The organism is Paenibacillus castaneae, from assembly GCF_002884445.1.
Taxonomy (GTDB): Bacteria; Bacillota; Bacilli; order Paenibacillales; family Paenibacillaceae; genus Pristimantibacillus; species Pristimantibacillus castaneae.
In genome coordinates this window covers 165272-222942 of sequence record NZ_KZ614144.1, presented here as the reverse complement: position 1 = coordinate 222942, position 57671 = coordinate 165272, and the positions used below count along the sequence as shown (strand labels likewise).

The 57671-nt window shown below is 45.9% G+C and carries 47 protein-coding genes, 7 tRNA genes, 1 rRNA gene, 2 other RNA genes and 1 pseudogene (2 of these 58 running past the window's edge); 6 read left to right on the top strand and 52 right to left on the bottom strand.

What is annotated here, in order from left to right; all coding sequences use genetic code 11:
- Positions 1-2459, bottom strand: partial view of an S-layer homology domain-containing protein gene (locus CEF13_RS01085; protein ID WP_243864897.1) — the 5' portion only. The gene continues 952 nt to the left of window position 1, outside the view; the window shows 2459 of its 3411 coding nt (coding positions 1-2459); it begins with the start codon at positions 2457-2459; its stop codon lies off the left edge, out of view.
- A 308-nt stretch (positions 2460-2767) separates the two neighbouring features.
- Between CEF13_RS01085 and CEF13_RS01080 the strand changes: the two are divergent.
- Positions 2768-3392: pseudogene (locus CEF13_RS01080) on the top strand (alpha-L-arabinofuranosidase C-terminal domain-containing protein); the annotation flags it as partial.
- Positions 3393-3744: 352 nt separating this feature from the next.
- On the opposite strand, the gene CEF13_RS01070 reads toward CEF13_RS01080, so the two are convergent.
- From CEF13_RS01070 to CEF13_RS01050, 5 genes are all read right to left on the bottom strand, one after another.
- Positions 3745-5463, bottom strand: a complete 1719-nt coding sequence (locus tag CEF13_RS01070) for a response regulator transcription factor (RefSeq protein ID WP_102709021.1) — start codon at positions 5461-5463, stop codon at positions 3745-3747.
- A 2-nt stretch (positions 5464-5465) separates the two neighbouring features.
- A complete protein-coding gene (locus tag CEF13_RS01065) occupies positions 5466-6737 on the bottom strand; it encodes a sensor histidine kinase (RefSeq protein ID WP_244917031.1) in 1272 nt (423 codons plus the stop codon).
- 569 nt (positions 6738-7306) lie between these two features.
- A complete protein-coding gene (locus tag CEF13_RS01060; protein ID WP_102709020.1) occupies positions 7307-8185 on the bottom strand; it encodes a carbohydrate ABC transporter permease in 879 nt (292 codons plus the stop codon).
- Positions 8186-8197: 12 nt separating this feature from the next.
- Entirely contained in the window at positions 8198-9100 is a 903-nt protein-coding gene (locus tag CEF13_RS01055; protein ID WP_102709019.1) for an ABC transporter permease, read from the bottom strand.
- A gap of 93 nt (positions 9101-9193) precedes the next feature.
- Complete coding sequence (locus tag CEF13_RS01050; RefSeq protein WP_102709018.1) at positions 9194-10906, bottom strand: extracellular solute-binding protein; 1713 nt, start codon at positions 10904-10906, stop codon at positions 9194-9196.
- A 331-nt stretch (positions 10907-11237) separates the two neighbouring features.
- Between CEF13_RS01050 and CEF13_RS01045 the strand changes: the two genes are divergently transcribed.
- Entirely contained in the window at positions 11238-12725 is a 1488-nt protein-coding gene (locus CEF13_RS01045) for an alpha-N-arabinofuranosidase (RefSeq protein ID WP_102709017.1), read from the top strand.
- A gap of 100 nt (positions 12726-12825) precedes the next feature.
- On the opposite strand, the gene ssrA (CEF13_RS01040) is transcribed toward CEF13_RS01045, so the two are convergent.
- Positions 12826-13120, bottom strand: a transfer-messenger RNA (tmRNA) gene (ssrA, locus tag CEF13_RS01040).
- 29 nt (positions 13121-13149) lie between these two features.
- Positions 13150-13566 carry a hypothetical protein gene (locus tag CEF13_RS01035; protein WP_102709016.1) on the bottom strand — a complete coding sequence of 139 codons (417 nt, stop codon included), beginning with the start codon at positions 13564-13566 and terminating at the stop codon, positions 13150-13152.
- A gap of 347 nt (positions 13567-13913) precedes the next feature.
- Here CEF13_RS01035 and CEF13_RS01030 point away from each other — a divergent pair, with 347 nt between their 5' ends.
- Positions 13914-14534 carry a DUF5698 domain-containing protein gene (locus CEF13_RS01030; RefSeq protein WP_102709015.1) on the top strand — a complete coding sequence of 207 codons (621 nt, stop codon included), beginning with the start codon at positions 13914-13916 and terminating at the stop codon, positions 14532-14534.
- A 90-nt stretch (positions 14535-14624) separates the two neighbouring features.
- Here the strand turns inward: CEF13_RS01030 and ssrA (CEF13_RS01025) are convergent.
- The 11 genes from ssrA (CEF13_RS01025) to CEF13_RS00975 all read right to left on the bottom strand — a co-directional run bounded on the left by ssrA (CEF13_RS01025) (position 14625) and on the right by CEF13_RS00975 (position 27065).
- Positions 14625-14989, bottom strand: a transfer-messenger RNA (tmRNA) gene (gene ssrA, locus CEF13_RS01025).
- A 229-nt stretch (positions 14990-15218) separates the two neighbouring features.
- A complete protein-coding gene (gene smpB, locus CEF13_RS01020) occupies positions 15219-15692 on the bottom strand; it encodes an SsrA-binding protein SmpB (RefSeq protein ID WP_102709014.1) in 474 nt (157 codons plus the stop codon).
- 185 nt (positions 15693-15877) lie between these two features.
- On the bottom strand, positions 15878-16078 hold the full coding sequence (locus CEF13_RS01015) for a cold-shock protein (protein WP_028609190.1): 201 nt from the start codon (positions 16076-16078) through the stop codon (positions 15878-15880).
- A 264-nt stretch (positions 16079-16342) separates the two neighbouring features.
- The gene (rnr, locus tag CEF13_RS01010) at positions 16343-19183 is read right to left on the bottom strand and encodes a ribonuclease R (protein WP_102709013.1); all 2841 of its coding nucleotides are present in this window, start codon (positions 19181-19183) and stop codon (positions 16343-16345) included.
- A 170-nt stretch (positions 19184-19353) separates the two neighbouring features.
- The gene (secG, locus tag CEF13_RS01005; RefSeq protein ID WP_102709012.1) at positions 19354-19590 is read right to left on the bottom strand and encodes a preprotein translocase subunit SecG; all 237 of its coding nucleotides are present in this window, start codon (positions 19588-19590) and stop codon (positions 19354-19356) included.
- 201 nt (positions 19591-19791) lie between these two features.
- Positions 19792-21084 carry a phosphopyruvate hydratase gene (gene eno / locus CEF13_RS01000; protein ID WP_102709011.1) on the bottom strand — a complete coding sequence of 431 codons (1293 nt, stop codon included), beginning with the start codon at positions 21082-21084 and terminating at the stop codon, positions 19792-19794.
- A 34-nt stretch (positions 21085-21118) separates the two neighbouring features.
- Positions 21119-22657, bottom strand: coding sequence for a 2,3-bisphosphoglycerate-independent phosphoglycerate mutase (gene gpmI, locus CEF13_RS00995; protein WP_102709010.1), 1539 nt, complete (start codon positions 22655-22657; stop codon positions 21119-21121).
- A 1-nt stretch (position 22658) separates the two neighbouring features.
- Positions 22659-23417, bottom strand: a complete 759-nt coding sequence (tpiA, locus tag CEF13_RS00990; RefSeq protein ID WP_102709009.1) for a triose-phosphate isomerase — start codon at positions 23415-23417, stop codon at positions 22659-22661.
- Between the two features lie 18 nt (positions 23418-23435).
- Positions 23436-24620 carry a phosphoglycerate kinase gene (locus CEF13_RS00985; RefSeq protein ID WP_102709008.1) on the bottom strand — a complete coding sequence of 395 codons (1185 nt, stop codon included), beginning with the start codon at positions 24618-24620 and terminating at the stop codon, positions 23436-23438.
- Positions 24621-24895: 275 nt separating this feature from the next.
- A complete protein-coding gene (gene gap, locus CEF13_RS00980; RefSeq protein WP_102709007.1) occupies positions 24896-25900 on the bottom strand; it encodes a type I glyceraldehyde-3-phosphate dehydrogenase in 1005 nt (334 codons plus the stop codon).
- Between the two features lie 127 nt (positions 25901-26027).
- Positions 26028-27065 (bottom strand): sugar-binding transcriptional regulator, encoded by a 1038-nt coding sequence (locus CEF13_RS00975; protein WP_102709006.1) that lies wholly within the window; start codon positions 27063-27065, stop codon positions 26028-26030.
- Between the two features lie 237 nt (positions 27066-27302).
- Between CEF13_RS00975 and CEF13_RS00970 the strand changes: the two genes are divergently transcribed.
- Positions 27303-27377: transfer RNA gene (locus CEF13_RS00970), tRNA-Arg, on the top strand.
- Between the two features lie 372 nt (positions 27378-27749).
- Positions 27750-28334, top strand: coding sequence for an ATP-dependent Clp endopeptidase proteolytic subunit ClpP (clpP, locus tag CEF13_RS00965; RefSeq protein WP_208414817.1), 585 nt, complete (start codon positions 27750-27752; stop codon positions 28332-28334).
- A 165-nt stretch (positions 28335-28499) separates the two neighbouring features.
- On the opposite strand, the gene CEF13_RS00960 is transcribed toward clpP, so the two are convergent.
- The 25 genes from CEF13_RS00960 to CEF13_RS00840 form a co-directional block, all read right to left on the bottom strand.
- A complete protein-coding gene (locus CEF13_RS00960; RefSeq protein WP_028609180.1) occupies positions 28500-28769 on the bottom strand; it encodes an HPr family phosphocarrier protein in 270 nt (89 codons plus the stop codon).
- A 150-nt stretch (positions 28770-28919) separates the two neighbouring features.
- Complete coding sequence (gene whiA, locus CEF13_RS00955; RefSeq protein WP_102709004.1) at positions 28920-29849, bottom strand: DNA-binding protein WhiA; 930 nt, start codon at positions 29847-29849, stop codon at positions 28920-28922.
- 6 nt (positions 29850-29855) lie between these two features.
- Positions 29856-30842 carry a gluconeogenesis factor YvcK family protein gene (locus tag CEF13_RS00950; protein WP_102709003.1) on the bottom strand — a complete coding sequence of 329 codons (987 nt, stop codon included), beginning with the start codon at positions 30840-30842 and terminating at the stop codon, positions 29856-29858.
- An 11-nt stretch (positions 30843-30853) separates the two neighbouring features.
- The gene (rapZ, locus tag CEF13_RS00945) at positions 30854-31741 is read right to left on the bottom strand and encodes an RNase adapter RapZ (protein WP_102709002.1); all 888 of its coding nucleotides are present in this window, start codon (positions 31739-31741) and stop codon (positions 30854-30856) included.
- Positions 31742-31864: 123 nt separating this feature from the next.
- A complete protein-coding gene (locus CEF13_RS00940; RefSeq protein ID WP_102709001.1) occupies positions 31865-32815 on the bottom strand; it encodes an ROK family glucokinase in 951 nt (316 codons plus the stop codon).
- A gap of 186 nt (positions 32816-33001) precedes the next feature.
- Entirely contained in the window at positions 33002-33949 is a 948-nt protein-coding gene (gene trxB / locus CEF13_RS00935) for a thioredoxin-disulfide reductase (protein ID WP_102709000.1), read from the bottom strand.
- Between the two features lie 23 nt (positions 33950-33972).
- Positions 33973-35724 carry a tetratricopeptide repeat protein gene (locus CEF13_RS00930; RefSeq protein ID WP_102708999.1) on the bottom strand — a complete coding sequence of 584 codons (1752 nt, stop codon included), beginning with the start codon at positions 35722-35724 and terminating at the stop codon, positions 33973-33975.
- 164 nt (positions 35725-35888) lie between these two features.
- Positions 35889-36839, bottom strand: a complete 951-nt coding sequence (locus tag CEF13_RS00925; RefSeq protein ID WP_102708998.1) for a ribose-phosphate diphosphokinase — start codon at positions 36837-36839, stop codon at positions 35889-35891.
- Between the two features lie 114 nt (positions 36840-36953).
- Positions 36954-37760, bottom strand: coding sequence for a histidinol-phosphatase HisJ (gene hisJ / locus CEF13_RS00920; RefSeq protein WP_102708997.1), 807 nt, complete (start codon positions 37758-37760; stop codon positions 36954-36956).
- A 36-nt stretch (positions 37761-37796) separates the two neighbouring features.
- Positions 37797-38489 (bottom strand): bifunctional phosphoribosyl-AMP cyclohydrolase/phosphoribosyl-ATP diphosphatase HisIE, encoded by a 693-nt coding sequence (gene hisIE, locus CEF13_RS00915; RefSeq protein ID WP_102708996.1) that lies wholly within the window; start codon positions 38487-38489, stop codon positions 37797-37799.
- On the bottom strand, positions 38486-39244 hold the full coding sequence (gene hisF, locus CEF13_RS00910; protein ID WP_102708995.1) for an imidazole glycerol phosphate synthase subunit HisF: 759 nt from the start codon (positions 39242-39244) through the stop codon (positions 38486-38488). Before hisF ends, hisIE begins: the two co-directional genes overlap by 4 nt.
- Positions 39245-39309: 65 nt before the next feature.
- Complete coding sequence (hisH, locus tag CEF13_RS00905; protein WP_102708994.1) at positions 39310-39930, bottom strand: imidazole glycerol phosphate synthase subunit HisH; 621 nt, start codon at positions 39928-39930, stop codon at positions 39310-39312.
- A 1-nt stretch (position 39931) separates the two neighbouring features.
- The gene (gene hisB / locus CEF13_RS00900; RefSeq protein ID WP_102708993.1) at positions 39932-40531 is read right to left on the bottom strand and encodes an imidazoleglycerol-phosphate dehydratase HisB; all 600 of its coding nucleotides are present in this window, start codon (positions 40529-40531) and stop codon (positions 39932-39934) included.
- Positions 40532-40611: 80 nt separating this feature from the next.
- Entirely contained in the window at positions 40612-41898 is a 1287-nt protein-coding gene (hisD, locus tag CEF13_RS00895; RefSeq protein WP_102708992.1) for a histidinol dehydrogenase, read from the bottom strand.
- A 24-nt stretch (positions 41899-41922) separates the two neighbouring features.
- On the bottom strand, positions 41923-42567 hold the full coding sequence (hisG, locus tag CEF13_RS00890) for an ATP phosphoribosyltransferase (protein WP_102708991.1): 645 nt from the start codon (positions 42565-42567) through the stop codon (positions 41923-41925).
- Positions 42564-43796 carry an ATP phosphoribosyltransferase regulatory subunit gene (locus CEF13_RS00885; protein ID WP_102708990.1) on the bottom strand — a complete coding sequence of 411 codons (1233 nt, stop codon included), beginning with the start codon at positions 43794-43796 and terminating at the stop codon, positions 42564-42566. The genes hisG and CEF13_RS00885 overlap by 4 nt, the downstream gene beginning before the upstream one ends.
- 190 nt (positions 43797-43986) lie before the next feature.
- Entirely contained in the window at positions 43987-44523 is a 537-nt protein-coding gene (locus CEF13_RS00880; protein ID WP_102708989.1) for an acyltransferase, read from the bottom strand.
- Positions 44510-45181 (bottom strand): pyrophosphatase PpaX, encoded by a 672-nt coding sequence (ppaX, locus tag CEF13_RS00875; protein WP_102708988.1) that lies wholly within the window; start codon positions 45179-45181, stop codon positions 44510-44512. The genes CEF13_RS00880 and ppaX overlap by 14 nt, the downstream gene beginning before the upstream one ends.
- A 49-nt stretch (positions 45182-45230) precedes the next feature.
- Positions 45231-46202 carry a prolipoprotein diacylglyceryl transferase gene (lgt, locus tag CEF13_RS00870; RefSeq protein WP_102708987.1) on the bottom strand — a complete coding sequence of 324 codons (972 nt, stop codon included), beginning with the start codon at positions 46200-46202 and terminating at the stop codon, positions 45231-45233.
- A gap of 21 nt (positions 46203-46223) precedes the next feature.
- Positions 46224-47162, bottom strand: a complete 939-nt coding sequence (gene hprK, locus CEF13_RS00865) for an HPr(Ser) kinase/phosphatase (protein ID WP_102708986.1) — start codon at positions 47160-47162, stop codon at positions 46224-46226.
- Positions 47163-47286: 124 nt separating this feature from the next.
- Positions 47287-48657 (bottom strand): DUF4179 domain-containing protein, encoded by a 1371-nt coding sequence (locus tag CEF13_RS00860; protein WP_102708985.1) that lies wholly within the window; start codon positions 48655-48657, stop codon positions 47287-47289.
- On the bottom strand, positions 48602-49186 hold the full coding sequence (locus tag CEF13_RS00855; RefSeq protein ID WP_102708984.1) for a sigma-70 family RNA polymerase sigma factor: 585 nt from the start codon (positions 49184-49186) through the stop codon (positions 48602-48604). Before CEF13_RS00855 ends, CEF13_RS00860 begins: the two co-directional genes overlap by 56 nt.
- A gap of 150 nt (positions 49187-49336) precedes the next feature.
- Positions 49337-50458: an ABC transporter ATP-binding protein gene (locus CEF13_RS00850; RefSeq protein WP_102708983.1), complete on the bottom strand. Its 1122-nt coding sequence runs from the start codon at positions 50456-50458 to the stop codon at positions 49337-49339.
- 90 nt (positions 50459-50548) lie between these two features.
- Positions 50549-51691, bottom strand: coding sequence for a PucR family transcriptional regulator (locus CEF13_RS00845; protein WP_102708982.1), 1143 nt, complete (start codon positions 51689-51691; stop codon positions 50549-50551).
- Positions 51692-51793: 102 nt separating this feature from the next.
- On the bottom strand, positions 51794-52741 hold the full coding sequence (locus tag CEF13_RS00840) for an MraY family glycosyltransferase (protein ID WP_102708981.1): 948 nt from the start codon (positions 52739-52741) through the stop codon (positions 51794-51796).
- A 181-nt stretch (positions 52742-52922) separates the two neighbouring features.
- On the opposite strand from CEF13_RS00840, the gene ssuE reads away from it, so the two are divergent.
- Positions 52923-53474 carry an NADPH-dependent FMN reductase gene (ssuE, locus tag CEF13_RS00835; RefSeq protein WP_102708980.1) on the top strand — a complete coding sequence of 184 codons (552 nt, stop codon included), beginning with the start codon at positions 52923-52925 and terminating at the stop codon, positions 53472-53474.
- A gap of 408 nt (positions 53475-53882) precedes the next feature.
- Here ssuE and CEF13_RS00830 read toward each other — a convergent pair whose 3' ends face one another.
- From CEF13_RS00830 to CEF13_RS00795, 8 genes are all read right to left on the bottom strand, one after another.
- The gene (locus tag CEF13_RS00830; RefSeq protein WP_102708979.1) at positions 53883-54728 is read right to left on the bottom strand and encodes an aminoglycoside phosphotransferase family protein; all 846 of its coding nucleotides are present in this window, start codon (positions 54726-54728) and stop codon (positions 53883-53885) included.
- Between the two features lie 259 nt (positions 54729-54987).
- A tRNA-Lys gene (locus CEF13_RS00825) sits at positions 54988-55063 on the bottom strand.
- Between the two features lie 15 nt (positions 55064-55078).
- Positions 55079-55163: transfer RNA gene (locus CEF13_RS00820), tRNA-Tyr, on the bottom strand.
- 38 nt (positions 55164-55201) lie between these two features.
- Positions 55202-55277 (bottom strand) — tRNA-Phe (locus tag CEF13_RS00815).
- Positions 55278-55293: 16 nt separating this feature from the next.
- Positions 55294-55370 (bottom strand) — tRNA-Asp (locus tag CEF13_RS00810).
- Positions 55371-55404: 34 nt separating this feature from the next.
- Positions 55405-55480, bottom strand: a tRNA-Val gene (locus CEF13_RS00805).
- A gap of 24 nt (positions 55481-55504) precedes the next feature.
- A tRNA-Met gene (locus CEF13_RS00800) sits at positions 55505-55581 on the bottom strand.
- A gap of 189 nt (positions 55582-55770) precedes the next feature.
- Positions 55771-57671: ribosomal RNA gene (locus CEF13_RS00795) — 23S ribosomal RNA — on the bottom strand; it runs 1035 nt beyond the window's last position.

Genomic DNA, 57671 nt, shown 5'->3' with positions numbered 1-57671 from the left:
TTCGCGCTTATCGCGATGACCTTAAACGTGTAGTCTTGGCCGTTTGTCAGGCCCGTGAAGGTATATTCGGTCGTCGCTGCATCCAGTGTGACCGGCGTCACGTCGCCATACCAGACCTTGTAGTCCAATATCGCGCTGCGACCGTCGTTAGGATCGTCAGGAGAAGTCCATCTCAATGTGACCTGTCCATCGCCCGCCGTCGCCCTGAAATCGCCAGGAGCACCAGGAACGTTCATTTTTCTCTGCACGAACATCCAATCAAAGACGTCTGTGTAATCATTGTCCCAAGCCGACAAGTTAGAGGACTGCGCCGTGGGAGGTATGCTCCAAGTCCCCATAGTTATCTGGTTGTAAAGAACCGCCGCTTCAACTTCGTGCGCTACTTGATCACCCAGGACAGGTGTGTTGGCCTGATTCGGCCTCCAATTCGGCTGATCAAATTGATTGTAGGGCCACGTAAGAGGCTCATTGCTCTCAAAGCGCGAAGCCCTCGCGTTGATCATTTTCGGCATATTGGTGTTTATGAAGGTAGTGAGGTTAGTCTGGTATCCTCCAACGTTATGTTTATTTATAAACATCCAATAGGCCAGGTCGTTGTGAACGTTGTTGGCGTTCGCGTTCGGTGAGCCGCTTACCGGAGACATAGGTGCGGCGGCCGCGAAGAAGCCGGGATAGGCGTTAACTAAGCTGTTCGTATACTGGCCGCCCCATGAGAAGCCCGCCACGTAAATACGGTTAGGGTCTACTGCGCCGCTGGCAACCAGGTCGTCTATAACCTTCTTAACATTGGCTGTGGAAGGAGTAGACGTGCCATTATAGGAAATATTCAGTATATGGCTGGCGTATTTGCCGGGATCTTTCTCCATTTTCTTCATCAGAGCGACTGCGCCGTTGGCGGATTTCATGGCCGCTTTTTGGTCTGTCGCAGCGCTTGTGCCGCCGCGTCCCATGCCGTGGGTATAGACATACAGCGGCAACCCTTGCAATACTTCACCGTTGTCATCCTTGTGAAGGTAGAGCGCGCGATTGACCGAATTGCCCGTGGGTGTTGTAAACTTGTCAAGGATCGGATTAACAACTTTTTCCTGTTCAAAAACCACGTAGCTAAGCGGACTCCCTTCTTTCAGTACGAGCGCGCCGTTTTGGACGATGCTGTAAACCTGCTTTGTCGAGTTCATGCTGCCATCCAGCGTTATAGTGCCGCCGCCAGCTGAATAAAACTCAGACTCAACTACGATGTAACGGCCGCTTTCCAGTCCGGCTTGATAATCCGGTGAATTGCTTACCGTCCCCAGATAGCCGCGCACCTTCGGTTCGTCATTGGCGTATACCCTTGTGATCTTGCGCGTCCCTGCAAAGGTCACCGAGGCGCCGTTCAGGGTCGTGTTCCTGGCCGACACGGTAAACAAGCCCGGATTAAGCTCGGAGCCTACCGCCGCCTTCCCTTCGCCCAAATCAATGATTACAGCCGTCGTGTACTCGCCACTGGCGAAGTTGTCATTCCATACGATAAAGGGAAGCAGCTCCGCGGCCGAATCATTTTTGAATGTCACGTGAATTGTATGGTCAGCGTTAACATTTAAAAAGGTATAAGTGCCATCGGATAGAGTCGCGGCCTCGCCGTCTACCGTTACGGTATCCACAATTTTGCCGTAATCGGGGGTAATCGTAAATTCTTTGTTTGAGTTGCTAGCTATTCTCAGAACATCGCCGGGTGCGTTCGGCGTTATTTGGCCGCCCGATCCCGCCGTGGCGGTGATTGAGAATCTGGTGTCCACTTCATTGGCTAAAATGAGCTTCAGGCTGTTTGTATATGAAGCAGCGCTGCTATAAGCCTTGTCCGGATCTCCGAAACTGGAAACGACTTCATAGCGGTCACCGCCCTTTTCCGTCGAGTTATTGATATAAACATCAAAGGTAAAATCGCCTTCCTTCAAGGTCAAGGTTCTTTTCGGTATTCTCATCTCCACGATATATCCTGTTTCCGTGATCTTAGTCCAAGCAGCTCTGCCCGGAGCGGACTGCCCTGAAAACACGCCCGTCGCGCTGACACGCCATTGGTTTGCGCCCGAGGTTCCGGTGCCTACATAAAACTCCAGGCTATCGTACTGGTGATCTCCGCCGGCTCCCTGATATAGATTGCTGTCCTGCACAACCACGCGGGCATACAGGTAGTTGGAGTCCCAAAGGATCCTGGCTGTGCCAGTGGCATGGGGTCTGGAGTCGCCGGGCACAGTACTTTTGTTGATGAGATGCTCCATTGTCAGGGCCCACAGTGGGTCGTCTGACCCGAGTTCGGGAGTTCCGAACATGGCGGTCGGTGTTTCAAGTGCTTCCGCGTTCACGATGTTGTCAGTGCCGACGGCAAAGCTGGTAGGCACTAGCGACGCCACCATTACCAAGCGACAGAAGAACGCAAGCATTCTGCTAAATCGTTTTGACATAATTCTTTTTTTCAAAATCATTCCCCCCTTATTATCTACATATTAAGCCACATGTCATGTTCAACATCCAACAATGATTTCATTGATTTGCAATGATGTTGATGAGCTATTATATGTCAGAGACTCCTTTTAATATAAACTTAATGCTTTGAAAGCGCTATCATTGAATTATTACAATCTTAGCATTCGTTTACTCTCTTCATCTATATCACCCTCACCGATTTGTACTATCTTATCATTTGTTTACAACCATGCTTCTAAGCAGTTTTTTTGATTGTAATCACATGAATGAAAGCGCTATATTTAAATCTGATTGGCTATTTTACTGGATTGGAGAGGACAACTCCTTCGGCACTTATGAGTTTCTCGATCTTTGCGAACAAATTGACTGTTCCCCATATATTGCTGCAAATGTTGGTTCTGGTACTCCTCGAGAAGTAAGTGAATGGATTGAATATATGACTTTTAGCGGTGAATCGCCGATGGCAAACTGGAGGCGTCAAAACAGCCGTGATGAGCCTTGGAAGATCGAGTTTTTCGGAATTGGCAATGAAAACTGGGGTTGCGGTGGAAATATGCGACCAGAATACTATGCAGATATATACAAGCGTTTCGAAACATTGATGCGTCTTTCAGGGAAAAATATGAATGGTCTATCGTTACATTACTACACCATGCCTAAGTACTATGAAACAGAACCATATCCTTGGGAGAACAAAGGACCGGCTGTCGGTTTCGACAAAGGAAACTATTATCGTACATTGCGCCGAGGTCTATATTGATGAACTGATTCGCGGACATAAGCATGTCATGGATCAGTACGATCCAAAAAACGAAGTTTGAATTATTATGGACGAATGGGGAACTTGGCATCAGGCTGAGCCTGAGACTAATCCTGCTTTCCTTTACCAGCAAAATACGATGCGGGATGCAATTGTTGCTGCGTTGTCAACTGCTGCTTTAGAATTCGACTAAATAAAATCTCTTTATCATTATTTGGAATCTCCGGTATAATTTTATCACCTATTCTTTTAATCTTAATCAAAGTATTACTTGAGCAAGGTTACTTTAAACGATGGATTAGCAAACCAATTGGTGATTATGATGAACCCGAACAGGCCCTTGAAAACGGAAATGAATAACTGTAAATAAATACACTATTAATTAAAGGGGCAGTTCAAAAGTCAATTATTATGACTTTTGAATTGCCCCTTTAGAGTTATCTATTGAATTATTTCTAAGTTGGATATAGCACGGATTGACTTAGATAGATTTTTATTAAATTAGAAGGTTTTTTCATTTATAGCATCCCAAAAAGATGCCTTTCTCTGTACTCCTGTGGAGAATAGCCAGTTGCTTTTTTAAAAAAGCGGTTAAATGAAGTAGCACTTTCGTATCCAACTCGCCGAGCAATATCATTTATTCGCGAATTTTCACTCTTAAGTAAATTTTTGGCTTTTGTTAAACGGGTTGTATCAATAAACTCAGTCAAATTTCTACCAGTTTCCTGTTTATAAATACGCGACAAATACGACGGATTTAGATGCACTTGCTCAGCTAATCTAACCAATGACAAATCTTCATCCAAATTCCCCTTAATAAATCCTTGTAAGAAGTCGATGATATTATCCGCTCGTTTCTTTTGTTCTATTGTTTGCATATTAAAAAGAACTGAAGCCAATTCCATCAAATATAACGCCGCATCTCCCCAAGAATCAAAAAGTTCAGTCCGCATAAGTTTTATCTGACCCATTTGGAATACTACCTTTTCAATGAGTCCCCATCTGTTGATATATGACATTAGATACAGGGACACGGTATAAAATGCTTCCTGTGCAATTATGTTACTTTTACTGTGAATACCTCTTAAAGGAATAAGGAATTGGTCTAAAGCTTCATAAAAATCCTCTCTTTGCCCTGATTCCAAATACTGCTCAATGACAGCAAGATTTTTAAGTTTAAGCGTTTTTACTAGCTCTTCCCCTTCCAGGCATTGTACATCATAGGTGTTTTCAGTGACAGACTCATCATCAATATTGTCATTAAACTCACTGTCAATCAATAGTATATTATTTTCGATACCTATCCGATAGTTAAGTAGATGTTGTAACGAATGATATTGATTAGCAATCTCATCCCATCGGCTTGCTTTACTACTAACTGTTAAGCTAATAGGCATATTGAAATTCTCCTGTGAAGCTGATTGTATAACTTCTAATATCCCTTTAAGAAAAGAGAGTGTCTTATTGTAAAACTGATCCCTCATTTCTGCATCTACTGAGATTGTGCTGGATAATGATTCTTTAGGCTGCACAAAAATGACAAAGCGACGATTTTCGTCTAATATAATGGATACATTCAAATGAGTGGCTATATATCTTTGAATAATTTGACGTACAGAATATAGCAGTTGCATCTGTTGCATATAGTCACAATTTTCTGGAAACTTATCGATCATTCCCAATACCAATGTAATTGGCCATTGCACATTAAGAGGGATCGATAGTTTTCCGAATTGCTCCTCCGTAATTTGTACACTACGATCACCCTTTAAAATGCACATTAAATAGTCTTCTTGAAACAAATCAAGTGCCATGTGAACTTGCTTTTTTGCATTACTAATTAAATCTTCCGTTTTAATTTCTTTGCGAATTTTCGACAAATTCTCTTCAACTACCTGAATAACTTTCTCGATATCTTCCGACTTCAAAATATAACTGACATCCCTATGCTGAATGGCTTTGTATACAAAACCAAATTCACTATGTCCTGTCAACAATATAACTTTGCACTGTGGCCAAATTCGAAAAACTTCCTTCATTAGTTGCAATCCGTCAATATCGGGCATATCGATATCGGTCAGTACAATATCAATTCTTGTTCTATTAAGCCACTCAATGGCTTCTTTACTACCATAGGCCTTATAAACATCAAGATTCAAATGATCCATTCCTCGAAAAATTTCGTAAAGATGATTCACTATTATCTCTTCATTATCTACAATTAATAATCTATACATACTCAAACCATCACCTTCGGGTTAAGTTGCAACGTTACTTTTAAACCGCCTAATGAGCTTCGTTCAAAATGTAATCCGTTATCGTCGCCGTAAATTAATCGAATTCTTCTATGAATATTAACCAGACCCGACGTTTCGCTACCTGTCTCATCGTAAAATAGTTTTTTCATGCCTTCCAACTTTTGAGCAGTTAAGTTCATTCCATTATCTTCAACGATAATACGCAATGCACGATCATCTAACCGAAAGCTAATCGAAATAATAGCTTTCTCTCTCGTATTTTCAACAGTATACTTAAATACATTTTCGATTATTGGCTGAATGATTAGTCTAGGCACTTGTAAATCTTTAACCATTGCGGGACAATCTTCAAAATTAACTGTCAATCTACTAGAAAATCGTACTTGCTGAATTCCAGTATAAGTCCGTGCGTGTTCTACTTCCTCATGTAATGGCAAAAAATCCGAATCGTTTTTAGTAATAAATTGAAAATATTCACCTAGAAGCTTTGTAAAAGGAATTAAATTTTCATCCTTTAGCTTGGCCATAGTATTTATTAAAAACAGGCTATTATATAGGAAATGTGGACTAATCTGCGATTGTAATTGCTTTAACATCGACTTTTGATTGAGTATTTTTTGCTTGTATACCTGGTCGATCAAAGCAGATACATTCTGAACCATGGAATTAAATCCTTGATACAGATATCCAAACTCATTTTTTTTGATAACCTCAATATGGACGTTGAAATTTCCGCTCTCTACACGACGAAACGATGATACAAGCCTTCTCATTGGCCTTTGAATCAAATTATAAGTATAGATGGAATAGAGTACTAAAACCAACAAACCCACACCAGTAAATATCCACAACCAAATATAAAAATCTTGGACAGGTACAAAAATCAATTTCTCTGGGATATAACGCAATAAAAGCATATTTAGATAATCAGATTTAACGGAAAGCACATAAATATTTTGACCATTAATTTTACTATGATGAATGGTATCGCTTTCAAAATCAGTGTAGTTTTCCGCAAAATCCTCCAACCTAATATTTTCAACATTACCTTTTCCAGATATCACCACATCATGGGTTAGGTCAATTAAATAAGTACCACTATCTGCATATATATTAAACTGCCCCAGTGCTTCTTGTAACGCTACCGTATTAATTTCAACCTCTACCATATATTTTTTAGATAAACTAGATTTTCCGTCTAGCAACGTAGTCAAATAAAGTTTGCCTTCATACTGCACCAGTTGAGCACCCATTGCCCCCTCCGACACCCGAAGTAACTCGAATTTATTCATATCAATAGGACTTACAGAGTTGGAGGAGGATATCGTTTTTTGAATAGGGAGAATATGAACACTTACGTTAGAAATATAGGAATTACTGTTATGAATGGAGATTAATCGCTGATGGAGTATTCTCATACTTTCCATCATTTCATATTCATCCATTATGGAATAACGAATCGCAAGCTTTTCGAGATATTCATCATTGAGTGTATCATTTTGCAAAATTTTAATGCGTTCTATTTCATCCTCTAGACTTTCTAGATAAAACGATACTTGTGCAGTCGAGGACTTTATTATCTCATTCTTTACTGTATTCAGGCTCCAATTGTACAGGTAGATTCCTAATAGAATGATAAGCATTATGGCTAATAAAAATGTGGAGATCAGCCTTACAAAAATACTATCTCTGATGTATAGCTCCCCCTTATACAAATAATAATAATCATACTTTATCATACAATATGATAATTATATAGCGTATTGGATAGTACTTAACAGGGAGTCTATATGTCAACAAAAGCCTTAGTCCACCTCTGATACTATCCCTTAACACTCCCTACCACAATACCTTTTACCAAGAACCGCTGCAGGTAGGGATATACGCAAATAATTGGCAATGCTCCTAGAAAAATTTGAGCGGATCGCAATGTTTTATCTGATATCGTTGCCATTAATTTAGCTTCCTCTGGTGTCATCGTGGCGAAGGAACGTTGAACCACGATAGTTTGAATATAGCTTTGGACAGGATAATTGCTAGGATTGTTCATATATATTAATCCATCAAACCAACTATTCCAATGGGTAACAAGTGAGAATAATAGAATTGTTGCTAATGATGGTAATGATACTGGAACATAGATTTTCCACAATGTTGTCCAATGTCCAGCACCGTCAATATAAGCAGCCTCACTTAATTCCTTTGGTATCATACGGAAGAAATTCAACATTAAAATGACGCTAAAGACAGGCACCGCAGTCGGTAGCACCAGTGCCCAGATTGTATCTATCAATCCTAGCTGGATAATGACCATATATGTTGGGATTAGCCCTGCGCCAAATATCATTGTAATGAAAAAACTCCATGAATAGAAGGTACGGAATCGGAACTCACCTTTTTCTTTAGAAAGCGGATATGCTATCATGATCGTAAGTAATAAATTGATAGCCCCCCCATAAAAAACTCTCTGCAAAGATACAAGTATTGATTTCCAGAAGGCTTCCCGCTGTGCGACAAACTCATAGGCGGCTGTTGTAAATCCTTTGGGCCACAAAGATACCGAACCTGTTGCTGCAATGGCGCTGGAGCTAAATGATACTGCTAATATGTGAATCATTGGAATTAGACATATTAATCCAACAAGTACCAAGAAGCAATTATTAATTAATACAAACCAGTCTATTCTCTTGTGTAAACGCATTGTGACTTCCCCCTAAAAGATCCTATAGTCTGCAACTTTATAAGCAACGAAATATGACACAGACACTAGTACAAGCGCTATAACAGACTTAAATAATCCTACTGCGGTTGCCACACCGAATTGAGCATCCAACAAACCTATGCGATAAACAAATGTATCGAGGATATCTCCACTTTGATATACTATTGGACTGTACAAATTGAATATCTGATCGAACCCAGCATTGAGCAAATTCCCTAGATTAAGTACCATAAGAAGCACTATTACCATTTGCATCCCCGGCAGTGTTACATGCAGCGTCTGCTTCCAGCGATTAGCTCCGTCAATCTGTGCCGATTCATATAAATCCGGATTAATTCCTGTAATCGCGGCAAGATAGATAATCGATCCGTAACCAAATTCCTTCCATGTATCTGATAGGATCATGGTTATCGGAAACCATTTGTTATCCCCAAGAAAGAAGATGGATTCGAAACCAAATAGCTTAATTACTTGATTGAGCAAGCCATCATTTGGAGACAAAATTTCTATAAAAATGCCGCCTAATACAACCCACGATAGAAAGTGGGGTAAATAAATGGCAGTCTGGACTCCTCTTTTCAAAGCGGAGTTTTTAACTTCGTTTAGAAGTATGGAAATCACAATTGGCACTAGAAGTCCCAAAATGATTTTCATGACCGCAATGTATAAGGTATTCCACATAATATCATTGAAATTTGGTAAGCTCATAACATACTGAAAATTTTTCAGTCCAATCCAAATCTGATCACCAAATAAGCCCTTTGCCGGAATAAACTTCTGGAATGCAATGATGATACCTCCCATAGGAAGATAACTAAAGATGATTAAAAAAAGAAATCCCGGCAATATCATTAAATGCAGTGGTATTTCTCGGTTCAAGATTTTTTTTTGCATATGCTTCACCCTGTTTCTATGTTTGAATTTATGAATAGGAAGAGAAAGGATGCTACTTAGAAAAAGCAGCAGCCTTTCTCTTTATAAATTAATCTATTTTACTGATGCGTACCACTCATTGACTTCTTTAGTCATATCCGCTCCACCAAGCTTATTCCAGTCAGTAACGAACTTGTCAAACTCATCGATTGAAGCAGCACCCATAATTAGTTTTACGAACATCTCTGTTTCTAGAGATTTCAATGTGGATTGTTTTTCCGTCATTGTAGGAGTAGGTGGACCAGCATAGCCCTCAAGCTTTAAAAGATCGTTATCGATATATTTAACGCCATGTCGGAATACGCCGTCTACGCCGTAAATTTTAGGCCAACCCCATTGTGTGGTATCTCCATTTTCATACGCCACAATGTTCTCGTAAATAGATAACGGTTCGCCGGTCAACTGATCTAATGTATTATTAGCACGAGCCGTCTCGAGATCTCTAAACGCAGTAATGTTTTTGTAAGGGGGGTATGGTTGTACTGGTGAATACTTCCACACACCTACTCCTCCATTAGCTTTCGGCATAAAATAATAATCAAAATCTCCCGTTTCTCCCCAAATTAGTTCCGCATGAAGATTAAACATTTTGATTAATGCTTCAGGATTAGAAAATCCTTTTTTAACAACCCAGAACTCAGTAGCTCCGAATTTTTGAGGTGATAGCACTGGTTGTCCATCGACCGATACCAAAGAATATCCTTCCCAATTTGCTTCTGGATCGTTCTGATAATTACTAATAAGCGGATACATTGGGTTCCATTGTGCACCGAAATCTATGCCGACCTTACCCGCTGCAATAGTTTCCGCTACTTTACCGCCATCTTTTACACCAAATTCTTTATCAATCTGACCAGCCTTATACATAGCAGATAAAACTTGCAACGATTCCTTTACTTCTGGGAGTGTACTACCCCATACTAAATTACCTGAACCATCGTCTATCCACATATTAGGGTAAGCGTGGTATCCGGCGAAGAACCCTTCTAACCCCATGGCACCTCCGTAAAGATCTTTTGTAAATGCAAGACCATACGTATCATTTTTACCGTTACCGTCTGGATCTTGTGTTGTGAATGCTTCGCTGATTGCAATGAGATCATCCATCGTTTTTGGAGCTGGAATTCCTAGTTTTTCTAGCCAGTCCTTACGAAGCCAAAGATATACACCATCACCGTAGACTTCTGGGGTACCGACACCCATCATTTTCCCATCAATTTTTGGCGCATTAAGAACGGCAGGGCCTTGAACCTGGTAATATTCCTTCAAAAGATCGGATGCATACGCATCCCAATATGGTGTCAAATCCTCTATCATGTTAGCTTCGGCCAATTGCTTCATTTGAGCACCAGTTACACGAAGCATGTCTGGAAGTGCTCCTGAAGTTAATGTAACGTTCATTTTTTGAGTATATGCATCTCCAACACTTACCGTCCAATCGTATTTCACATCAATACCTAATTTTTCTGAGTACGCTTTTAACCAGCGATTATCTTCCACTGTCTCTCCTGGTGTTTTTGGAATGATATTATCTTGCATATCATTGTCCACATCACGAGCAAATCGAATTGTAAGCGCCTTATCGTATTTACCAAGGGGATCAGTATCTTCCGAAACTACTTCGGTAGACTTATTCCCTGGGCTACTGCCCGTTGAATTGCTGGGTGAATTGCTAGGTGAATTAGAACTACATGCTGATAAAACCCCTGTTGACAAAAGCAAAACAGATAAGAATGTAATTGTTCTTGTATACATTGTGCTTTTCAAAATTATTTCCCCCTTATTATCTATATATTGAGCTACAAATCATGTTCAACTTCCAAAAGTGATTTCATTAATTCGCAATGATGTTGGTGAGTTGTTATATGATCTGAAACTCCCTTTAATATAAACCTAATACTTTGAAAGCGGTATCATCGAATTATTACAATCTTAGCATTCGTTTACTCTCTTCATCTATATCACCCTCACCGATTTGTACTATCTTATCATTTGTTTACAACCATGCTTCTAAGCAGTTTTTTTGATTGCAATCACATGAATGAAAGCGCTATATTTAAGGGTGATTAGTCATTTTACTGGACTGGAGAGGATATTTATGGCTTTATTATTTATAAATGCAGGTCGAAAGTATTCCAAAGTTAACAAAAACATTTATGGGCACTTTTCAGAGCATTTAGGTCGTGGTATTTATAATAGTATTTACGTGGGTGAAAACAGTCCTATCGCCAATGTCCGTGGAATACGTACCGACGTTGTAGAGGCATTGCGACATATTAAAGTACCAGTATTGCGTTGGCCAGGCGGATGCTTCGCCGAATATTACAACTGGAAAGACGGCGTTGGGCCTGATCGCCAGCGCATCGTTAATGCCGGTTGGGGTGGAATTGTAGAGGACAACTCTTTCGGCACTCATGAGTTTCTCGATCTTTGCGAGCAAATTGACTGTTCCCCATATATTGCTGCAAATGTTGGTTCTGGTACTCCTCGAGAAGTAAGTGAATGGATTGAATATATGACTTTTAGCGGTGAATCGCCGATGGCAAACTGGAGGCGTCAAAACGGCCGTGATGAGCCTTGGAAGATCGAGTTTTTCGGAATTGGCAATGAAAACTGGGGTTGCGGTGGAAATATGCGACCAGAATACTATGCAGATATATACAAGCATTTCGAAACATTCGTCCGCAATTATGATAACAATAAAATTTTCAGGATTGCTTGTGGCGCTGATGGAAGCGATTATAAGTGGACAGAAACATTGATGCGCCTTGCAGGGAAAAATATGAATGGTCTATCGTTGCATTACTACACCATGCCTAAATATTATGAAACAGAACCATATCCTTGGGAGAACAAAGGACCGGCTGTCGGTTTCGACAAAGGAAACTATTATCGTACATTGCGCCGAGCGCTCTATATTGATGAACTGATTCGCGGACATAAGCATGTCATGGATCAGTACGATCCAAAAAACGAAGTTTCGATTATTATGGACGAATGGGGAACTTGGCATCAGGCTGAGCCTGAGACTAATCCTGCTTTCCTTTACCAGCAAAATACGATGCGGGACGCAATTGTTGCTGCGTTGTCATTGAATATTTTCAATACACATAGTGATCGAGTGCATATGGCTAACCTTGCACAAATGGTAAATGTGCTCCAATCCGTAATTTTGACTGATGGCGAACATATGGTGCTCACTCCTACTTACCATGTATTCGATCTGTTCAAGGGACATCAAGACTCCACATTAATTGAAAGTTACGTACAGCAAGATATGACTGGTACTGAGGAAGCATCCGTTCCTGCACTGCATATTAGCGCCTCTGAAAGAGCTGATGGACGGATTCATGTAACGGTTGTGAACCTATCTGTTGATGAGCCACAACAAGCACATTTTTTGCTCGCTGGGAAGGAATTTTCTTCTGCCGAAGTTCGCTTCATCGCTGGTGATATGAATAACCATAACCAATTTGGCCAACCACCTCAGGTTGAAGTTCATTCGATGCCGGATATTAAAGTGAAGGATAATTGTTTGCATTTTGAACTTCCAGCTTGCTGTGTTGCAGAAATCATTCTAGATTAACTGTACCTACCATTTAAAAATCAAAAATCCTTGATAACTCAGTACTTTGGTAGACCCAAATAAAACAAAAACCCTGACCTCATGCGGTCAGGGTTAATGATGGTGGAGGCGAGGGGATTTGAACCCCTGTCCGAAGATCACGCCACACAGGCTTCTACGGGTGTAGTCACAGTTTTGATGTCACCCGAGTATCGCCCCGTTATCATAATCCTATTTTTTTGAATTGAAGTATTCTTTATCTACACGCAACTGCTGTTTCATTATCCGATTAAATAACCCTTTACCAATCTCACCAGTACCCTTGGATACTGCTGAGCGTAATACTTCTCCATTTGGTAGAGTTTTCTGGTAAATTTTATCTCTACCCGTTTGCCTTATCATAACCCAACCATCGCGTCTTAAAAAGGTCTCTAGATCGCTCCAGCTAGGCATGGAACATCCTAGAGACCGCATCAATATCATCTTCTAACAAGACACGCAAGACATATGGTGAATGTTTATGTCTATTGGGAGTATTGTAATATTGTGAATAATTATTCTCATAGTCTACTGCATATTCAACTAATTGTCGTGCCAATTCACTTCTAAGCTCTTCGAGTGACTCGCCGTCCGCAACAATGTCCTCTATTTGTTCAATTGATCCAGCATATCTGCCATCCTCATCCTGCTCATATTCAAATGTTAATTCATATACGGACAATAATTCCTTCAATTGCTGTTTAGAGAATGCCATGATAACATCTCTATTCCTCTTAATGGCTTGAGGCTTCTCTCGGACGATGGTATCAATAAACCCACCAAAATTGGCTCTTACGTCTGTTGCATTCAAAACCGTTTGCATGTTTATCCCTCCTCACCTCCATTGTACTAAATTATGTACATAATGTACACTATGTAGTGTACTCTTAACTTAACGAAAATATTCTCTTTAAACACTAAAAAGACACCTGACACGGTGTCTTTTCTCATGGTATTGGTGGAGGCGTGGGGATTTGAACCCCTGTCCGAAGATCACGCCACACAGGCTTCAGGTAAACGCCCTGTAAAATAAAACAAGCCCAGCACGAGGCAGCTCCTAGACAGAACCACGACACCTGTCTATTCGCATGCGGGAGATCACATCAACTTTATGTTAAACTAAAAATAGTCGGCCAAGCATCTAGAACGATTTATGTGGAGGTGTGCATCATGGTGATGGTCATCACTATTTTAACTATTAATATCATTTATGTGTCCTTTTTCACGATCCGTATGATTCTTACGTTGAAAGGTCAAAAATTTCTAGCATCTGCACTCAGCTCTATCGAAGTGATGATCTATATTGTCGGTCTAGGTCTCGTCCTAGATAATCTCAATGAAATCCAAAATTTGATTGCCTATGCCGTTGGATACGCGCTCGGTGTATTATTAGGTTCCAAAATCGAAGAAATACTAGCGTTAGGCTACGTCACAGTAAGCGTCATTACGAATCGTCACGACGAATCACTTCCGAATAAACTTCGAGACGAAGGTTATGGTGTTACTTCTTGGATAGGTGAAGGCAGGGACGGTCCTCGATTGATGATGGAGATTTTGACTAGGCGGAAAGAACAACGGGATCTGTACAATTACATCATTGCCTTCGATTCGAAAGCATTCATCATTTCGCACGAGCCTAGACATTTCCACGGTGGATTCTGGGTAAAAGGTATGAAGCGGCAAGCCAAGAATCTAGGTGAAACCCATCACATTGTAAATGAGGATAATCTTCCTGGCGTCACCGAAAAAAGCGTTCAAGAAGCCATTGCCAAAACAGAAGAAGACAGCTAATGTAAGCGTGTGTAACTTATACCGAATTTGTCAAATGGATGGTGCCAGACAAAACAAAAACCCGACCTCACGAGGTCGGGTTTCTCATATTGGTGGAGGCGAGGGGATTTGAACCCCTGTCCGAAGATCACGCCACACAGGCTTCTACGGGTGTAGTCACAGTTTTGATGTCACCCGAGTATCGCCCCGTAACCGGCTATACGTTGGGTCAGCCTGATTGTCTTCTTCAGCTCACCGCAGGCGGAGATGAGACAGCGTATTCCACTACTGGTTAGCCCCTATCCTAGTCACATGGACGATGCTAGGTAGAAGCACGCTAACAGTTTCTTAGGCTGCTAAAGCGTAGTTTGTTTGTTGTTTGCCGTTTAATAGGCTTTAGCGTTGATGAAGCAGACGACTCCCTGCTACCCGCAACCCGCGCTCGTCCAATCCCCGTCGAATCCATAAACGCCCCCATTTTCGCATAAACAGTCAGTTTGTAAATCAACCAACGTTTAGCTTAAATGAAGCTTTAGGATTAAGGAGCAGCAATGATGAACTGTTCCGATTGTCTAGCACGATTGCATTTTCTTTCATGCAGCATCTCTGCTGCTTACTTAGTATAACACGAACGAACAGCTTCTGCGCAATATGTTATTGGAAACGTTGGATTCCAGCATCCATGGAAAACATCGGGCTATTAAATTATGCCTTTTGTTTCTCACGCAACGCACGCTGGATATCGCGCTGAGCGTCACGCTTAGCGGCCGTATCACGCTTATCGTACTGCTTCTTACCTTTACCAAGCCCGATTAGAAGCTTAGCATAGCCATTGCGAATATAAATTTTCAAAGGCACGATGGCGTAGCCTTCCTGCTTCGACAAACCAAGCAGCTTGTGAATTTGTTCTTTATGCATCAACAGCTTACGAGCACGCGTCGGATCAGTCGGATTATGAATATTCCCCTGTTCGAACGGGCTGATATGCATATTGTGAATAAAAATTTCGCCGTTACGTATGGTCGCGAAAGCATCACTTATATTCGCTCTGCCGTTTCGCAGCGACTTAATTTCTGTACCTAACAGCACCATTCCAGCTTCAAATGTTTCCTCAATGAAATAGTCATGGGAAGCCTTCTTGTTCTGGGCGAGCTGCTTGCCGTCACTTTTCTTACCCATGCTAGTCACCTCAATCATGTTACGCTAAAATGTTTTCCTCATCATACACTGGAGTTTATTGTAACAACTTTAGCAGAGGAAATCAAGGCGATGGCTGCGGCAGCCGAATCACAATAATATATACAACCAAAAAAACCGCCCTCAACCTAGAAGGTTAAGAGCGGTTTATCAACGTTCGTTAGCTACTACAGCTTAACTACGTTTTCAGCTTGCGGTCCGCGGTTGCCTTGAACAACGTTAAATTCTACGCGTTGTCCTTCTTCAAGAGTTTTGAAGCCTTCGCCAGTGATTGCGGAGAAGTGTACGAATACATCGTTGCCGCCTTCAACTTCGATAAAGCCGAAACCTTTTTCTGCGTTAAACCATTTAACTGTACCTTGTTGCATGTGTAAAAACCTCCAAAAAAATAATATTAATATGCGCCTGGTTTGTCTTTAAACAAAAAATTCACACATTGGAAAGGGTTTCATACTATAATGACACCCTTTTCAATATGTGAATTCAGGTTCATATTTGCGATTAATTTGAGTTTACTATACCCATAATTAAAAAGCAAGTGAGCAGCTTAAATATATTTTCCCAAATTGCCCAATTCACAGCGGCTTCTGATGCTTTGTTGAAGCAAGGCATCAGAAACCGCTATGGGCTAACTATTTGCGTTTTTTGCGAACAAAAGCTGCTGTAGCATTCCCGCCGCTGCCGCTCTTCTTCTTGCGTTTGCTCTTTCCTGGAGCGCCTACGCCACCGCCTTCCGGACTCGGCGTCCCAACCGATCGCTCACCCGTGAACACTCCGCTTTGCGACGTCTTCTTCCGCTTCGCGCCGCCACTGCCTTCGCTCCGCCGCTTCCCGGCTTCACGATTGTCACCGCCAGCCCCGCCGCCGTTGCGGATGGGCAGGCCCCACATATCCTTGCGCGGCTTGCTGCCGCCGCTGCGCAACTGCTCACTGCCTTGGCCCGGCGTCACATCCGCCTCTTGCCTCGGCCTACGCTCCGCCGGCGCATTCCCGCCGCCGTTCGCGCCAGTACCAGCTCCGGCGCTTGCGCCGCCGAAGCCACCGCGTCCGCGCCGCTTGCTTCCGCTGCGCGCGCCTGCCTCTGCATCGACTCTCCACGGGTTCCCCTGCTCGCCTCCGCCAGCTCCGCTGCGCTTGCTCCTGCCTGCCTCACTGCCGCCGCTCGCGCCGCTGCGCTTCGGCTTGCCTCGCTCACCGCTGCCAGCTCCGCCGCGTCCTTGCCCGCCAGTGCCGCCTCTGCCGCCGCGATCTTCACTGCGGCCGCGCTTCTTCCCGCTGCGTCCGCCGCCAAATCCGCCCTCGCCAAAGCTTTTGCGCGGCTTCATATCGACCATTTCGAAATCTATTGTATGCTCAGTCATACTGACCTTCGATACGCGAACCTTTACCTCATCACCGATGCGGTATACTTTGGAGGTGCGCTCGCCAACCAGAATCATATGCTGCTCATGGAAATTGTAATAATCATCGGACATATCGCTCAGGCGAATCAAGCCCTCGACTGAATTATCAAGCTCGATAAACATACCGAAGCTCGTCACCGAGCTAATAATACCTTCGAACTCTTCGCCAACCTTGTCGAGCATGTATTCACATTTTTTCAGCTGCTCCACATCACGTTCCGCATCAACAGCCACACGCTCGCGCTCGGAAGAATGCTGTGCTATTTCCGGCATACGCGCCGTTAAAGCCTCATGACGCGCTTCAGTAAGTTGTCCGCCGCCTTCTACAACCTCGCGAATGATTCGGTGGATGACCAAATCCGGATAACGGCGAATCGGCGACGTAAAGTGAGAATAAAACTCTGCTGCCAAGCCGAAGTGGCCCAAGCTTTCCGCATCATACTTTGCCTGCTTCATCGAACGAAGCATTACGGTAGAGATAACGGTTGCTTCCTTGGTTCCGCGAATATCCTCCAGCAGCGTTTGCAAAACGCGTGGATGTACCGAGTTTGCTGTTCCCTTCACGGTATAGCCGAAATTAGCTGCAAACTGAATGAAATTCAGCAGCTTCTCTTGATTAGGATCTTCATGGATACGATAAAGAAAAGGAACGCGCAGCCAGTGGAAATGCTCGGCTACTGTTTCGTTGGCAACCAACATGAATTCCTCAATAATTTGCTCCGCAACGGAACGCTCGCGTTTAATAATATCAACCGCTTTGCCATTCTCATCCACAATAACCTTAGATTCTTGGAAGTCGAAATCAATCGCTCCGCGCTTCATCCGTTTGGCGCGCAGACCCATTGCGAGGTTTTCCATCAATTCGAACATATCTTGAAGATCCGCATACCGTTCCTTCAATTCCGTATGAGGCTCTTCTTCCGATGCTGTCAGAAGCTTCTTGACGTTGGAATAAGTCATACGCTCCTTCGTACGAATCACACTTGTAAAAATATCATGACGTACACGCTTCAAAGTAGTCACATCAAATTCCATCTCGCAGGAAAGCGTTAGGCGATCGACTTGCGGATTCAATGAACAAATCCCATTCGACAGACGATGCGGCAGCATCGGAATAACCCGATCGACCAAATAAACGCTGCAGCCGCGGCGGTAGGCTTCTTGATCCAGCTCAGAATTCTCTCTCACATAATAACCAACGTCTGCAATATGCACACCCAGCAAATAATTGCCGTTCTCAAGACGCTTCACGTGGACCGCATCATCCAGATCCTTGGCATCCTCGCCATCAATCGTGACGATAATCTCACCGCGCAGATCGCGTCTGCCCTGCTGTGCAATCTCATCATCCGTTATGGAATCAGGAGCCGCCTCAGCCTCAGCCATTACCTCAGCTGGGAAGCCCTCAGGAAGCTGGTGCTTGCGAATAATCGACAGAATGTCGACGCCGGGATCATTTTTATGTCCCAAAATTTCGACAATTTCACCTTCAGCTGCTGAACGGCCTTCTGGATAAGACACAATCTTCACAACGACCTTTTGACCGGTGACAGCGCCCTTGTAACCATCCTTAGGTATAAAAATATCCCGATTTATCCGTTTATCATCCGGCATGACGAAGGCGTAGGATTCATGGTCCTCAAACGTTCCGACAATTTGCGTTACAGCGCGTTCCACGATACGGACGATTTCACCCTCCATCCGACCGCCATGCTCGCTTCGAGATGTGATGCGAACGAGAATAATATCACCGTTCATCGCACTCTTCAAATCATTGGCATGCAAATAAACATCGGGGTGTCCCTTCTCATCAGGTATAAGGAAACCAAAGCCCTTCGCATGGGATTGCAGCTTGCCTCGCAGCAAGTTCATTCGCTCTGGCACCCCATAGTGATCATTAGGTGTACGAATGATTCTGCCTTCATCCTCCAGCTTGTTAAGAAGCTTAAGAAATTGCTTAAATTCATCTGCATCCACAATTCCAAAATGCTTCTCAAGCTCCTGGTATGTCATTGGCTTATATGCCGTTTCTCTCATAAAATCAAGCAGTTCCTGCTCGTAGTTGGTCATATTCGTTTTTTCTCCTCATAAATCCGCTGCAATTCTCTATCTTCATTTGCAGCAGCTTGATAGATTATCATATACCATGTAGTATACACGAAATGTACGCCTCGCATCCTCCAAGATCACGAAAATACAAAAAAAGCGAGGAATATCCTCGCTTTCTGCGTTTGTAGTCATTATTGTTGGACGAAGTATGATACAACTAACGCCAATACGAAAAATCCAACTGCCAAAAGAATTGTTAAGCGCTGTAAGAACAAATCCAAACCTCGTGCTTTTTGCTTGCCGAATAGGTGCTCAGCGCCGCCTGTAATTGCTCCAGACAAGCCTGCACTTTTACCTTTTTGCAGCAATACAACTGCTATTAGGCCGACAGAGAAAATAACGAGCAAGATCTTCAAGAAAATTTCCATTTATTCCACCTCCAGCATAGGAGCTCCGTAAAAACACGTAGTATGAGTGTACCATAGTTAGGCATATATTACAATAGGACAACCTTAAACGACCAATTTTTAACACTTATTAGTCAATTATTTAGCTGCACAAACCTAATCGTTCAAAAAGAAAGGCGTACCCATACAGGCACGCCCTTCTTGATAAGCCGCTGACGCGTCTTATTTAAAGTTTTTTAGGTTGTAGAACGCTGATTTGCCAGCGTATTGTGCAGTTGAACCCAATTGATCTTCGATGCGAAGCAATTGGTTGTATTTCGCAACCCGGTCCGTACGGGACGGTGCGCCTGTTTTAATTTGGCCAGCGTTTGTAGCAACTGCGATGTCAGCAATTGTGCTGTCTTCACTTTCGCCTGAACGGTGGGAGATAACAGCTGTGTAACCAGCGCGTTTAGCCATTTCGATAGCATCAAATGTTTCTGTAAGCGTACCGATTTGGTTAACTTTAACCAAGATTGAGTTGCCTACGCCTTTATCGATACCGTCTGATAGACGCTCAGTGTTCGTTACGAACAGATCGTCACCAACGAGCTGTACTTTGCCGCCAAGCTTCTCGGTAAGCAATTTCCAGCCATCCCAGTCATCTTCGGAGCAGCCGTCTTCGATTGTAAGGATTGGGTATTTGTCAGCCCATGATGCAAGAAGGTCAACGAACTCAGCCGGTGTGAAGGATTTGCCTTCGCCTGCAAGCACGTATTTGCCGTCTTTGAAGAACTCAGTGGAAGCAACGTCCATACCGAGGAATACGTCAACGCCTGGCTTGTAGCCTGCGCGCTCGATAGCGGAGATGATTGTTGTGATTGCTTCTTCGTTAGAACCAAGGTTAGGAGCGAAGCCGCCTTCGTCGCCAACAGCTGTGTTAAGACCTTTGTCATGCAATACAGCTTTCAGGTTGTGGAAGATTTCAGCGCCGATACGAAGCGCTTCTTTGAAGCTTTCAGCACCAACAGGAAGAACCATAAATTCTTGAACGTCGATGTTATTGTCAGCGTGCTCGCCGCCGTTGATGATGTTCATCATTGGTACAGGAAGCGTCTTAGCGTTGAATCCGCCAAGGTAAGTGTAAAGAGGTACATCAAGTGCGTCAGCAGCTGCGCGAGCTACTGCCATCGATACAGCTAGGATTGCGTTAGCGCCTAGTTTAGCTTTGTTCGGAGTACCGTCAAGCTCGATCATTTTGCGATCGATTGCTACTTGATCAAGAGCGTCAAAGCCGATGATTTCAGGAGCGATTTCGGTATTCACGTTCTCAACTGCTTTCAGAACGCCTTTGCCAAGGTAACGGGATTTGTCGCCATCACGAAGCTCAACAGCTTCGTAAGCGCCTGTGGAAGCGCCGGATGGAACGATTGCGCGGCCTTTGCCGCCTGATTCTAGGGTAACTTCTACTTCCACAGTTGGATTCCCGCGGGAATCCAGCACTTCGCGTGCATATACATCAACGATAATTGACATGTGAGAAAACACTCCTCTATAAGTTGGATTTGGTTTATTTTTGAATGAGAGTCGTACCGGTCATTTCTACTGGCTTAGCGAGCTCAACCAAATCAAGAACGGTTGGCGCGATGTCCGCTAGAATGCCGCCTTCGCGAAGCGTTTTGCCTGCTTTCGTTACGATAAGCGGAACAGGATTCGTTGTATGTGCCGTAAACGGACGGCCATTCTCGTCGAATACCATATCAGCGTTGCCATGGTCAGCGGTAATAATACAAACGCCGCCTTTGGCAAGTACAGCTTCTACCACTTGGCCAAGACATTCATCCGTCGCTTCAACTGCCTTGATCGTTGGCTCCAGCATGCCGGAGTGACCAACCATATCAGGGTTAGCGAAGTTCAGAATGATGACATCGTGTTTGTCAGACTCAATTTCACGCACGGTCGATGCAGCAAGCTCATATGCGCTCATCTCAGGCTGTAGATCGTAAGTTGCGACCTTAGGAGAGTTGATAAGCACACGAGTTTCACCTGGCAGCTCGTGATCACGTCCGCCGCTGAAGAAAAATGTCACATGTGGATATTTTTCGGTTTCAGCTGTACGCAATTGTGTTTTATTGTTTTGTACAAGCACTTCACCAAGCGTATTATCCAAGTTCTTAGGTGCATACGCAACGAATCCGCCTACGGTTTCACTAAATAACGTCAAGCAGACGAAATATAGATTAACAGGGTGATTCGCCCCGCGGTCGAAGCCGCGGAAATCTTCATTCGTGAACACTTGAGATAATTGAATGGCTCTGTCGGGACGGAAGTTAAAGAAAATAACCGCATCCTCAGACTCTACGAGACCTACAGGCTTATCTGAACCGTCAACGATAACCGTTGGCATAACGAATTCATCATAAACGGATTTCTCATAGGATTCAACTACCGCTTGAATCGGATCTACATAATGAGGACCTTCGCCGTATACCATGGCGCGATAGGATTTCTCCGTACGCTCCCAGCGCTTGTCGCGGTCCATCGCATAGTAGCGGCCCTGTACCGTAGCAATGCGGCCTACGCCAACCTCTTCGATCTTCGCTTGCAGACGCTCCAAGTAGCCTTTCGCGCTGTCTGGAGATACGTCGCGTCCATCGAGGAATGCATGGATGTACACTTCTGTAAGTCCTTCCTTCTTCGCCAGCTCTAGCAAAGCGAACAAGTGCTCAATATGGCTGTGAACGCCTCCGTCTGACAGCAAGCCGTACAGATGCAGCTTCTTGCTGTTTGTTTTCACATGACGAACAGCGCCAAGAATGGTCTCATTATCGTAAAAATCACCGTCACGAATCGATTTGCTGATCCGAGTCAAATCCTGATATACGATACGGCCTGCGCCGATGTTCAAGTGACCAACCTCAGAGTTGCCCATTTGGCCTTCAGGAAGTCCAACTGCTTCGCCGCATGCTGTTAATGTTGTATGCGGATAAGTGGACCAGTAACGGTCATAGTTCGGTTTCTTCGCTTGTGCAACCGCATTGCCTGTTACATCATCACGCAAACCGAAGCCGTCAAGAATAATAAGTGCTACAGGTTTCGGAGCAGCCATATTACTTGGCCCCCTCGACCAGCGCAATGTAGGATGCAGGCTCTAAGCTTGCGCCTCCAACAAGTGCACCGTCAATATCTGCTTGACCCATGTATTCAGCTACGTTATTCGGCTTCACGCTGCCGCCGTATTGAATGCGAACCGCATCTGCAGTCGCTTGATCATAAAGACCAGCCACAACACCGCGGATGTAACCGATAACGTCTTGTGCATCCTCGGAAGTAGAAGATTTGCCTGTGCCGATAGCCCAGATTGGCTCATAAGCAATAACAACTTCAGCTGCTTGTGCTGCGGATAGACCTTTGAAAGCCGCTTCCGTTTGCACTTTGCAAACTTCCTTCGTTTGTCCTGCTTCACGCTCTTCCAGCTTCTCGCCTACGCAGACGATTGGCAGCAAGCCGTTTTTGAACGAAGCATGAACCTTTTTGTTCACGATCTCATCGGATTCCGCGAAATAAGCACGACGCTCAGAATGGCCGATAATCACGTATTTCACACCAAGATCCTTCAGCATAACGCCGCTGATTTCACCAGTGAATGCGCCATTGTCTTCGAAATGCACGTTTTGCGCACCAATTGCGATAGATGTGCCTTTCGCTGCTTCAACAAGAGCCGGAAGTGTAGTGTAAGGAGCGCAGATAACGCTCTCTACGCCAGCAACCTCTGCCTTGCCTTTGATTTCGGAGAAAAAGGATACTGCTTCGGATACCGTTTTGAACATTTTCCAGTTGCCTGCAATGATCGGTGTTCTTGTGCTCATTTGTATTCCTCCTTCTATTTATTTATCGTTTAGAGCCACAACGCCTGGAAGCACTTTGCCTTCCATGAACTCTAGGGAAGCGCCGCCGCCTGTCGAGATAAAGTCCATTTGATCAGCAAGACCAAATTTCTCAGCTGCTGCTGCCGAATCGCCGCCGCCGATTACCGTGTAGCCGGAAGTTTCCGCGCATGCGCGAGCAACTGCTTGTGTACCGTGGGAGAAAGGCTCAATTTCGAATACGCCCATCGGTCCGTTCCAAACTACTAGCTTGGAATTTTTGATCACATCTGCATAAAGCGCACGTGTTTTTGGACCAATGTCAATGCCTTCCCAATCAGCTGGGATGCTGTCGATATCAACGATTTGCGTATTTGCATTAGCGCTGAAATCATCGGTTACAACAATATCTACTGGAATCAAGAAGTTTTTGCCTAGTTTTTTGGCTTTTTCCATGAACTCAAGAGCCAGGTCAAGCTTGCTGTTGTCAACAAGTGATTTTCCGATCTCATGGCCTTGTGCTTTAAAGAAGGTATAAGACAAGCCGCCACCGATCAGTACGTTATCAGCAATTTCAAGCATTTTGTCGATAACCGCGATTTTGTCTTTTACTTTCGATCCGCCAACGATAGCTGTGAAAGGACGCTCTGGGTTATGAAGAGCTTTGCCGAGTACTTCCAGCTCTCTCTCCATCAACAAGCCAGCCACAGCTGGAAGGATGTGTGCAATGCCTTCTGTTGAAGCATGAGCACGGTGAGCAGCACCAAAAGCGTCATTTACGAACAAGTCAGCTAGATTAGCTAGTGCTTTCGCGAATTCAGGATCGTTCTTCTCTTCGCCTTCATAGAAACGAACGTTTTCAAGCAGCAATACGTCGCCGTTTTGTAACGCCGCAATTTGCGCTTCAACCTCTGCGCCGATTACATCGTTAGCTTTAACCACTTGCTTAGCTAGAAGCTCGGAGAGACGCTCTGCGGAGGCCGTATGACGAAGCTCTTCTACAACTTGACCATTCGGACGTCCAAGGTGGCTCGCAAGAATAACTTTTGCGCCTTTTTCGATTAGGAAGTTAATTGTAGGAAGTGTCTCACGAATCCGTTTGTCGTCTGTAATTTTACCATTTTCAAGAGGCACGTTGAAATCTACACGAACAAATACCCGTTTACCAGCCAATTCTGCAACATCACGTACACTTTTCTTATTCATAAATGAAACCTCCCGAATATTTGTAATGGAAAGGTATAAAAGTAGTCCAGCCCTAGCATCGATGGCTGACGCCGTTCTTCGAAGGCAAAAGCTTGTTTTGCGGTTAAGTAGAATTCGAGGCGTAAGATAGAAAAGCACCGCCTCACTTACATAATCATAAAAAAAGAAGGGCGCTCTTCGAAAGAAGAAACGCCCTCATGGTTCAGGCCCCTAAGGAGCCGCGAACCATGGACCAGGGCTCCTCATACGGAGCCCGGCACGTCCGCCTTCTTTTCTTACAGACCTTTGCTAGCGATGTAAGCAGCAAGATCAACTACGCGGTTCGAGTAGCCCCACTCATTGTCATACCAAGAAATAACTTTAACCATGTTGCCTTCAACAACCATAGTCGAAAGACCATCGATTGTGGAAGAAGCAGGGTCACTGTTGTAGTCGCTTGAAACAAGCGGCAATTCATTGTAGTTCAAGATGCCTTTAAGAGGACCGTTAGCAGCTTCTTTCAACGCTGCGTTAACTTCTTCTACAGTAACATCAACTTTAAGCTCAGCTACAAGGTCAGTTACGGATACGTTAGGCGTAGGAACACGCATTGCCATACCGTTCAATTTACCTTTAAGCTCAGGAAGTACAAGGGAAACAGCTTTCGCTGCGCCAGTTGAAGAAGGAATAATGTTCTCAGCAGCTGCGCGAGCACGACGCAAGTCTTTGTGCGGCACGTCAAGAACGGATTGGTCATTTGTATAAGAGTGGATCGTTGTCATCATGCCTTTAACGATTCCGAATTTATCGTTCAATACTTTCGCGAAAGGAGCAAGACAGTTTGTTGTGCATGAAGCGTTGGAAATAATGGTATGTGCCGCAGCGTCGTATTTATCTTCGTTAACGCCGATTACAATCGTGATATCTTCGTTCGTTGCAGGAGCTGAGATGATAACTTTTTTAGCGCCGCCTTGCAAGTGAAGCTCAGCTTTTTCTTTCGCTGTGAAAATACCTGTAGATTCAACTACGATTTCAACGCCAACAGATCCCCATGGAAGGTCTGCAGGGTTGCGCTCTGCGAATACTTTGATTTCGCGGCCATTAACGATAAGCGCGCCTTCTTTTGCTTCTACAGTAGCATCTAGTTGACCATGAGTCGTGTCGTATTTAAGAAGATGTGCAAGTGTAGCTGTATCAGTCAAGTCATTAACTGCTACGATTTCTACCTCTGGATTACCTAGTGCTGCGCGGAATACGTTACGGCCGATGCGACCAAAACCATTAATACCAACTTTAACCATTGTTGTTTCCTCCTAAGCGTTTTTAAAAGATTATTATATATTTCAAGATGTTTTGCAGTTATCGCCGAAGCGCTGCAAAGGCATCATGATTCCTTAACCAAATCAGGCTTTATTCTCAAACTAAAAATTATTGTCGTTCTAGTTCGATCAGTGCCATCATCTCTAATGCGGCTGCTTCATCCGTTACGAGTACATCATTGTGTCCGAAGCGCATAATGGCCGATATAGCCTCGCCTTTGCTCTTGCCGCCGGCAACTGCTATAACAACTTCAGTCTTTACTATATCTTCAAGCCGTAACCCCACCGTCTGCATTTTGTGCACGACAGCTCCTTTACGGTCGAAATAAAAACCGAATGCTTCCGCTAATGCGCCTTCCGCTTCCATCTCGTCAATGACCTCACGGTCCAACCGTCTGCGTCTAGCCATGACCATAGCGTCTCCGATTCCATGAATAACGATGCGAGCGCTGCGTATGACTTCCACAATTTCCTGAATATTAGGCTCCTGCATAATGGATGCGAATGCTTCCTCTCCCAAATGATCAGGAACATGCAATAGTCGGTATTGTGCGCCTGTACGCTTCGCCATCATAGAAGCAATCGTATTCGCTTGGTAATCCAAGCTCTCGCCAAGTCCGCCTCTTGCTGGCACGAACCAGTTCGTCTTAAGCGCAGAGGTACTAACAAGCTGGTTAGATACTTGTGCGATGGTCGTTCCGCCCGTTACGGCGACAACGTCATTCGGCTGCATAACTTTACTGAGCACCTGACAGCCCGCACGGCCAAGCTCGCGCTTCGTCTGAGAAGATGTCTCCGAGTCGCCTGCAACAATAATGACTTGGTTTAGTCCATAATGGCTGCGGATAGCTTCCTCCAGCTCGGATAAACCAAACATCGTTTTATACAACGGTTCAAGCTCTTCCAATAATAGCTTGCCTAATTCGCTAATGCGCATGCCACCCGAGTGAATCTCGAGCAAGCCCTGCGTTTTTAGAAAATCTGTCTCCGCCCGGAGCATGCGCTCCGTCATCGATAACGTGGACGCTAACGTCCGACGCCCGACCAAATCCGATAGCATGACCTGATGCAGAATCGTATACCGTTTCTTCATGACATCGAGCAGATCCGGCACAAGCTGCTGCTGCAGTTCAACGATCTGACGCATCTCTCATCCTTCACTCCATCGGCCTCTAGCGTTTTTAATCCATCAATGCTGGACTCATTATGTCCCGCGGTAACATTTCAAGTCCCACCTTTAGTTTATCGGAAAACGGCCACAGTAGCAATAGCCGTTTTCCCCTTGCAAACGGTTACCTTCACATTTTCTACATTTTTAATTTGTTAACGCCCCTTGCTTTCGTATAGGGAATAACATATAATCATTTTTGCTACTGTTTTTCATGCGCCCGTGGTCCAATGGATATGACGCAGCCCTCCGAAGGCTGAGATCTAGGTTCGATTCCTTGCGGGCGCGCCAACTACTATAATGATACATACTAACCGTTCCTATACGCAGGAGCGGTTTTCTTTGTTTTAGGGGGGACATAAGCTTCACTTATGAAGCTGTGATTACAATCCCGCACAATGACTCCTTTGGCTGCTCCAACAACCGAATAACTATTTAATGGGATTACCCAAAAGCAATACGATATAAACGCATTATCTCAATCCAGTGCCTTTTTTAATCTCTTTCTTCTAGATAAAATAAGTGCTTAACCGCCAACAAGATTGTCCACTTCCCTTATCAAAAAAAATGTCTGACTATCTTTGACTTTTGAGTTTTCATCCGTTATTATGAGAATACGATTTAAACCATTCATTGTTTTTCAGGAGGGGGCTTACGTTGGATATGAATTTCGTACCTATGGTTATTGAGCAAAGCAATCGCGGTGAGCGTGCTTATGACATCTACTCTCGCCTATTGAAGGATCGTATTATTTTTCTTGGTTCAGGCGTAAATGACGTGGTGGCTAACTCCATCATAGCTCAAATGTTATTCCTGGCAGCGGATGATCCCGAGAAGGACATTTCACTCTATATTAATAGCCCTGGCGGTTCCATCACTGCAGGTATGGCTATCTATGATACGATGCAGTACATTAAGCCGGATGTGTCCACTATATGTGTAGGCATGGCAGCGTCTATGGGTGCATTCTTGCTCACAGCAGGTGCTATAGGCAAGCGATATGCGCTTCCTAACAGCGAAGTGATGATTCATCAGCCGCTAGGCGGAGCAGAAGGCCAAGCAAGCGACATCGCCATTCGCGCGAAGCGCATTCTCAATATGCGTGACAAGCTGAATGTCATCTTGGCAGAACGCAGTGGACAATCGCTTGAACGGATTGAGAAGGATACGGATCGTGATTACTTCATGAGTGCCGCAGAAGCCAAAGAATATGGTCTTGTCGATAAAGTAATCGAGAAGCTCGTCTAATCCATTAAACCCCAAGAAAGCAGCAGGCCGAGGGAAGTTCTCGATCTGCTGCTTTTTTTTGTGTAAATATACACCATTCAAACTTGCTGTTCTCCACATAAAAAAAGGAGTTGACTTACAAACTCATAATGAGCCTGCAAGGCAACTCCTTCCCTTTTGAGCCTTTTATTGATTTTCCAGCTCTTCTTTGCTTACGAGAGCGACTAAAGCGTTTACAGCCTGCTCTGCGTCCGATCCCTCTGCACTTATAGAAACTTCAGTACCCGAACTGATTGCCAAGCTCATAATTCCCATTATCGATTTGGCATTCACTTTCTTGTCATCCTTCTCTACAAATACTTCGGAGGAAAATTTGTTCGCTTCTTGTACGAATAATGCTGCAGGTCTTGCATGAAGTCCCGTCTTAAGACGAACGACAACCGGAAGCCTTGTCATGGAAACCATACCCCCTATTTTACTAAATCATTTAAGCTCGTTTCGCGTTGTAAGTTAAGCGTGTATAAGCTTTATACAATACCATCTTTTTAAGTAAAGTCAGTTTGAACTATTATAACATTATACCAGCCTATACACTAGGTTTAAAGCTCAGACCCCGCGGATTTTTTCCGCGAGCTCATCAATTTTGCGCAATCGATGGTTTACGCCTGACTTACTGACCTTGCCTTTAAGCATTTCGCCGACCTCTGTCAGGTTCATATCGGGATGCAGCATCCTAATTTCTGCTACCTCTCGAAGCTTATCCGGCAAGCTCTCTAAGCCAACCTCTCTTTGCAGCAGCTTGATGTTCTCAATCTGACGAACAGCCGCTCCAATCGTTTTGTTCAAATTGGCAGTTTCGCAATTGACTATTCGGTTAACGGAGTTGCGCATATCGCGCATAATCCGAACATCCTCAAATTTGAATAACGCTTGATGTGCGCCAATAATATTCAAGAGCTCAATAATTTTCTCGCCCTCTTTGATGTAGAAGATAAACCCTTTTTTTCGTTCAATGCATCGTGCGTTCAAATCAAACTTATTGGCCAGGTCCACCAGCGCCTCACAGTGCTCTTGATACATCGAGGATATTTCCAAGTGGTAGGAAGAGCCCTCCGGGTTGTTAACTGAACCACCCGCAAGGAATGCTCCGCGCAGATAAGATCGCTTGCAGCAAGGCTTGCGAATAATTTCCTTGTCTATGCCAAGATTGAACATAAAGCCTTCTGATACAATTTTGAGCTCGCTCAATATTTCCTGTACCCCGGCTGGGATTCGGACAATATACACATTATTTTTTTTCAGTCTCATCTTCTTGCGCACAAGAAGCTCAACATGCACTTCATAATGTTTTTTGAGCAGGGTATAGATTCTTCTAGCTATGGCTGCATTTTCCGTTGAGATGTCCAAAACGACTTTGCGGCTGGATACGCTAACCGAACCATTCATACGTATGAGTGCTGACAGCTCTGCTCTCTCACAGCAGCTATCCGCTTCAATCAATGTTAGCTCTTTTTTCGTTTGCGCCGCAAATGACATCGTTCATCACCTCTTTCGTAACATCCAGTTTTCTACCAGTTTATATATATGATGACTCAAACGCTCTGCATCATGCCGCAGAAAAGTGCGGAATAGCACAAGACGGTCTGCTATAACCTCATAGCCTTTGTTTGTTACCGCATCTAGATCAAGATGCACCGCTTTCGCGCCCAACTCCGCATACTTGCTCTCGATTTGTGGAGGAATTTCGCCATCATTCACGATGACGTAATCGAATAGATGATGACCGATATGTGCATGAATGGCGTCCAAATGATCCCCAACCGAATAGTTATCCGTCTCGCCAGGCTGCGTCATCACGTTACAAACAAATAGCTTAACCGCTTCTGATTCTACAATTGCATTAGCAAGCTTTGGTACCAATAAATTCGGAATAATGCTCGTATATAAGCTGCCCGGACCGATCAGAATAGCATCAGCCTGCTCCAGCGCTTCAACCGCTTCTTGCAAAGGCTCCACATTCTCAGGCTCCAGAAAAACCCTCTTGATCGTTTTTCCCGCCTTCGGAATCATGGATTCTCCAGTTACAATCGTGCCGTCGGTCATCTCAGCCTTTAGGATAATGGCTTTACCTGCAGCTGGCAGTACACGCCCCCGTACCGCAAGCACGCGGCTAAGCTCACGAATGCCCGTTACAAAATCACCGGAAATGTCTGTCATAGCTGCAAGCATTAAATTGCCCAAGCTATGCCCAGCCAAACCAGGCACGCTCTTGAAGCGATATTGCAGTACCTCTGTCAGCAGCGGCTCCGCATCAGCAAGCGCCATTAATACGTTGCGGATATCGCCTGGAGGCGGAATCTGCATTTCATTACGAAGAATGCCTGAGCTTCCTCCATCATCGGCTACCGTTACAATGGCCGTAATGTCGAGAGGCTTCTCCTTCAGGCCTCGCAGCATAACAGAAAGTCCTGTACCTCCGCCGATAACGACGATTTTGGGACGCCTTAATATTTTGTGTCTACTTTGCATTCTCTCACCTTTCAGTGCCTGTCACGTTCGGCATCGCGATGACTGACACGCACACGTTCCGTATCACTGCTGCCGAGAATGCGGCCCAAGTATTCGGCAATGGCAACGGAGCGATGCTTCCCGCCTGTACATCCTATGCCAATGACAACCTGACTTTTCCCTTCCTTGCGATAAAGCGGAATAAGGAATTGCAGCATATCAACCAGCTTCGTTAGAAACTGCTGTGTTTCAGGCCACTTCATAACATAATCATAGACATCAGGATTTTGTCCCGTATTCGGACGAAGATGCTCTACATAATGCGGGTTTGGTAAAAATCGAACATCATAAATGAGGTCGGCATCGATAGGAATACCGTATTTGAAGCCAAATGAAGTAACATTAACGGATAAGCTGTTCTGCTCTATATTCGTAAAATGAGAAATAATGCGTTCCTTCAATTTCACAGGCTTCAACGTGCTTGTATCAATGACCTGCGATGCCCAGCCCTTTAAATCCTCCAGCAGACGACGCTCATTGCGAATACCCTCAAGCGGCATGCCATCAGGTGCAAGCGGATGACGGCGCCGGCTTTCCTTGTAGCGTTGAACCAGCACCTCATCCGTAGCATCCAAGAACAGTATTTCATAGCTTATGGTGTAATTCTCTTTAATATCAGCTAATGATTCCGACAAGGCGGTAAAAAACTCTCTGCCTCGCAAATCAATGACAAGCGCAACTTTCCCGATCTTGCCATTTGATTGATCGATAAGCTCCGCGAACTTCGGAATAAGAACAGGAGGCAAATTATCTACGCAGAAGAAACCGAGATCCTCCAAGCTTTGGACTGCAATGGTTTTCCCTGCGCCAGACATCCCGGTAATAATGACAAGCTTCGCTACTGTCGCTGTTGTTTCCATTATTAAAACCTCCTACAAAGTTTGCGAATGCAAACTTACTTCGTAAGCGTGGACCTAAAGTTTGCGAATGCAAACTTACTTCGTAAGCATGGACCTAAAGTTTGCGAATGCAAACTTACTTCGTTAGCCTCTTAGGATAAGGCCTGCCGCACCAACTACGCCAGCGTTGTTGCCAAGTGTTGCTGCTACGATTTTCACTTCTTCTTTCGCTTGATCCTGCGTATATTTCTCGAAAACCTCACGAATTTGATCAAATAGGAAATCTCCTGCCTTCGAAACGCCGCCGCCGATAATAAAGTATTGCGGATTAAGCACTATAGCGATCATAGCCATAGATTTGCCCAAATAATAAGCTGCACGATTAACAATGCGAGTCGCTACTTCATCTCCAGCTTTCGCTGCATCAAGAACGTCCTTCGCCATAATGTTTTCTACTTGAGACAGGGAGGTACGATCTCCACGTTCAACCGCATCCTTCGCCATGCGAATAATGCCAGTCGCTGACGATACGGTTTCCAGACAACCCATTTTGCCGCATCCGCATTGGATTGCTTCCAAATCCGGCACGATCGCCATATGGCCCAGCTCGCCTGCCATTCCTTTAAAGCCTTCAACTATTTTATGATTAATAATAATGCCGCCGCCTACGCCAGTTCCAAGCGTATAGCATACGCAATGCGCGATTCCTTTGCCCGCTCCGCCCCATGCCTCGCCTAATGCGGCAACATTTGCGTCATTATTGACTTTAACCGTTGTACCCAATTCTTGCTCTAAGTATTGTTTCAAGTTGACGTTCTCAATTTTAAGATTAGGCGCAAATTTAACAATGCCGTTAGGTATGTCCAGAAATCCAGCAATACCAACGCCTACTCCTCCAACTTGATCCCAGTCATATTCAGATTCATCTACGATTTGCTTTGAGTAATTTGCAATATTTTGAAGGATAGTGTCCGTTCCTTTGTTCGTTTCTGTTGGCCCTTCATACGTTTGAAGCAATACTCCATCCGCATTGCAAATGCCTAACTTAATAGCAGTACCGCCAACATCGACTCCAACGTAAATCTTCTCAGACATCACTAGTCCACCTCATCAGTATGTTAATCTTCTCTGTAACACTATAAGCTTTCCTTTACCCTGCGGTCAAGATAATGAAATACAGGCAAATCAAGCCTTCACAGCTATTGAAAAAGCTATACCGTCAAGCATAGCGCTCTGCTGGTATAGCTCTCTCGGTGTCATATAGATACGCCTCGCCAATCCTTAAAGCGATTTGCTCCAATCATGCGTTATGCTTCCTTCAAGAAATCTCTCGCAATCAAGCGCAGCCATACATCCACTGCCTGCTGCTGTAATCGCTTGGCGATATTTGCTGTCTTGAACGTCGCCGCAAGCGAAGACACCTGGTACATTTGTTTCGGATGTGCCTGGCTTTACGACGATATAGCCATGATCATCTGTATCGATTTGACCGTCTAGAAATTTGGTGTTCGGCGTGTGGCCGATCGCGATGAAAATACCATCAGTTGGAATAACATCTTCTTCGCCTGTTGTATTGTCACGTACCTTAAGTCCGGTAACACCCATGCCCGTTGCTACAACCTCAACCGGCGTACGGTTTAGGCTCCAGCTGATTTTCTCATTTTCACGCGCACGGTCCTGCATGATTTTGGAAGCGCGAAGCTCATCACGACGGTTAACCAGTTCAACATTGCTTGCGAAGCGAGTAAGGAAGCTTGCTTCCTCCATCGCAGAGTCGCCGCCGCCAACAACGATAATTTTTTTGCCGCGGAAGAAGAATCCATCACAGGTTGCGCATGTGCTCACGCCGCGCCCTACGTTTTCTTTCTCTCCCGGAATGCCTAAATATCTAGCTGACGCACCGGTAGAGATAATAATGCTCTCTCCAACCAATTCCCCATGTCCTTCTACTTGAAGCTTGAATGGACGCTGCGACATATCTACGCTGTTAACCCAGCCTGTAATGAATGTAGCACCGAACCGCTCTGCTTGCTTACGCATATTTTCCATAAGCTCAGGACCCATAATTCCCTCTGGGAAGCCTGGGAAATTCTCAACCTCAGTTGTTGTTGTCAATTGGCCTCCAGGTTCAGGGCCTTCAATAATTAGCGGGCTCATGTTAGCGCGAGCCAAATAAATAGCTGCTGTAAGACCAGCAGGGCCGGTACCGATAATAATGGATTTATACATCAATTTCACCCCATAAGTTGTTATTATTCGTCCTGCAGCTCCTGCGTTGAAAAAACAGAGCTAATCGACTTCATCTTTTCCTTTATGCCGCAGGTCTCGTCTATTTTCTTCACGTTCTTGCTAACTGTTGCAATAGATGTGCCGTATCGAATCGAAACCTCGTGATACGAGATCGCTCTACGATGCATTTTGGCAGTCAAATATTCTAACGCGGCTGCCCAGCCTTCAGGCTTGGTCAGTTTCGGAACATCCGGGTATACTCGCGACAAGAATTCTACCCAAAGCGTCATCAGATCATGCTGCTGTACCAAATCATACTGCTTGCTCATTTGAGCAAGAGCCGTTTCTACGACAGCCTGCCATTTATCTTCCCACACCGGCAGTCTGGATGGAACGCGATTGGGCTCGATGACCGTTTCTTTGCCCTCTAACACCGCCTGCAAAGGCTCTTGAACGCCTATTGTCCGCAGAACAAAGATGGCAATCCGCTTTAAATAGTCGTCTTCATCCCGCTCAAGAAGAAATGTCCGCAGAACATCCTTTACCTCATTGTCAGCAATCATGCCGAGAGCCTGAATAACTTGCAGCTTCGTATTCTGATCACCGTGGCGAAGCGCCCAGAAGAATGAGGACCTAACAAGCGGATCCCGCTTCAAATGGTCTGGAATTCCGTCCGAGGATTTCTCCCAAAGCTTGAATTGCTCTTCGAAAGGGAGATGGTAATGATAGCTGATTGACGCCGTCTGTTCTCCGCTTCGTACAAGCTCAAGCTGCTCCATGTAATAACGAGGTATTCCTGAGAGCGGATCGAGCTTTATCGTTTGCTTCCATAACCGCTCTGCTTCCTGCAGGCGGCCGATATTGCATGCTGCCACAGCAGCGTAATGGTATAAGCAAGGATCTTGATGAAGCTCTGAATCCTTTAATAGACGGGTAAAGTGCGTATAAGCAGCCCCATGCTCTCCTAAGATGCCCATTGTAGTCGCCAGTTTAAACACATGCTCCTGATGGAAGGGTACTGTCTTAATGAGCAGCTCAACCAGCGGCTTCAGACTTTCTGAATCATTCGCATGCTGATAGAAGATCGCAAGATTGCAAAGCGCATGCAAATTGCCAGATTCCAGCTCCAACACCTGCTGTATCGTCTCCATCGCCTTTTCGAACATGCCCATATAGTAGTAGGCTAAGGCCAAATTATTGCGTGCAGCCAAGAAGTCCGGCTGGCCTTCAATAATTTGCTCCAAAATACGTACAGCCTCCGTAAATTTTCCTTCCTCCAGCAGCATACGGGCCTGATCATGCTCGACCATGCCTTCACGCGACTTTATATTCGTCAGCCGCGTAGGCCGTTCCAGTTCATAATGCAGCAGATCCATCATTTCTTCCGCTTCATCCAGAAACTGACCTTCCGCATCTTGTTCCAAATATTGAATAAGCGAGCCCTCGGCTGCTTCATATTGCTCCATGTTCGCGAAGTTATTCGCCATATAGAAATGACATTCCGTCATCATAGGATCAAGCTCTGTTACAATCCAGCCCAAAATCCGATTCGATTCCTCATAATTGCCCATTTCTGAAAGAATGCCGGCCATATTGCAATGGTTTACCGGATTTTCCGGCTCGTATTCGACTGCACGGCGAAAATATTTAAGTGCCTTGTCATAATGGAACCGATCCAAAGATTGAACCGCACGTTCGAAAAAAAACGTAGCGTCCCATTGAACCGGTATGACTTTCGTCTGTTGCTCTACGGCGACCCGTTTCTTTCCTTTCACCCGCAAGGCACCTCCCGTTACTTCCGATTTCCTACGATTATACCATAGCACCGCCCATCCTAACACGAAAGAATATGTGGGAAAATCGCGGACGGTACATTCACCGCCCGCGATTTTCGCAGAATATCTATTCTTTTCGTACGTTAAGCATCAGCTTCCTATGCTTAAACGCCATTGCTTTTGAACAAGGTGCTGATGGAGCCGCCTTCCAAAATGATGCGGGTCGCTTCCGCAAGAAGAGGCGCGACAGATAACACTTTAAATCGTTCCGGAGTCCAGTCAGGCAAGCTGATGGAATCGGTAACGATAACCTCTTTTATATTCGGGTGATCCAAACGCTCAATAGCCGATCCGGAGAATAAAGGGTGTGTCGCGCAAACATATACATCCTCTGCACCGCGTTCCTTCAAGCCTTCCACAACGTTAACAATCGTCGTTCCCGTATCAATCAAGTCCTCGATGATAATCGGAGTTTGGCCTTCAACATCACCGATGACGTGAGTAATGACCGATTCATTATGCGCAGGGCGCTTCTTGATCATAATGGCAAATGAAGTATCCAAGTAGTTCGCCAGCTTCTCCGCAGTCGAAGCACGGCCAGCATCCGGTGAAACAACAACCGGATTTTTGATGTTTTTCGTCTTGAGGTAATCACTGATTAGATCAAGCGCAGTCATATGATCGACCGGAATGTTGAAGAAGCCTTGAATAGCCGGAGCATGCAGATCAATCGTAATAACGCGATTCGCTCCCACAGTTGTGAGCACATCCGCCAGCATTTTTGCTGAGATCGGCTCCCTCGGTGCTGCTTTACGCTCCTGACGAGCATAACCGTAATAAGGCATGATAATATTCACCGTTCTAGCGGAAGCACGCTTCGCCGCATCAATCATTACAAGCAATTCGACAAAATGCTCGTTGATTGGATGTGAGAAAGATTGTACAAGAAACACGTCGCAATTCCGAATCGTTTCCTCGTAATGCACGTAAATCTCGCCGCTTTTGAAACGGGACATCTTGATCGCACCTAGCGTCAGACCAAGCTCTGCACTAATTTTCTGAGCCAATACCGGATTAGACGAACCCGAAAAAATACGCACCTTGTCGCTTAACATGATACCCTCCTGAGCGTTAAAACCAATTAATTTTACTAAATTTGTATTCGTCCTTGTCTGATCATTCGACAAAGCTTGTTATTCAATTATATTATACATCGATTTCACAATAATTCAAAAATCAATTAGCAATAAATTTCGACAATTAAATGTCGCAAGCTGAGTATATCCTACTTCTTTCAGCATTGCACGCGCTTGATCCAAATATTGGCCGAGCCTTTCAGGCTGATGGGCGTCCGAGCCAATTGTAATCGGAATGCCAAGTTTGCAAGCATATTCCAGCATGCGGCGGCTTGGGAACATCTCTGCACAAGGTGTGCGCAGACCAGAAGCATTAAGCTCAATGCCAAGCCCCTGTTTCTTAATCGCCTCCAGAGCCGCATTCTCCAAATGAGTGACGTCACCCTCTGGCTTGTAACCAAAGCGTTTAATAACATCGACATGACCGATATAATCATAAAATCCCGTAGCGGCGGCTTTGCCGATCGCATCGTAGTACTGCTCGTAGACAGCCATCCGGTCACGGCCTTCCCAGCCATCCGTTTGCCGGAAATCGGTAATGTCCCATTCCCCGAGAAAATGAACGGAGCCGATCACATAGTCCCATGGATAGGCCCTGATGATCGACTCAATCTCCTTCTCGCAGCCTTCAATATAGTCGCCTTCCATGCCAACGCGAACATCGATTTGCCCTTTGTACTTTTCCTTGAGTGCAAAGCATTCTTCCACATAACGCGGAAGCTCTTCCATCGGCATTGCCATTTCCGGATAATAAGCTGCCGGATCAACATGAAGAAGAGGCATATGATCAGAAAGGCCGATCTGCGCGAGGCCGATCTCGATGCCCTTCTGTACATATTCCTCTAATGCGCCAACGGCGTGACCGCAGCGGGCATGGTGAGTATGATAATCGATAAGCATTAGTATACCGGCCTTTCCACCGAGATAGCCGAGTGGCTATCTCATTTTATTTGTTGTCGGCTTGCCGTGGCGGCTGTTAATTTCACGAATGACATCATCCAGCGGCAGCTCCCGCTCACGAAGCAATACCATGATATGGAATATAAGATCGCTGACTTCGCTGCGCAGCTCGTCATTATCTTTATTTTTCGCCGCAATAATAACCTCGGACGCTTCCTCGCCAACCTTTTTTAGTATTTTATCTACGCCTTTTTCGAATAGATAAGAGGTGTAAGAGCCTTCTGGCCGCTCTGCGTAACGCTCAGCTATTATACTTTCAAGCTGTCCCAGCGTAGCGAAACGATCAGCTGCCGTTTGTTCAGCCTTTGCTGCAGGTGCAGTCTCGCTGTTCACTTCAATTGCATTGAAGAAGCAGTTATAGCGTCCTGTGTGACAAGCTGGACCCTTCTGCAGCACCTTAACGAGAAGAGTATCTCCATCGCAATCATAAGCCATCGATACGATCTGCTGGGTATGGCCGCTTGTTGCCCCTTTGTTCCAAAGCTCGTTGCGCGAACGGCTCCAATACCAGGTTACACCGGATTCGACGGATAGCTGCAAAGATTCTTTATTCATATAAGCCATCATAAGCACTTCTTTGCTCTGCGCATCTTGTACGATGGCAGGCACTAGCCCTGCTTGATCCCATCTAATGCTGGATAGGAGCTCGCTATAGTTATTTTCTGTCATCGAACTTCTACTCCCTTCCTTCTTAAATCATCCTTAACTTCACGGATCGTCATTTCTTTATAGTGGAAAATGGTAGCCGCAAGAGCTGCATCCGCATGTGCCTGCTGGAATACGTCGCTGAAATGCTCAACACGTCCCGCTCCGCCGGAAGCAATGACCGGAATGCCTAACGAGTCCGACACAGCCTGTGTCAGCTTAAGGTCAAAGCCATCCTTTGTTCCGTCCGCATCCATGCTCGTCAGCAATATTTCGCCTGCACCAAGCCGCTCTACTTCACGAGCCCACTCCAGAGCCTTAATTCCCGTCGTCTGGCGGCCCCCATGGGTATAAACCTCCCATTCGCCCCACTCTGCATTGAACTTCGCATCTATCGCGACAACGATACATTGTGAGCCGAATTTGCGCGAGCCCTCTTGCACGAGAGAAGGATTCTTGACCGCAGCCGTATTTATGCCAATTTTATCCGCTCCTGCCCGCAGCAGCCGCTTCATATCATCAACATGGGATATGCCCCCGCCGACTGTAAATGGAATCGTAATTTCGCCAGCCGTCTGCTTGACGACCTCAATCATCGTAGCGCGTCCCTCAACCGAAGCGGAAATGTCCAAAAACACGAGCTCATCCGCACCCTCTTTGTCATAGGTAGCCGCCAGCTCTACTGGATCGCCCGCATCACGCAGATTCACGAAATTAACACCTTTTACAACACGTCCATCCTTCACATCCAGACACGGAATGATTCGTTTTGCCAGCATGTCGCTCTCTCCTTTTGGCTCGTATAGCCGAGCATATTCATAGTAAACCTGAAGTCTATTACGATTTACTGGGGCTGCTTGCTCTTTGCCAGCTCCAGGAATTTTCCCAGCAGCTGCATGCCAAGCTCGCCGCTTTTCTCCGGGTGGAATTGCATGCCGTATACATTGCTGCGGCCCACAATTGCCGTCACCTGCTGGTTGTAGTCCGTAGTAGCTAGCAGATCGGAGGATTGCTCCGGCTTCGCATGAAAAGAATGCACGAAATAGACATGCCCTTCTGTTAGTCCGTTGAACAAAGGCGATTGTTCTTGAAGAAAGGATAGCTTATTCCAGCCCATGTGAGGCACTTTAAAGTCACCTTTAAAGCGGATAACCTTGCCCGGCAGCAGGTTTAGCCCATCATTTGCGCCATGCTCCTCGCTTTCGCTGAAGAGCAGCTGCATCCCTAAGCAGATTCCTAATAGGGGCTTTCCTGATGCCGCATAAAATTTCACCACATCATCCAGCTTCGTTTGGCGCAAATTATCCATCGCATCGCCAAATGCGCCAACGCCGGGCAGGATCGCACCGTCTGCTTCCAATATCGTTTGTGGATCAGAGGTCAGGACAGCCTCATAACCAAGACGCTCAACCGCCTTGCTTACACTGTGCAGGTTGCCCATACCGTAATCGATAATCGCGATCATCCTACAATACTCCCTTCGTCGAAGGAACTCCTTGCACGCGAGGATCGATGCTCGTTGCTTCATCCAGCGCACGTCCGAGCGCTTTGAATACCGCTTCAATCATGTGATGCGTATTCTGACCGTAATGTACGATAACATGCAGTGTTATGCGTGCCTCTAGCGCAAGCTTCCACAGAAACTCATGAACAAGCTCTGTAGAGAAGCTGCCAACCTGCGATGATGGGTAATCCGCACGGTATTCGAAGTGCGGGCGATTGCTGACATCAACAATAACCTGCGCAAGCGCCTCGTCCATCGGCACAAATACGCTGGCATAACGCTTAATGCCGCGCTTGTCGCCCAGCGCCTCACGCAGCGTCTGTCCGATGCAAATGCCAATGTCCTCAACCGTGTGGTGGTCGTCGATATCAATATCGCCGCGCGCCTCTAGCTCAAGATTAAATTGGCCATGCTTGATGAACAAATCCAGCATATGATTAAGAAAAGGCACATCCGTTTCAAGCTTTGTCTCTCCTGTACCGTCTACCGCAAATGTAAGCTTAATATCCGTTTCGTTTGTCTTGCGCGCCACTGACGCCTCGCGTACTCTCGTTTCTGCCACTTTATATTCCCTCTTTCTAGTAGGTTAGCTGTACCGCTTCTCGATCCATTCCACCATGTGTAAATCCAATACCGTACCCTTTAGCCGCGTTCCTTCTCCAGGCGAATCTCAATCGCCCGAGCATGCCCTTCAAGCCCCTCATGCCGTGCAAGCGTCATGATTTTCTCTCCGTTCGCAAGCATTGCTTCCTTGCTGTAATAGATCAAGCTTGATTTCTTCAAGAAATCATCGACATTGACTGGAGAAGAGAAACGCGCCGTTCCGTTTGTCGGAATGATGTGATTCGGCCCTGCGAAATAGTCTCCCACAGGCTCTGAGCTGTAAGGCCCCAGGAATATCGCGCCCGCGTTCTGAATATGGCCAAGCAGGCGCATCGGATCAACCGTCAATACTTCCAGATGCTCAGGCGCCAGCTGGTTTACAACATCGATACCCGCTTCAAGTGAATCAACGAGCAACACAGCTCCATAGCTATCGATGGATTTGCGTGCAATTTCTTGACGCGGCAGCGTGGACAGCTGACGCTCCACCTCAGCTGCAACAGCTTCCGCAAGCTGCTGCGACGGCGTAATAAGAATGGCGGAAGCCATCTCATCATGCTCTGCTTGCGACAGCAGATCCGCAGCTACATAGGCAGGATCTGCTGAATCGTCCGCAAGCACGACGATTTCACTTGGTCCGGCGATACTGTCGATATCGACGGCACCGAACACGGCGCGCTTCGCCAGCGCCACATAAATATTGCCCGGTCCGCAAATTTTGTCGACCGGATCAATCGACGCTGTGCCGTACGCTAGCGCGGCAATCGCTTGTGCGCCTCCGACCCGGTACATCTCCTTCACGCCAGCCTCTGCGGCGGCTACAAGAATATACGGGTCGATACCCGCGGTTCCGCCGGTTGCAGGCGGCGTCACCATTACAATCTCCGGCACGCCTGCGACCTGTGCCGGAATAACATTCATCAGCACGGACGACGGATAAGCCGCCTTGCCTCCGGGCACATATACGCCGACCCGCTTCAGCGGCCGCATAATTTGCCCGAGCAGCGTTCCGTCCTGCTGCAGGTCCATCCACGAGGTGCGCATCTGCTTCTCGTGGAATACCCGAATATTCACGGCCGCCTCGCGAATCGCCGTGAGAAAATCAGCGTCGACAAATTGATACGCCGCCTCAATCTCCTGCTGCGTCACGCGCAGCGACGCTGCATCCAGCTTAACCCGGTCATGCTGCTCCGTATACCGCAGCAATGCCGCATCGCCCTCGGCCTTTACGTCTGCGACGATCTTCATGGCCGCCTCATTCTGCTCCGGTGTCCCATATTCCACTTCGCGCTTTAAACCAAACTGCTCCGCACGCATAATACGCATAGCATTCACTCCTCCCACTTTTCCTTACGCTCGACCCGCCAGCGTCTCCTGCAGACGATCGCATAAGCTTTGAATCGCTTCATTCTTCATCCGGTAGCTAACCCGGTTCGCAATCAAACGGCTCGTAATGCCGAAGATGGATTCCATCTCAACAAGACCATTCTCGCGCAGCGTTTCGCCCGTTTCTACCATATCGACGATCCGGTCAGCAAGCCCGATCATAGGCGCAAGCTCAATCGAGCCATTCAGCTTAATGACTTCAACCTGCTGCCCCAGCTCGCGGAAATACGCGGATGCCACATTCGGATACTTGGTTGCTACGCGCGGATTAATCGTCGGCTTCCAGTCCGGCATGCTGATAACCGACATCCGGCATTTGGCGATACCGAGATCAAGCAGCTCGTATACATCCTTATCTTCCTCCATTAGAACGTCCTTGCCCACGATCCCAATATCCGCAACGCCGTATTCCACGTATGTCGGGACATCTACCGGCTTCGCCATAATAAATTCCATACCTACATCTGGCAGTTCAATAATCAGCTTGCGCGTATCATCGAAATCGCTTGGAATCGGAAGTCCCGCCTCGCGGAACAGCTTCGATGCCTGCTTATAGATACGGCCTTTCGGCATCGCCACTTTCAATATATCTTTGCTCGCTCCGCTCATGTGGCGCTGCCTCCTTTAATCCCATCTCCGGTATACGATACAAGTGCTGTATAAGAAACACCTTTATGTGTAAATGGCTTCTGATTCGTACAATTCTGCACAGATGCCAATAGATCACTTAGCTCCATTACACGCTCGGTTACTACATTCAAGCCTTCTGTACGCAGCTCCTGCGCTCTCTCCAGAGCTTCTGCGCGTCCTGCCGTGTCATAGATAACAAGGGTCCGCTGAACGGCGCCATCCTCTTCATCGCCAAGCAGCTCAAGCACACGCGTTGTTTTCAGTGCAAAGCCGGTTGCCGGTGCCGGTCTTCCGAACTGCGCCAGCAGATTATCATAACGTCCGCCGCTCACAACAGGGAAGCCGAGATCCGCAGCATAGCCCTCGAACGTCATACCCGTGTAATACGAGAAATCACCGATCATCGTTAAATCAATTAGCACATGCTCACATACGCCGTAAGCCTTCAGCACATCCCATATTTCACATAAATGATGAATGGACTCCTGTGCCGTAGCGTCACTGCTTAATTGCAGCGCCTGATCGCATATCTCTTGCCCGCCGCGCAAGCGCAGAATGCCCTCCAGCTCGCGCTGTACAGGCTCTTCGAGCGACAGCTCGCGGAGCTGCTGGCGGTAACCTACAAAGTCACGCCCCAGCAAGCAGCCCTTTAACTGCTCTTGTGCTTCAAGGCGCCCAGGCAAAGCTTCTTCCAGCAATCCGTTCAGGAAACCGACATGCCCAATCGCAATCTTGAATCGTTCTACGCCAGCAGCCTTCAATGAAGCAATCGCAAGCGCAACAACCTCCGCATCAGCCTCCGCTGAAGAGTCCCCGACAAGCTCTACGCCCGTTTGGAAAAACTCTGCTTCACGGCCAGCTTCTTCCTCAATGGCGCGAAACACATTAGAGTGATAGGAGAGGCGCTGCGGGAAATCGGCCTGCTTGAGCAGCGACGCCACTACGCGGGCAATCGGAGCTGTCATATCCGAACGAAGCACCAGTGTCGTTCCGCGATTGTTGAGCAGCTTAAACAGCTTCTGATCTGAAGTCGAGCTCGCTACCCCTACCGTATCGTAATACTCCATCGTTGGTGTAATAATTTGCTCGTAGCCCCAGCCCTGCATGCATGCCAGCACCTGACGCTCAATGTGACGCAGCTTTGCTACTGCGCCCGGCAAATAATCTTTTACGCCTATCGGCTTCTCAAATACTTTTGGTTTTGTCATTTGCTCTCACCTTCAATTACTTTAGTATATTAAAGCACTACCATGTTACCATGCTAACAAATTAAAGAGTTTAGACGTAATATTAGCATGAAAAACGTGGCTCCGTCAAGCCATTACGACCCTTTTTTCCTGCTTTAAACAAGAAAACCTCACCCCCGAGTGAATGGAACTCGTTCGGGTGAGGCTTTTGTTATTTATGCAATAAATGGCTGGCAGACACATCCTTTAAAGGCGTATCCGCCTTGCCGCTTCGGGTTATTTCCCGCATAGGGTTGCCTCCAACGAATGCATGAGCCGGAACATCCTTATGGACAACCGAGCCAGCGGCTACTACCGCATTATCGCCTATCGTAACACCCGGGAGAATCGTCGTGTTCGCTCCAATCATTACATTAGAGCCGATGATCACATGGCCTAGCCGATATTCCTTGATCAAATATTCATGCGTGAGAATGGTTGTGTTATATCCAATAATCGTATTATCGCCAACTGTGATGCGTTCAGGAAAGAAGACGTCCACCATTACCATCAAGGCAAATGCGGTATGCTCTCCAACCTTCATGCCAAGCACGCGTCGGTAAATCCAATTTTTGAGCGGAAGGATGGGACAATAGCGAGCCAGCTGTATAAAAATAAAATTACGAACCGATTTCACACGGCTCACGGTTGAATATACTTGCCACAGCGCGTTCGGTCCTTCCACCGGATATCGTTCAACTTTGCGCAAGCGTCTCCCGCTCCAATCCTACAAATGAATAGAGGTCACGCATGTCATGAATAACATGATGCGCTCCCACCTCGAGCAGCTTCTGCTCACCTTTAAGCGACCAAGCAACGCCAACAGCTGTCGTGCCTGCAGCAAGCGCCGATTGAATATCCACTACGCTGTCGCCGACCATCATCGTTGTAGCCGGATCGGCTCCCAACAACGCAATGGCTTTGCTTACAGGCTCTGGATGCGGCTTGGCGTTAACGACATCGTCTATCGTAACAATGGCATCAATGTAATCCGATAGGCCGACATATTTCAAGCCTCGCTCTGTCGTCAAACGCATCTTCGTCGTTACGACACCAATTTGAATCCCATGCTGATGCAGTTTCTCAATAACTTCATTCACATAATCAAACGATTTCACATACTCGTCATGCAACCGCAGGTTCACTTCGCGATAAGCGGCTACAAGCTCCGTAACATCCTCAAGTCCAGAGAAACGCTGCATTTGATCCGTTAGCGGCTCTCCCATACTCGGGATAATATGATCTCGGTCGAAGCCTTCAGGCACAATGCCCTCCAACGATTCAATGAACGAACGAATGATGAGCTCATTGGTGTCTATAATCGTGCCGTCCAAATCGAACAGCATCGTTTTGATTTTGCCCGTCATTATTAAAAACCTCCTAAATTAACTCATTGCCTTATATTTCTCCAGACTGCTAATTGGCAGGAACACTATCAACTCCGCCATTTCTCTCCGGCTTGGTTGTAACAATCGGATCCAAATAACGTACGGATGCATATCCTTTCACACGTCTAACTACAATGAAGATGATAGAACCGACGATTAGCAGCAATGCCAGCGCCTGCGAAATTCGAATATTTCCATATGCCGGATCTAAGTAGCCTTGGTCGAATACTGTGCCCATTGGCGACCACAAGCCGTTGATAAACGAAGCCAGCCAGCTCGGGCCTCTGAAGGCCAAGCTGTCGATACGCAACGCTTCAATAAAGAAGCGGCCAATTGAATACCAAATAAAGTAACTAGCCATTAGCTCGCCTGCACGTAAAAATTTCTGGCGGCGAAGCACGAACAAGATGAGGATACCGACTAAGCTCCATAGAGATTCGTAGAGGAATGCGGGATGACGATAAGCTCCCTCTTGAATGGCTTGATCGACAATAAACATATGATCAACAATGAATCTTGGAATATGAAGCGTATTCCGCAGAAAATCTTCGCTAACCGGCCCGCCGTAAGCCTCTTGGTTCATAAAGTTGCCCCAGCGGCCAATCATCTGGCCAGCAAGCAGCGAAGGGACGCATATATCAACAATGCGCAAGAAATTGTAGCCTTTATAACGGGCATAGAAGAAGCCGCAAATAAATGCCCCAATAAGCGCACCGTAAATCGCAATACCGCCATTCCATATTTTGAATACATCAAGAAGGTGGCCTTTATAATCTTCCCACATGAACGCCACATAATAGATACGTGCCGCAATAATGGCAGAAGGAACACCAAACAGCAATAAGTCCATGAAGAAATCCGGCTTGATGCCAAAACGCTTCCCTTCCTGTATAGCAAGCAGCAGCCCAATTAAAGCCCCTGTCCCTAGAATAATACCGTACCAGTGTACCGATAAGGACCCAATCGTAAAGGCTATTGGATTAAGTAACAATGTCTTCATTATTAGATATCTCCTCTACACTCAATCGTATTCGTCCATATCATCGTTTATCGTCTCGGTGAGCTTGTTCGTAAATTGAAGTGCCGCGTTGTAACCCATCCGCTTCAAGCGGAAGTTCATCGCCGCTACCTCGATAATAACGGCCAAGTTACGGCCTGGGCGAACCGGTACGGTCACGAGCGGGATATCCGTATCGATGATTCGCGTAGTCTCTTCATCAAGGCCAAGGCGATCATACTGCTTATCCTGCTGCCAGTTCTCCAGCTTAATGACAAGACCGATTCGTTTCTGTGTACGCACCGCTCCTGCTCCGAACAAGGTCATCACATTAATGATACCCAGCCCGCGAATCTCAAGCAAATGGCGTATAAGCTCCGGCGCACTGCCGTGCAGCTGCCCATCGGACGTCTGCCTAATCTCAACAGCATCGTCGGCTACAAGCCGATGTCCACGCTTGACGAGCTCTAGAGCCGTTTCGCTCTTGCCGATGCCGCTTCCTCCGGTAATAAGCATGCCCACGCCGTAAACGTCAACAAGCACGCCGTGAATCGTAGCCGTTGGCGCCAGCTTTTTCTCTAGGAAATCGGTAATTCGGCTCGATAGAATCGTCGTTGCCACATTGCTTCGCAGTACGGGAACCTGCTTCTCATTGGACTGGTCAATGAGCTCCTGCGGCGCTTCCAAGCCTCTTGTCAGAATAACGCATGGCGTATCATCGTTGAAAAGACGCACCATCCGATCTTTCCGATCATCGCTATCCAGCATGTTAAGGAATGATATTTCCGTTCGGCCTAACAGCTGTACCCGTTCACTTGGATGGTAGTGGAAATAACCGGCCATCTCAAGACCCGGCCGATACAAATCATCTACAGTAATGACACGCTTCAAGCCGTCCTCTCCAGCAAGTATTTCAAGCTGGAATTGTCGAACGAGCTCAGACACTTTCACTTTTTTCGGCATTGTAGGGCCTCCCTCATATGGCAGCTGATTTATACGAATATGTATGTGTTTATTTCCATTGTCTTCATCGTAAAGGAAAAAGGCGCTGAACGCAACGTTTCCTCCGCTGCTCAGCGCCTTCTATTCACTTGATCGGTACACGAACGGGCTCCATCACATAGCCCGGATATTGTTCAATATCGAACGTAAGCGGCTGCTTGTAGTCTGCCTTCGGAATTCGATAGTAGTAGGTAATCTTACTATCTCCCGTTCCCCACTCCGCGGAAGTCCCACTATTACCCAGTATGGGATGGGAATTACCACTTGCATCTTTAAACGTGCCATCGTGTTTAAACAACGTATAAACTAAATATTTGTTTGTTTCATCCAGTTCTTCTAGATCAAACTTCAATTCATATCCTTCAGCTGTTTGTTCTTTACTTATAAGCTTCAGCTTATTTTGTGGAGAGGAAATTGTCTCCATCTTATCCGTATCAACCGTAATGCTCAAATTTCTATCAGATAGGTGCAAACCATCTGCAACGAGAGTCAGCTTCTTCGGCCGCTCGAAATAGCTGCTCTTGAAATGACGGGTTAATGACGGGTTGAGATCTCCGAAGCCCGTATTCGTTTCATAGCGCCTTCCCTTCTCGTCTACAAGGGCCATATTAATAAAATGATTGGCATGCTTATCATTATTCGGATCAGCCTCGAACGTTAATGATACTTGAAGCGGCGTAATGATTGCATTTTTTACCGTGAAGCGCTGTCCTCCCACCTCAAAATGCTGATCAATGGAAATATCCTCACGCATCCCTGCGAAACGCTCATGGTCAATTGGAAATTCGACCTTCAGCCACTCTTCCCCAAGCAGCAAGCTGAATTGTATACGCTCAGGCATTGGAATGCCGTCACCCATTAATATATCTAAGTAGTCATGTATGGGAACACTCGAATCTGCGTCATCTTGACTTGGATAATGTGATGACATAATAGAGGCTTCTACGTCAGCGCCATCCCCTGTCTTCAATTCATATTTGAGAAAACCGGTATTGCCATTGATCCCCGACCCTTCAGCTGTATACAAAATAACTAATCGCTGATCATCCGCCAAAATACCATCAACCGTAAACTTGAAGCCGTTTTTCTCAGCCGAGAGATTAATCGGTTGTATGAATTCATTCTCTACAGCTGACAGCAGTGACTTATCACTTTGAATAAATTCCACAAACCCGCTGAACCCTGGAATATCTTTTACCATATTCGCAAAAGCAGGGGATACTCGCACAAATGCGGTGATCACTAACATGATGCAGACGGCTGAAATACTCATACTGAGGCTTAGACGCTTCCTTCTGCCCCGCGAAGCCCGTCTCTTCCCTTGCTCTAGTCCTTTCTGGATAGCTTCATTCAGCAGCTCCACTGGCAATTGTTCGATTTCCTGTACGATTTGATTTTTGTCATTTTGCAGCCTTTGGTTGTCCCGCTTCAAGTCGTTCTCGATTTCCGCGCTCATCCTGCATCCCCTCCTCCAATACCGTCATATCGGTTCTTAATAGCTTTAACCCTTTGTTTAACCATGTCCGAATCGTACCATCCGGCTTCTCCAGAAGCTCCGCTATTTCCGTAATCGTCATATCCCGATAATACTTTAGCGTTATAACCATACGAAGGTTATCCGGAAGTGCCTGCACCTGTGCTGTTATATCTAATCGATCTGCTGCATCGTAGGCTGCAGCCACTTTCTCATGCTTTTGCACCAAAGCTTCAACGGACTGCTCCCTCGCCCGCTTCTTGCGAGCATCCATACATACGCGAATCAAGATGCGGATCATCCATGTCGTAAAGTATTTCGGTTCGCGCAGCGTGTGTCGTTTCGCCCATACTCTGCATACCGTTTCTTGAATGGCTTCCAATGCATCTGTCTCATTGCGCATATAGGAATAGGCAATTCCATACATCTGCTGCTTATCTATATCTATTCGCTGCAGCAGTGCTGTCTCATCGCCTCTTATGGCCGCAGCTGCGCACTCCTCTTTATCCATAGCTACTTTTCCCCCGTTCAGCTAACCTGACCCCTGTTCATTATTCTTATTTCCTATTAGACGCGCCAGCCCCTTTTTCGGTTTTGATTCATGCAAAAAAAAAGAGAACTGCCGGGATAATCCCAGCAGTCCTCTTCCTAAAGCTATATCTTATGATTCGTACATGTTAAGTTCTGTTTCTTTGTCGAACAAATGAGCTTTGTTCATGTCAATTGCAAGCTTAACTGTTGTGCCGTCACGTACGCCTGAACGTCCGTCTACACGAGCAATAACAGTGTCAGTGCCGATACCATTCAGGTATAGGTACATTTCGTGACCAAGGTTTTCTGCAACCTCTACGTTTGCGTTCACGATTGTTTGCGGGGAAGCTTCCAAGAATACTGGCTCTTCGTGAAGATCCTCTGGACGAATTCCTAGAATTACTTCTTTGCCGCTGTAGCCTTTCGAACGAAGCGAAGCCGCTTTGCCTTCAGGTACAACAACGTCAACACCGCTTGCTTTGAAGCGAAGCGTTCCGCCTTGCTCAGTCAACGTACCGGAGATGAAGTTCATCGAAGGCGCGCCGATAAAGCCAGCTACGAAAATGTTAACAGGGTGGTTGTAAAGCTCTTCTGGGGATGCTGTTTGTTGAATGAAACCATCTTTCATAACAACAATGCGGTCACCCATCGTCATAGCTTCGATTTGGTCATGCGTTACATAAATAGTAGTTGTTTCAAGACGTTTAGTAAGCTTGCTGATTTCAGCACGCATTTGTCCACGAAGTTTCGCGTCCAAGTTGGAAAGCGGCTCATCCATCAAGAATACTTGCGGCTCACGAACGATTGCGCGTCCTAGAGCGACACGTTGACGTTGACCACCAGAAAGTGCTTTTGGTTTACGGTCAAGCAAATGCTCGATATCTAGAATTTTAGCAGCTTCACGAACACGTTTGTCGATGTCTGCTTTTTTGAATTTACGAAGTTTAAGGCCGAAAGCCATGTTTTGGTATACGTTCATGTGCGGGTACAACGCGTAGGATTGGAATACCATCGCGATGTCGCGGTCTTTAGGAGCTACATCATTCACAAGACGATCGCCGATGAACAATTTACCTTCTGAAATTTCTTCTAGACCTGCAATCATACGAAGAGTTGTCGATTTACCGCAACCTGACGGTCCAACCAATACGAGAAACTCTTTGTCTTTAATATCTAAGTTAACGTCAGTAACCGATGCTTTGTCAGTACCCGGGTATTTTTTGTAAATGCCTTCTAAACGTACGCCTGCCATGATAATTTTCCCCCTAGAAAGAAATTTCGTTATGCCTATATCTTATCCCACATAGAAGGGTCATGACTATGCACATACTTTACAAAAAAACTAATTTCTTTTCGTAACTTTGTACAATAGTAATATGATTTTCACTAGAACAGCATCACGAAATTGTCTAACATCAAGGCCTGTCTCTTGTTTAAGCTTATCCAAGCGATATAATAGTGTGTTGCGATGAATATATAATTTCTTAGCCGTTTCACTAACATTGCAATCGAGGCTGAAAAAGGTGTCCAGCGTGCTCAGCATCTCGGATTCCACAAACATATCAGCGCGTTTCAACGATTGCTCCAAGTATTTGGATCGCTGCGCTTCTGGAATCGCATTCAATAAACGCTCCAGCTGCAGCATCCATGGCAAATGGATATTGGCGCCGACATGGAATTTACGTCCGAGATTGATCGTCTCTCGAAGCAGAATCGTCGTTTCTACCATTCCTTTAGCTGGGGAGGTTGGATGTGCGACCGCAAGATGGCACTCGCCTATCCATTCACTGGCAAGCATCTCATGAAGGCCTAAGCCGATAGAAGCCAGGCTGTCCTCAAGCGTCTCTTCCTCTTGCTCTGCAAAACTATCAGAATCCTCATCCTTAAGCAGCGAAACAGAACCCCAAATCAGCCATTCCTGGCTTTTCAACGGAATAAGTATAATATCCTCGGATAGAAATGAACGCAGCAGCTTCTCCAGCTCTGAATAAGTAGCCTGCTTCGTATTCGTTTGCTCCGTTACGAGCAAGAATGGAATCATCTCATTATACAAACGGCTTCCAACGGTCAGATGATCTGGTAATGAATACGCCGGCTCATCCGATTCTAATTGTTTATCCAGCCATTCGCTTAGCTTTAGCGCAGTTCTCTCCGATTCTGAGAGGGTGGCTGCGGCCTTATCGGACAATTCGCTATGGGCTAGCTGCAGTGTCCAGCTTATTAATTGTTTTTCAGAGGAGGTCATAGAAGGCTTATCAATTTCGATCAACTTAATGGAAATCAGATCAATTGATGCCACAAACCATGTTACTCCATCTTTCTCTACTCGTTGACCGACTAATGGAGCTGCTGATGCCTGATCATCTAACCACGATAACTCTGATTCTGTTATTAAATCATTCCATTCCGCAATCGACTTCGTAACAACATGTACCGGACAATTCAAAATGTGCTGCAGTGGCTTCAACCAGTCTGTCTTGCTCATTTCTCTATCTCCACTCTCCACTAGCGCTAACGGCAGCTCTCAATTACCTTTTATCGTTAGTAACGCTTTTTTTCGTCATTGTACCACAACAGCTCCTCTAATTCAGCCTATAGCCATCAAAAGAATAATAGACAGCAAAGCAAACAAGGCTGCAATGAGGTAAAGGAAGGAAACCGTTTGGACCTGACTAAGCCCCCATTTCATTAATATGTGATGCGTATGCAGCTTGTCCGCGTGATGCAGCCCGTTTCCGCTAATCAGGCGGCGCAGCATGACATAAACCGTATCAAAAATGGGCAATCCCAGCGCTAGGAGAGGAACAAGCAATGTAATGAAGGTCGCTCTTTTGAACGCGCCATCAACAGCAATAACAGCGAGTGTATAACCTAGAAAGGTCGCACCAGCATCGCCCATAAAAATTCGTGCAGGATAGAAATTATGAAGTAGAAAGCCAAGCGAAACACCGGCTATAATGACTGCAAGAATGGCAGTGTCTCCATGCCCCGTAATTAGAGCAGCCGCAAACAAGGTTAAGGAGGAGAGCGTGCAGACGCCAGAGGCCAATCCATCAACACCGTCAATGAAGTTAATCATATTGATGAGCGCAAACACCCAGATCATAGTAGTCACCCAAGCGAACCAACTCGGAAATAAAATGTATATTCCATTGAAGGGATTCACGATGCCTGTTATCTTAATATGAAATAATACAGGTATAGATGCAGCGCCTAAATAAATAATAACTCTAGGCCACACTGGAAATTCTTTTCCTTTCGATTTCCATGAATCATCTAAAAGCCCAATACAGACGAGGATAAGCCCGCCCGTCACAATCGTCCAAGTAAGCGAGGTAAATCCTATGAACAGAAACATTGCAATCGCGCAGCCCGCAAACAAAGCCGCACCGCCCATAAGTGGAATCGGCTTCCTATGTATTTTACGAGTAGTCGGTCGATCAACAAAGCCAATACGCAGCGCAAGCTTTCGAAGAGGCGGCACGCCTGCTGCTACAATCGCAAAGCTAATCAATGCCGCTAACCCATATATCATTGCAATTACCCCTTTTATTTTTTGTTTGTATACATTGTTCCCTTATATCGTTAAAATACAAGAAACCAATCGAAGTTGTTTGACCATTTTCTGCTTTCGTGATACGATTTATTCTAACTTAGCTTATCGGAATAGTGTAATTTGAGAACGGCACAATATAAGAAGAAAGTAGCGTGTACTCATGTCCAAAATCGTCATTATTTCAGGGAGCCCCAACGCTTCCTCGCGTTTGAATGGCATAACAAATTATGTTCAGCATCAACTTGCTGTGAGACACTTATCGTCCGAGCTCATAACGGTAGTCAATCTGCCTGCAGAGGATCTCATCCATGCGAATTTTGGCAGCCCCGCTATTATTGAAGCCAATCAATTAGTCGAGGCAGCAGATGCTGTTATCATTGCAAGCCCTGTTTATAAAGCTTCATATACGGGTGTGCTGAAAGCCTTTTTGGATCTACTTCCGCAAAAGGGCCTGAACGGGAAAATCATTGCGCCTTTATTTATCGGCGGTACGATTGCGCATCTTCTGTCCATCGATTATGCTCTTAAGCCGGTACTGGCTTCCATGGGTGCCAAGCTTTACGTCAGCGGTGTCTACGCTGTTGATTCCCAAATCAATCGTACACAAGAGCCTAATGAGGAGCCTGTATTTGAATTGAACGAGGAACTGAAGCTTCGCCTAAGCGAAACGATTAATGAGCTAGCTAATGAGCTTGCACTTCGCAGTAAATAGCTGATCAAACAGGCCTGCTTCTCCATATAGACGGATGAGCAGGCCTGTTTCTTTTATGTAATGTAGTTATCTTCGACTTATTGGTTCATTCCCGTGACTGCGTTTGATTAGCGGAAGCAGCTTGCGTAGTATCGGTTGCGGACATCAGAGCCCTTATTCATGAGATTAGATGAATCTCAGAGTAATTACGGACATGAGATCCGCTATTTCTCCTTTTTTTAGCCTGGATTGATGCTTTTCGTATAAATAACGTCCCTCATGTCCGCAAGCATTCCAAAATAGGGGTAATTGCTGTATATAACGTCTCCTATGTCCGCAAACTGTGCTGCAGCCTCAATAAACGTGATTTTTCACAAAGATGTTTACTGCATGGACTAATACGATATTTCACTCGCAAAAAAAATTCACTTAGCCTTTAGCCAGATGCTGCTTCCATTCCTCCCACGCCTTCAAATATAATTGTAAGTCTTCAGGGTGATGCAGTAAGCATGTAGCGATTCGAAAGTAGAGAGCTGCTATCATATCCTCGATTAATTCCTGCGTATGAAACGGCCCACTATCGAGCTGTTCAACCGAGTTCAGCAAAATGTTGAGATGCAGCTCGTCAGGCGATGAACAGAAAGCATACAAAAGATCGTATCGCGGTCGCCCTACTTTGGGCAGCGGATCAATGACACCGGACAACGTTCCATTCTCGAATAAGAAGTTATGAACCCCAAAATCTCCATGCAGCACATAATGCTTCTCTTTAGAAACGCGGCTAATTCGGCGCATATGAATATCCTTAACCATCCTATGATCCTCTTCGGTTAGATGAGAACCAATAAAAGATTCAGAATATATCCGATCCTCCTCTATACGGGCAGGATCCTCTACCCATTCGAAATCAACTGATTCGTCTGCAATCACATAGTGTTGGATCATCCGTTCGATTAGCTGTGACATTAGCTCCTGCTTCGATCCACGATTATATTGCGAATCTCCCGACACAAATTCATATATAAAATATTGATGCTCCGGGTCTACGTACTTGGTTTTGGGCAATAAAGAAATGCTGTCATAGATTTGATAAAAAAGGGATTCTGCTTTAATCTGTTCCGGCGTGTTGGACTTGACCACATACATATGAGGTATGGCCATCGTACCCATTACCCCGACCGTACTATTGGTACCACCTTTTAGTTCACGCCATTGGTTAACTGAATCCGGCAATATATGCTGCTCTCTAATTTCCTCAATCATTTTTTTCAACATAGGTATGAGTTATCCTTCCTCTTACTAATTCCGCTATTTGAAAAGCCTTGTAGCTTGGGGCCATCTTCTCTTTTCTGTAGCAGCGTATGAAATACCTCCTTCTCCAAACAACAAAAGATCAAAGAAGGAAATATTCTTATTGGAGTCACTCCTGAGATAGTCAATTTGTGAACGTGTAACCGTACTTTTCTAGTTAGAAAAATCAAAAAAACCGAAGATCCTAAGATCTTCGGTCTCGAATGTATGGTTTATAAAAAAATGGTGAGTCATGTAGGATTCGAACCTACGACACCCTGATTAAAAGTCAGGTGCTCTACCAACTGAGCTAATGACTCTCGATGTAAAAAAACTGGTGGAGGATGATGGATTCGAACCACCGAACTCAGAGAGAGCAGATTTACAGTCTGCCGTGTTTAGCCACTTCACTAATCCTCCGTAATATTACCTATTTCTCGTTAAAACGAAAAATAAAGTGGTGGCTCGGGACGGAATCGAACCGCCGACACGAGGATTTTCAGTCCTCTGCTCTACCGACTGAGCTACCGAGCCTTAATTATAAGAAAAATGGCGGAGCTGACGGGATTCGAACCCGCGGTCTCCTGCGTGACAGGCAGGCATGTTAGGCCACTACACCACAGCTCCATGTGGTTCCGGCTATTAACCGAAAGAGTGAATATGGTGGAGGCTGACGGGATCGAACCGCCGACCCTCTGCTTGTAAGGCAGATGCTCTCCCAGCTGAGCTAAGCCTCCTGGATAAATATGTAGAAAAGGTAATGGTAGCGGCGAAGGGGATCGAACCCCCGACCTCACGGGTATGAACCGTACGCTCTAGCCAGCTGAGCTACACCGCCACGCTTGTCCCCCGAATAAGTGTCGCTTGCGGCGTTCGGGGACGCTTGCAAGGTCAGAACATTACGCCCTGAAAACTGGATACGAAAGGTTAGGTTTGCTGAAACCTTACTGCTGTTGTCTGCCGGATGTATGGGTCCGGGACAAACTTAAGCGTATGCTTACGATGTAAGTTTGCTTCTCAAACTTTGTAGGATAAGCCCTCGACCGATTAGTATTCGTCAGCTCCACACATTGCTGTGCTTCCACCCCGAACCTATCAACCTCGTCGTCTTCAAGGGGTCTTACATACTGGGAAATCTCATCTTGAGGGGGGCTTCACGCTTAGATGCTTTCAGCGCTTATCCCGTCCGTACTTGGCTACCCAGCGGTGCTCCTGGCGGAACAACTGGTACACCAGCGGTACGTCCATCCCGGTCCTCTCGTACTAAGGACAGCTCCTCTCAAATTTCCTGCGCCCGCGACAGATAGGGACCGAACTGTCTCACGACGTTCTGAACCCAGCTCGCGTACCGCTTTAATGGGCGAACAGCCCAACCCTTGGGACCTACTTCAGCCCCAGGATGCGATGAGCCGACATCGAGGTGCCAAACCTCCCCGTCGATGTGGACTCTTGGGGGAGATAAGCCTGTTATCCCCAGGGTAGCTTTTATCCGTTGAGCGATGGCCCTTCCATTCGGTACCACCGGATCACTAAGCCCGACTTTCGTCCCTGCTCGACTTGTAGGTCTCGCAGTCAAGCTCCCTTATGCCTTTGCACTCTACGAATGATTTCCAACCATTCTGAGGGAACCTTTGGGCGCCTCCGTTACATTTTAGGAGGCGACCGCCCCAGTCAAACTGTCCACCTGACACGGTCCCCGAACCAGTTTCATGGTCCTAGGTTAGAACTCCGATACGATCAGGGTGGTATCCCAACGTTGCCTCCACACAAGCTGGCGCTCATGCTTCAAAGGCTCCCACCTATCCTGTACAGATCGTACCAAAGTTCAATATCAAGTTACAGTAAAGCTCCATGGGGTCTTTCCGTCTTGTCGCGGGTAACCTGCATCTTCACAGGTATTAAAATTTCACCGGATCTCTCGTTGAGACAGCGCCCAAGTCGTTACGCCATTCGTGCGGGTCAGAATTTACCTGACAAGGAATTTCGCTACCTTAGGACCGTTATAGTTACGGCCGCCGTTTACTGGGGCTTCGGTTCACAGCTTCGGGTTTAACCCCTAACCGCTCCCCTTAACCTTCCAGCACCGGGCAGGCGTCAGCCCGTATACTTCGCCTTACGGCTTCGCACAGACCTGTGTTTTTGCTAAACAGTCGCTTGGGCCTTTTCACTGCGGCCCCCTCAGGCTATTCACCTTACCGGGGCACCCCTTCTCCCGAAGTTACGGGGTCATTTTGCCGAGTTCCTTAACGAGAGTTCTTCCGCGCGCCTTAGCATGCTCTGCTCGCCTACCTGTGTCGGTTTGCGGTACGGGCACCTAGATCTCACTAGAGGCTTTTCTTGACAGCCGGAGTACATGACCTTCGCTACTGCAATTTTCGCTCCCCATCACAGCCCAGCCTTTATGATCGACGGATTTGCCTATCGATCAGCCTCACTGCTTGGACGGACTATTCCATCAGTCCGCGTCACTGCCCTTCTGTGTCACCCCATTGCTCAAACGATCTTCGGTGGTACAGGAATTTCAACCTGTTGTCCATCCACTACGCCTTTCGGCCTCGCGTTAGGTCCCGACTTACCCTGAGAGGACGAGCCTTCCTCAGGAACCCTTAGGCTTTCGGCGGACAAGATTCTCACTTGTCTTTTCGTTACTCATACCGGCATTCTCACTTGAATACAGTCCACCAGTCCTCACGGTCCAACTTCAATCCGTATTCAACGCTCCCCTACCCAAGTACCATATAGGCACATGTCATAGCTTCGGTGGTGTGTTTAGCCCCGTTACATTTTCGGCGCAGAGTCACTCGACCAGTGAGCTATTACGCACTCTTTAAATGATGGCTGCTTCTAAGCCAACATCCTGGTTGTCTTTGCAACTCCACATCCTTTCCCACTTAACACACACTTGGGGACCTTAGCTGATGATCTGGG

Excerpts from the sequence above, each read along its gene's own strand:
- CEF13_RS01070 (WP_102709021.1), bottom strand. The coding sequence starts at position 5,463 with ATGTATAGATTATTAATTGTAGATAATGAAGAGATAATAGTGAATCAT.
- CEF13_RS01065 (WP_244917031.1), bottom strand. The coding sequence starts at position 6,737 with ATGGGTGCTCAACTGGTGCAGTATGAAGGCAAACTTTATTTGACTACG.
- CEF13_RS01060 (WP_102709020.1), bottom strand. The coding sequence starts at position 8,185 with ATGCGTTTACACAAGAGAATAGACTGGTTTGTATTAATTAATAATTGC.
- CEF13_RS01055 (WP_102709019.1), bottom strand. The coding sequence starts at position 9,100 with ATGCAAAAAAAAATCTTGAACCGAGAAATACCACTGCATTTAATGATA.
- CEF13_RS01045 (WP_102709017.1), top strand. The coding sequence starts at position 11,238 with ATGGCTTTATTATTTATAAATGCAGGTCGAAAGTATTCCAAAGTTAAC.
- CEF13_RS01035 (WP_102709016.1), bottom strand. The coding sequence starts at position 13,566 with ATGCAAACGGTTTTGAATGCAACAGACGTAAGAGCCAATTTTGGTGGG.
- CEF13_RS01030 (WP_102709015.1), top strand. The coding sequence starts at position 13,914 with ATGGTGATGGTCATCACTATTTTAACTATTAATATCATTTATGTGTCC.
- smpB (WP_102709014.1), bottom strand. The coding sequence starts at position 15,692 with ATGGGTAAGAAAAGTGACGGCAAGCAGCTCGCCCAGAACAAGAAGGCT.
- CEF13_RS01015 (WP_028609190.1), bottom strand. The coding sequence starts at position 16,078 with ATGCAACAAGGTACAGTTAAATGGTTTAACGCAGAAAAAGGTTTCGGC.
- rnr (WP_102709013.1), bottom strand. The coding sequence starts at position 19,183 with ATGACCAACTACGAGCAGGAACTGCTTGATTTTATGAGAGAAACGGCA.
- secG (WP_102709012.1), bottom strand. The coding sequence starts at position 19,590 with ATGGAAATTTTCTTGAAGATCTTGCTCGTTATTTTCTCTGTCGGCCTA.
- eno (WP_102709011.1), bottom strand. The coding sequence starts at position 21,084 with ATGTCAATTATCGTTGATGTATATGCACGCGAAGTGCTGGATTCCCGC.
- gpmI (WP_102709010.1), bottom strand. The coding sequence starts at position 22,657 with ATGGCTGCTCCGAAACCTGTAGCACTTATTATTCTTGACGGCTTCGGT.
- tpiA (WP_102709009.1), bottom strand. The coding sequence starts at position 23,417 with ATGAGCACAAGAACACCGATCATTGCAGGCAACTGGAAAATGTTCAAA.
- CEF13_RS00985 (WP_102709008.1), bottom strand. The coding sequence starts at position 24,620 with ATGAATAAGAAAAGTGTACGTGATGTTGCAGAATTGGCTGGTAAACGG.
- gap (WP_102709007.1), bottom strand. The coding sequence starts at position 25,900 with ATGGTTAAAGTTGGTATTAATGGTTTTGGTCGCATCGGCCGTAACGTA.
- CEF13_RS00975 (WP_102709006.1), bottom strand. The coding sequence starts at position 27,065 with ATGCGTCAGATCGTTGAACTGCAGCAGCAGCTTGTGCCGGATCTGCTC.
- clpP (WP_208414817.1), top strand. The coding sequence starts at position 27,750 with ATGAATTTCGTACCTATGGTTATTGAGCAAAGCAATCGCGGTGAGCGT.
- CEF13_RS00960 (WP_028609180.1), bottom strand. The coding sequence starts at position 28,769 with ATGACAAGGCTTCCGGTTGTCGTTCGTCTTAAGACGGGACTTCATGCA.
- whiA (WP_102709004.1), bottom strand. The coding sequence starts at position 29,849 with ATGTCATTTGCGGCGCAAACGAAAAAAGAGCTAACATTGATTGAAGCG.
- CEF13_RS00950 (WP_102709003.1), bottom strand. The coding sequence starts at position 30,842 with ATGCAAAGTAGACACAAAATATTAAGGCGTCCCAAAATCGTCGTTATC.
- rapZ (WP_102709002.1), bottom strand. The coding sequence starts at position 31,741 with ATGGAAACAACAGCGACAGTAGCGAAGCTTGTCATTATTACCGGGATG.
- CEF13_RS00940 (WP_102709001.1), bottom strand. The coding sequence starts at position 32,815 with ATGTCTGAGAAGATTTACGTTGGAGTCGATGTTGGCGGTACTGCTATT.
- trxB (WP_102709000.1), bottom strand. The coding sequence starts at position 33,949 with ATGTATAAATCCATTATTATCGGTACCGGCCCTGCTGGTCTTACAGCA.
- CEF13_RS00925 (WP_102708998.1), bottom strand. The coding sequence starts at position 36,839 with ATGTTAAGCGACAAGGTGCGTATTTTTTCGGGTTCGTCTAATCCGGTA.
- hisJ (WP_102708997.1), bottom strand. The coding sequence starts at position 37,760 with ATGCTTATCGATTATCATACTCACCATGCCCGCTGCGGTCACGCCGTT.
- hisIE (WP_102708996.1), bottom strand. The coding sequence starts at position 38,489 with ATGACAGAAAATAACTATAGCGAGCTCCTATCCAGCATTAGATGGGAT.
- hisF (WP_102708995.1), bottom strand. The coding sequence starts at position 39,244 with ATGCTGGCAAAACGAATCATTCCGTGTCTGGATGTGAAGGATGGACGT.
- hisH (WP_102708994.1), bottom strand. The coding sequence starts at position 39,930 with ATGATCGCGATTATCGATTACGGTATGGGCAACCTGCACAGTGTAAGC.
- hisD (WP_102708992.1), bottom strand. The coding sequence starts at position 41,898 with ATGCGTATTATGCGTGCGGAGCAGTTTGGTTTAAAGCGCGAAGTGGAA.
- hisG (WP_102708991.1), bottom strand. The coding sequence starts at position 42,567 with ATGAGCGGAGCGAGCAAAGATATATTGAAAGTGGCGATGCCGAAAGGC.
- CEF13_RS00885 (WP_102708990.1), bottom strand. The coding sequence starts at position 43,796 with ATGACAAAACCAAAAGTATTTGAGAAGCCGATAGGCGTAAAAGATTAT.
- ppaX (WP_102708988.1), bottom strand. The coding sequence starts at position 45,181 with ATGACGGGCAAAATCAAAACGATGCTGTTCGATTTGGACGGCACGATT.
- lgt (WP_102708987.1), bottom strand. The coding sequence starts at position 46,202 with ATGAAGACATTGTTACTTAATCCAATAGCCTTTACGATTGGGTCCTTA.
- hprK (WP_102708986.1), bottom strand. The coding sequence starts at position 47,162 with ATGCCGAAAAAAGTGAAAGTGTCTGAGCTCGTTCGACAATTCCAGCTT.
- CEF13_RS00860 (WP_102708985.1), bottom strand. The coding sequence starts at position 48,657 with ATGAGCGCGGAAATCGAGAACGACTTGAAGCGGGACAACCAAAGGCTG.
- CEF13_RS00855 (WP_102708984.1), bottom strand. The coding sequence starts at position 49,186 with ATGGATAAAGAGGAGTGCGCAGCTGCGGCCATAAGAGGCGATGAGACA.
- CEF13_RS00850 (WP_102708983.1), bottom strand. The coding sequence starts at position 50,458 with ATGGCAGGCGTACGTTTAGAAGGCATTTACAAAAAATACCCGGGTACT.
- CEF13_RS00845 (WP_102708982.1), bottom strand. The coding sequence starts at position 51,691 with ATGAGCAAGACAGACTGGTTGAAGCCACTGCAGCACATTTTGAATTGT.
- CEF13_RS00840 (WP_102708981.1), bottom strand. The coding sequence starts at position 52,741 with ATGATATATGGGTTAGCGGCATTGATTAGCTTTGCGATTGTAGCAGCA.
- ssuE (WP_102708980.1), top strand. The coding sequence starts at position 52,923 with ATGTCCAAAATCGTCATTATTTCAGGGAGCCCCAACGCTTCCTCGCGT.
- CEF13_RS00830 (WP_102708979.1), bottom strand. The coding sequence starts at position 54,728 with ATGTTGAAAAAAATGATTGAGGAAATTAGAGAGCAGCATATATTGCCG.